The sequence below is a fragment of the Variovorax sp. GW821-FHT10B04 genome, assembly GCF_059415645.1.
In genome coordinates this window covers 57,672-114,329 of sequence record NZ_JBWKNQ010000011.1, presented here as the reverse complement: position 1 = coordinate 114,329, position 56,658 = coordinate 57,672, and the positions used below count along the sequence as shown (strand labels likewise).

Sequence of the window (56,658 nt, the reverse complement as noted above, 5' to 3'; positions counted from 1 at the left end):
CATCATGATGGACAATAAATCCATCATGACGGAAATCAAGCCAGCCGCGGAAGCGGACATCAACCAACGCATCGCTCGCCGCGTGGCGGCGCTGCGCGCGTCCAGCGGCCTGTCGCTGGATGCGCTGGCCGCGCGCAGCGGAGTCGGCCGCTCGACGATCTCGCTCATCGAACGCGGCGAAACCAGCGCGACGGCCGTCGTGCTCGAAAAGGTCGCCGCCGGGCTCGGCGTCGCATTGGCCGCGCTGTTCGAAAGCGAGCGCGAGACGCCCAGTCCGCTGATGCGCCGCGCCGAACAGCCGGAATGGCAGGACCCGGCGTCCGGCTATGTGCGACGCAACGTTTCGCCGCCCGATCACGGCTCGCCGCTGCGCATCGTCGAAGTCGACTTTCCGGCGGGTGCGCGCGTGGTGATGGAGGGAGCGAGTCCGGATGCCGTGCTGCACCAGCAGGTGTGGCTGCTCGAAGGTGTGATGGAACTGGCGCATGGCGGCAACCGCTGGCGGCTGGAGGCCGGCGACTGCCTGGCGATGAACCTCGAGGGTCCGCTCGAATACCGCAACCCGACCCGCCAGCCCGCACGCTATGCGGTCGTATTGGCAACGAGCCGCTTCGCCACCGCTGCGAGGAGGCCGGCATGACGGCCGCACCGATCGAGATCCGGCGCCTGCTCACCGTGGACGAGACGCAGGTCCGCGAACTGGCCGACGTGCTGTGCGACTGCGTGGCCGGTGGCGCCTCGGTCAGCTTCATGCTGCCGCTGTCGCAGGCCCGCGCCGAGGCGTTCTGGCGCGATGTGGCCGGCGGCGTGGCACGTGGCGAGCGCGCGCTGCTGGTTGCACAGGACGCGAACGGCACGATCGTCGGCACCGTGCAACTCGTGCTGGCCCAACCCGAGAACCAGCCGCACCGCGCCGACGTCGCCAAGATGCTCGTGCACCGTCGCGCGCGACGCCAGGGCATTGCGGCGCGCCTGATGCGCGCCGTCGAGTCCGAAGCCGCGGCCGAAGGCAAGTCGCTGCTGGTCCTCGACACCGCCACCGGCGGCGACGCCGAGCGGCTCTATGGCGGCCTGGGCTGGCAACGCTGCGGCGTGGTGCCGGGCTACGCGCTGTGGCCGGACGGCGGCCTGTGCGGCACGACGATCTTCTTCAAGCCGGTCGACGCCATCAAGGCACCTTGAAACTGATCACGGGCGCTTCATCACCGCCGCCCGACTTGAGCTCCCCGCGTGCCGGGAGCTTCGGCTCGGCATCACCGGTCTGAACGGGAATCGACGTGACGCCGCCCGCACCGAATTGCGCGGTGAAGACATTGAGATAGGCGAGGCCATCGGCGGACGGCGTGACCGTCAGCGCCAGCTCGCTTGCGCCCAGGGACAACGCCGTCTCCGACTCGGATGCCGACATCTGCAGGCCGGCATCCGCCGACAGACGCAGCGTGGCGGCGGGATCGGTCACGGCATCGAAGTACAGCGTCACTGCGAAAGGCCGGCCGGCGACGGCCAGGCCGTCGGCACGGTAGCGCACCCGGACGCCCGATCCGTTCGCCTTTTGCAGCGTGTCGCGGATGCCTGGGGACGGCACCCGCGCGTGCGCCGCCGCCGCGGCCGGTGCCGTCGATGCATCGCCATGCCGCGCGAGCATCGGGACCAGGCAGAAGGCGAGCGCCACGATGCATACCAGCAGGCTGCGGACATGCGGGGAACGAAGTGCTTGCATGGGACGCCCTTCAGTTGACGCTGACCACGAAGCAGGTGTTCGCAGCGCTGTTGTTGTAGTCGGTGACAGCCAGCACGTGCGTGCCGGTTTCGAGATCGGTGGACAGCGCCTCGGCCGACGGCGCCGTGGCGTCGGCACTCGCCATCAGCCCGGACAGGCGATAGAGCGCGAAGTCGGGGTCGGTCGCTGCGCCTCCGCCGGACACCGCAATGCGGTAGGTTCCGGCGGCCGGCACATCGAAACGCACGAAGGCATAGTTGCCCAGCTTGTTGCCGCCCGCCGTGGCGCCGAGGCGGTTCGACACGCAGGCGTTGACGCTCCCGCCCACCGTCAGCACCTGGTACATCGGCAATGCGACGCTGGACCCGCCCGAAGTGGTCTCGCCGGTGCCCCAGCCGTCGGCTTCGGCGTCGATGTTCTGCGCGGCGAGCAGCGGCGCAAAGCGCGCGCCGGCCGCCGGGGCCTGCTGCTTCAGCGCCGCATTGAACGCATGGATCGACGTCAGCGGGCCACCGGCCATGAACCTGGCGCCGGTCATCGTGTCGAAGATCACGCCGAAACCCTGATCGGCGTTGAGTCGCCAGAGCACCTGATCGATCGATTGCTCGTTGAACCAGCCCTTGACCGCCTTCGTGCCCGTCGGTCCCGCAGCGAGGTCGATCGACAGTCCACTGGCCTGGCCCTTGCCGAGCGAGTCGGTGTAGGTGCTTCGTGCCAGCGCAATGCCCGACCATGCGTTGCCCCAGCCCTCGGAGAACGCGACGCGTGGATCCAGCAGATCGCCTGCACCGTGGCCACCGCCGACGCTGTCGTCCCGGCTGATCGCATCCTGGAAGTAATGCCCCCATTCATGGGCGATGACGGACGAGTCGAACTCGTCGGTGTCGACGTCTTCCTTGCCGAGCACGAAGATCCTGGCGAACAGGCCGGCCGGCCTGTAGACGGTCGTACCGATCTGGCCGAGCGCGATGTCGCCGCTGGTCGGCACGTTGTTCGGGCTCCAGTACAGGCCCAGCTTCGGGAAGGCCATGTTCGGCGCAACCGACAGCACCTTCTGCTGCGCGATGTAGACCGTGTCGAGGATGGCCCAGGGTGCCGCGAGCCGCGCGCCGGCATAGCCGTGGCCGTCCCAGCCCGAGCTGGCATGCAGGTCCTTGCGCACACCTTGCGGCGTGGCGACCTGCGTCTCGCTCTCCAGGCTGTAGATGCTGTTGAGCTGCGTGTTGTCGGCAACCCGCGTGTCCCACGACGGACCGTCGCCGAGCTGCTGCATCCTGGCGACGACTCGCACGACGAACGAACGGCCGACTGGCACGGTGGCCGTGTAATGGCCGGCGGCATCCGTGGCGGTGGCCGCGATCACCGCCTGCGCGTCATCGACGAGCTCGACGATGGCGCCGCGCACCGGCTTGCTGACGACGGCGTCATAGGCCAGCGGCCCGCTGTCGTTGGGTATGGCGTCGAAGCTGACGTCACCCGCGACGGTGCTCAGCGGCACGTCGATCTCGGCGCTCGCGTCGGTTTTCTGCACAAGACCGGCATCCGTGCCGCTGCTACCACCACCGCCGCCGCATCCGGCAAGCGTGATGGCCAGCGTCAAGACGCAGTGCCCCAACAGGGTTTTCAGTGTGTTCATGGCTCAGGTCGATAAGACGAGATGCAATGGCGCATCTCTTTCGGAGCCAAAAAACTATCCCCTCGGAACACGCCCTCCTGCGTCTTCCATCCAATTCATGGGAGCGGTCGAGGAACCGGCTGTTTTTCCCATCGAATCAGCGTCATCGGCCCATGGGCAAATGCACGTCGCCGATGCTTTGTGGCCGATCGGTCAGGCCTTCGGTCGACCGCCGAAGATGGCGGTCCCGATGCGCACCATCGTGCTGCCGGCCGCAACGGCGGCCTCGAGATCGGCGCTCATCCCGAGCGACAGCGTGTCGAGCGCCATGCCGTCGGCTCGGAGCTGCGCGAAGACCTGCGCAGCCCGCAGGAAGAGTGCGCGTTGGGCCTCGAAGTCCGGCGCCGGCTCGGGGATCGCCATCAGGCCGCGCAGGCGCAGGCGCGGCAACGCCGCCACCGCGCGCGCCAGCGGGAGCGCATCTTCCGCGGCGACGCCCGACTTGTTGGCCCCGCCGTCCACATTGACCTGCAGGCAGACCTGCAACGGCGGCAGATGCGCCGGGCGCTGCTCGGCCAGGCGTTCGGCGATCTTGAGCCGGTCGACGCTGTGCACCCAGTCGAAGTGCTCGGCCACGACACGTGTCTTGTTGCTTTGCAGCGGCCCGATGCAATGCCATTCGATGTCGCCGCGCAGATCGGCCAGCGCTTCGATCTTGGCGACACCTTCCTGCACGTAGTTCTCGCCGAATGCGGTCTGACCCGCGGCAAAGGCTTCGCGCACCGCATCGGGGCCGAAGGTCTTCGACACCGCGAGCAGACGCACGCTGTCCGGCGTTCGTGTGGCCGCCGTACAGGCGGTGTCGATGCGTTCGCGAACATGTGCGAGCTGGCTGGCTATCGTCGTCATAATCATCCGGAAAATCGTATCAAACGGGCCCAGGGAAACATCGTGGACATCACCCAGCTGCTCGCATTCAGCGTCAAGAACCAGGCGTCGGACCTGCACCTGTCGTCGGGCCTGCCACCGATGATCCGCGTGCACGGCGACGTGCGCCGCATCAACGTCGAGCCGCTGGACCACAAGGCCGTGCACGCGATGGTGTACGACATCATGAGCGACCTGCACCGCAAGCACTACGAGGCGTTCCTGGAAGTCGACTTCTCGTTCGAGATCGACGGGCTGGCGCGCTTCCGGGTGAACGTCTTCAATCAGTCGCGCGGAGCGGCAGCGGTGTTCCGGACCATCCCGTCGAAGGTCCTCACGCTGGAGCAGATCAACGCGCCACGCATCTTCGGCGAACTGGCCCTCAAGCCGCGCGGGCTGGTGCTGGTCACCGGGCCGACCGGCTCGGGCAAGTCGACCACGCTGGCCGCGATGATCAACTACCTGAACGAGACCGAGTATGGGCACATCCTCACCGTCGAGGACCCGATCGAATTCGTGCATGAGTCGAAGAAATGCCTGATCAACCAGCGCGAGGTCGGCCCGATGACGCTGAGTTTCGCCGCGGCACTGCGCTCGGCGCTGCGCGAGGACCCGGACGCGATCCTGGTCGGCGAGATGCGCGACCTCGAGACCATCCGCCTCGCGATGACCGCGGCAGAAACCGGCCATCTCGTGTTCGCCACGCTGCATACGTCGAGCGCGGCCAAGACCATCGACCGGATCATCGACGTGTTCCCCGGGGACGAGAAGGAAATGATTCGCGCGATGCTGTCGGAGTCGCTGCAGGCCGTGATCTCGCAGACGCTGTGCAAGGCCAAGAACGGGCAGGCTCGCGTGGCGGCGCACGAGATCATGCTGGGCACGCCGGCCATCCGCAACCTGATCCGCGAAGGCAAGGTCGCGCAGATGTATTCGGCCATTCAGACGGGCAGCGGCCAGGGCATGCAGACGCTGGACCAGAACCTGGCGGACCTCGTGCGACGCGGCCTGATCTCGTCGGCGGAAGCCCGCAGCAAGGCCAAGATGCCCGAGAACTTCACGAGCTGAACACAGCACAGGCGCACGACCATGGAACGCGATCAAGCCAGCCAGTTCATCAACGACCTGCTCAAGCTCATGGTGAGCCGCAACGGCAGCGACCTGTTCATCACCGCCGACTTTCCGCCCGCCATCAAGGTCGATGGCAAGCTCACCAGGATGTCGGCACAGCCGTTGAGCGCGCAGCACACGCTGGCGCTCACGCGGTCGGTCATGAACGACCGCCAGGTGGCGGAGTTCGAGCGCACCAAGGAATGCAACTTCGCGATCTCGCCCACCGGTATCGGGCGCTTTCGCGTCAACGCCTTCGTTCAGCAAGGCAAGGTCGGCATGGTGATGCGGACCATTCCGTCGAAGCTGCCGACCATCGACGGCCTCGGCATGCCGCAGGTGCTGAAAGACATCACGTTGAGCAAGCGCGGCCTGGTGATCCTGGTCGGCGCGACCGGTTCGGGCAAGTCGACCACGCTGGCCGCGATGGTCGACTGGCGCAACGACAACTCCTACGGCCACATCGTGACGGTGGAAGACCCGGTGGAGTTCGTGCACCCGCACAAGAACTGCGTGGTGACGCAACGCGAGGTCGGCATCGACACCGACAGCTGGGAGGCGGCGCTCAAGAACACGCTGCGCCAGGCGCCCGACGTGATCCTGATGGGCGAGATCCGCGATCGGGAGACCATGGAACATGCGGTCGCCTTCGCCGAGACCGGCCATCTCTGCATGGCGACGCTGCATGCCAACAGCGCCAATCAGGCACTCGACCGCGTCGTCAACTTCTTCCCGGAAGAACGCCGTGCGCAGTTGCTGATGGACCTGTCGCTCAACCTGCGCGCGCTGGTGTCGCAACGGCTGATCCCGACCGAGGACGGACTGAACCGCATTGCCGCGGTCGAGGTGCTGCTGAACACGCCGCTCGTCACGGACCTGATCTTCAAGGGCCAGGTCGGCGAGATCAAGGACGTGATGAAGAAGAGCCGCAACCTCGGCATGCAGACCTTCGACCAGGCGCTCTTCGATCTGTTCGAGAGCCATGCGATCTCGTACGAAGACGCGCTGCGCAACGCGGATTCGGCCAACGACCTGCGCCTTCAGATCAAGCTCAACAGCCGCCGCGCGCGCACGCCCGACCTGTCGGCCGGCACGGAGCATTTCGCGATTGTCTGAACAGGTGCCCGACCGTGGCGCGGCCTGCCGGGTCGAATGGGCGGGCGAGCGTCTCGACCTGCTGCCAGAACGCGCACTGTGGTGGCCCGCCGAACGCATGCTGTTCATCGCCGATCTGCACCTGGGCAAGGCGGCGACCTACCGTGCGCTGGGCCAACCGGTGCCCGGCGGCACCACGCAGGAGAATCTCGCGCGGCTCGATTCGCTCCTGACGCGCCATGACCCGCGGCAATTGGTGTTCCTGGGCGATTTCCTGCACGCGGCGCAGGCACGCACGCCCAGGTTGCTGGCGCTGCTCGACGCTTGGCGCGCGCGTCACGCGGACATCACGATGACGCTGGTGCGCGGCAACCACGACAGCCGTGCCGGCGATCCACCCGCCGGGCTGCGCATCGAGGTGGTGGACGAGCCGTGGCTGGTCGGGCCTTTCGCCTGCTGCCACCATCCGCAGCAGCATCCGACGCACTTCGTGCTGGCCGGCCATCTGCATCCGTCGTTCACGCTGCACGGTCGCGGTCGCGACCGCCTGCGGATGCCCTGCTTCGTGCAGGAGCCGCACCAGGCGATCCTGCCGGCCTTCGGCGAATTCACCGGCGGCTGGCAGATGGAAGCCGCCCCGGGGCGGCGCTTCTATGGCGTCGGCGGCGATGCCGTATGGGCCCTGCCCGGCACCGGCGTTGTCTGACGCAGGGCCTTCGGCGCACAGTTAGGATAGAAGACCCTACCGCCCACTGCCCATGCCCACCAGAACCAAGCTCAGCGCCGCGCACCTCGGCGGCACCGCCGACGACGTCGAAGCGGCTTTCTACGAAGCGCTCCAGCGCGGCGACATCGATGCCCTGATGGCTTGCTGGGCCGACGACGACGAGGTGTTCTGCGTGCATCCGGGCGGTCCGCGGCTGGTCGGCCCCGCCGCGATCCGCGCCGCGTTCGAGCACATGTTCGGCAATGGCGCCATCCACGCGTCGCCAGCCCGGGTGCGCAAGGTGGAATCATTGGCCAGCGCCGTGCACAACGTGCTGGAGCGCATCGAAGTGCTGACGCCCGAAGGCGCACGCCACGCCTTCGTGCTGGCAACGAACGTGTATCACAAGACCGCCGAAGGCTGGCGCATGGTGGCCCACCATGCGAGCCCCGGCAGCGCAGTCGTGCCCGACGAGGACACCGAGGCACGGCAGACCCTGCACTGAAAGCACGGCGATGGAGAGTTACGTTGCACCCCGCTGGTTGCCCGGAGGCAATCTGCAGACGATCTGGCCCGCCCTCTTTTCGCGCCGCGGGGCCAGCGCCCCGCCGGCCTATCGCAGGGAACGCTGGCAGGCACCGGACGGCGACTTCATCGACGTCGACTTCATCGATGCACCGCAACCCGGCCGCCGCACGCTGCTGGTGCTGTTCCACGGCCTGGAAGGCTCGTCGCGCAGCCACTATGCGGAAACGTTCGCGGCCTATGCCGCGGACCGGGGCTGGGCTTTCGCCGTGCCGCATTTCCGCGGCTGCAGCGGCGAGATCAACCTGGCGCCACGCGCCTACCACTCGGGCGATTTCGAGGAGATCGGCTGGGTCCTCGCGCGCCTGCGGGCGCAACATGACGCAGCAGGCGGCGGCCCGCTGGTTGCGGCGGGCGTCTCGCTCGGCGGCAATGCGCTGCTGCGCTGGGCCGAGGAAGCCGGCGGCGAGGCGGGACGCGCGGCCGACGCCGTGGCCTCGATTTCGGCCCCGCTCGATCTTGCCGCCGGTGGCGCGGCCATCGGGCAGGGCTTCAACCGGCTGGTCTACACCCGCATGTTCCTGTCGACCATGAAGCCCAAGGCGCTTGCCAAGCTGGCGCAGCATCCCGGCCTGTTCGACCGCGACCGGCTGATGGCAGCGCGCGACCTGTTCGAGTTCGACAACGTATTCACGGCGCCGCTGCACGGGTTTCGCGACGCGCAGGACTATTGGACGCGCGGCTCCGCCAAGCCCCACCTGCACGCGATCCGCATCCCCGCGCTGGTGATCAACGCGGTCAACGACCCTTTCGTGCCGGGCGCGAGCCTGCCGCGGCAGCAGGACGTGGGCACCAGCGTCACGCTCTGGCAGCCACGGCACGGTGGGCATGTCGGCTTTGCGGCCGGCCGCCTGCCGGGCCACGTACGCACGATGCCTGAACAGGTCGGCGACTGGCTGGCCACGCGCGCCGGACCGTCTCCCCAGCCAACATGAAGGATTTCCATGGATGACATCGTCAAGCAGGCATTGGCCAAATGGCCGAACGTGCCGGATTGCTACGGCTGGCTGGGCCTCGACGCCCGCGGCAACTGGTACATGCGCGACGACCGCACGCAGGCCGAGGGTCCGTTCCCCGTGGCCAAGGGCTCGATGCTGCGGCACGACAAGCTGATCGAGTTCATCCACCGCAACTATGACCAGGACGCGCAAGGTCAGTGGTTCTTCCAGAACGGTCCGCAGCGTGTCTATGTCGAACTGGAGGCCGCACCGTTCGTCTGGCGCATCCACGCCGACGCCTCGGTCGAGAGCCATACCGGCCAGCCGGTGGTGCCGACGGCCTGCCTGCTCGACGAGACGGGCAAGCTGTATCTCGCCGCGCCGATCGGACTCGGGCTGGTCCACACCCAGGACGTCGGCCTCGCGGCGGACATCATCGAAAGCGGCAGCTGGACGCCGGAAGAGGTTCTGGCGGACGCGCTGCCTAGTCGCTTCGGCCACGTGCTGAGCCCCGCCGCGGCCCACGCGGCCCTGTCGACCGCTTCGCTCAGGCAAACGTAAACGTGAAAAAGCCCAGCGGCGCTGGGCTTTTTCATTCGGCTGGCCACCACCTGCGGGGTGGCTCGTCGCGCAGTTACTTGGGAGCGCTGGCGGCCGCAGCGGGTGCAGGCGCTGCAGGCGTCGAAGCGGCTGCGGGCGCTGCGGGTGCAGCAGCCGCGGGATCCGCAGCGGCACCTTCGGCAGGCGCCGCACCTGCGGCCGGACGGTCCGGCACCGGGAACTTGGCGCCGCCGGCATTGGCCATGTAGACCACCGCGCGGCCGATTTCGAGGTCTTCGAAGTCGCCGCCGCCTTGCGGCGGCATCGCACCCTTGCCCTTGAGCGCGTGCTCGAGCAGCGTCGCGTAGCCCTGGCCGATGCGCGGCCCCCACGCGGCGGCATCGCTGAAATGCGGCGCGCCCGGGATGCCTGGCGAACCGTGGCAGGTCGTGCATTGCGCCTTGAACACGGCCTCGCCGGTCGCGAGCGCTCGGTTGGCGTCGCGGATTTCGATGGAGCCAATTTTTTTCAGTCGCTCGGCGACGTCACGGTCGCGAGCATCCTGGGACACGCCGTACAGCGCCATGTTGTCGCCCTGCGCAGAACCCGAGGGCCGCACGCCTGAAACCACGAAGGAGACGAGCCCCACGATGATCAGAATCGGTCCGACGAAGGAGAAAAAAACTGCGAGGAGCAGTTGTTTCGGGTTCTTGATCGGTCCGGTGTGGGCGTCTTCTGTAGCCTGGTAGTGCGTGTCTGCGCTCATGGCGTCCTCAAATCGGGGGCTTCTCGGGGGCTTTTCTCAATCACCGCGAATTATAGAGAGGCCCTTCGCCCGATCGGGGAAAGGCCTGTCACCTATTCACCGGCTCGCCCAACCGCCACCCAGCGACTTGTAGAGCGCCACCTGGTTCTGCAACTGCTGCAACCGCGCCTGAACGGCAAGCTGCTGCGCACTGAACAGCGAGCGCTGCGCGTCGAGCAGATCGAGCGCGCTCGCCACGCCGTTGCGGTAGCGCAGGTCCGACAGCTTGAAGCGCACGCCTTCGGCATCGGCCTGAGCGCGTTGCGCGCGCACCTGCTCGCCGAAGGTCTCGCGGCCGGCCAGCGCATCCGCGACTTCCCGGAATGCGGTCTGGATCGACTTCTCGTACTGCGCCACGGCGATGTCACGCCCGGCGATCGACGACTCGAGCCCTGCGCGGTTCGCACCTGCGTTGAAGATCGGCAGCGTCAGTTGCGGCGCGAGCGAAAAGGCGGTCGATCCGCTCTTGAACAGCCCGGACAGCTCGTTGCTCACCGTGCCCGCGCTCGCCGTCAGCGAGATCCGCGGGAAGAAGGCCGCGCGCGCCGCACCGATGTTGGCGTTGGCGCCGATCAGCACCTGCTCGGCCTGCCGGATGTCCGGCCGCTCGATCAGCAGATCGGACGGCAGGCCGGCGGGCAGTTCCTGCATCGGGCTGACGCTCTCGAGCGGACTCTGGCCGTTGGCAACGGTCAGCGCGCTCGATGGCATCGGCGCCCCGAGCAACAGCGCCAGCGCGTTCTCGTCCTGCTGGCGCTGGCGCCTGAGTTGCGCATACGACGCACGCGCCGACTCGGCGAGCGAATTGGCCTGCTGGAAGTCCAGTTCGGACGACACGCCGTTGTCGAAGCGCAGCTTGGTCAGCCGCACCGAATCCTCGCGCGTGGCGAGGGTCTGGCGCGTCAGCGCGAGCAGTTCGTCGTCGGCCAGCAGCGTGTACCAGCCGGTGGCAACGGCGCTGACCAGGCTGATCTGCGCGGCCTTGCGTGCCTCGTCGGTGGCCAGGTACTGCGCCAGCGCCTGCTGCTTCAGGCTGTCGAGGCGACCGAAGAAGTCGATCTCCCACGCCGAAATGCCGAGCCCCACCTGAAAGGTGTTGCCCAGGCGGCCATCGATGACCGATGGCTGTCGCGTGCCGGAGACGATCCCGCTGACGGCCGGCAACTGCGCCGCCCTGCTGATCTGGAACTGCGCGCGGGCCTGCTCGATATTGAGCACCGACACCCGCAGATCGCGGTTGTTGGCGAGCGCGGTGTTGATCAGCGACTGCAGCCGCGCGTCGGCGAAGAAGTCCTGCCAGGCGGTGTTGGCGGCGGCCACGCCGGCCGGCTGCGCCGGATCGCCCGGGAAGGTGGTCGGCACCGGCGCCGCGGGGCGCTCGTAGGTCGGAATCAGCGAGCAGCCGGCCAGGAATGCGCTGGCGGCCGCGGCGACCAGCGCCTTGCGAAGGATCAATGGCTTCTTAAACATGGTTCTGCTCCACCCCTGCGGCATCGGCATGACGCTTGTCCGCTTCCTGCTGCCGCTTGCCGCCCTTGAACAGGCCGCGCACCACCACGAAGAAGACGGGCACGAAGAACACGGCCAGCACGATGCTCGTCACCATGCCGCCCAGCACGCCGGTACCGATGGCACGCTGGCTGGCCGAACCGGCACCGGAGGCGATCACGAGCGGAAGCACGCCGAGACCGAAGGCCAGCGAGGTCATCACGATCGGACGGAAGCGCAGATGCGCGGCCATGAGAGCCGCCTCGATCACGCTCTTGCCCTGCGCCTGCAGATCCTTCGCGAACTCGATGATCAGGATCGCGTTCTTCGCGGACAAGCCGATGATCGTGATCAGCCCCACCTGGAAGTACACGTCGTTCGAGTAGCCGCGGAACAGCGTGGCGAGCACCACGCCGAGCACGCCCAGCGGCACCACGAGCACCACGGCCAGCGGGATCGACCAGCTCTCGTACAGCGCCGCGAGACACAGGAACACCGCCAGGATCGCGAAGCCGTAGAGGATCATCGCCTGCGAGCCGGCGAGCTTTTCTTCACGCGACTGGCCGGTCCACTCGTAGCCGAAGCCCGGTGGCAGCTTGGATGCGAGCTGCTCCATCTCCGCCAGCGCGGCACCGGTGCTGTAGCCCGGCGCCGGGCTGCCGGCGATCCGCATCGCGGGGTAGCCGTTGTAGCGCACGGTCTGCGTCGCGCCCTTGATCCAGCGCGTGGTCGCAAACGCGGACAGCGGCACGCCCTGGCCCTTGGCATTGGTGGCGTTGAGCTGCAGCAGATCGTCCGGCTGCATCCGCGCAGGCGCATCGGCCTGCACCACCACGCGCTGCAGGCGGCCCTGGTTCGGGAAGTCGTTGATGTACGACGAGCCCAGCGCGGTCGACAGCGTGGCGTTGATCGAATCGAAGGTCACGCCCAGGGCATTCGCCTTGTCGCGATCGATGTCGATCTGCAGCTGCGGCGCATCTTCCAGGCCGTCCGGACGCACCTGGGTCAGCACCTTGCTCTTGGACGCCATGCCCAGCATCTGGTTGCGCGCGTTGACCAGGGCCTCGTGGCCCGCGCCGGCGCGGTCCTGCAGACGGAAGGTGAAGCCGGAGGCGGCACCCAGTTCGGGAATCGGCGGCGGGTTCAGCGCGAAGATGAACGCATCGCGGATGCCGAACAGCGCGCCGTTCAGGCGAGCGGCCAGCGATTCGGCCGACATGCCCGCACCCTTGCGCTCATCCCACGGCTTGAGCGTCACGAACGCCAGACCGGCGTTCTGGCCCTGGCCCGAGAAGCTGAAGCCCAGCACGCCGACCATGCTTTGGACTTCGGGCTGCTTGAGCACCTGTGCCTCGACCTGCTCCATCACGGCCGTCGTACGCTCCAGCGTCGCGCCCGGCGGCAGTTGCACGTTCACCAGGATGTTGCCCTGGTCTTCGCTCGGCAGGAAGGACGTCGGCAGGCGGGTGTAGACCAGCGCCACCACGCCGATGATGGCGACGTAGATGACGAGATAGCGGGCGGCGCGCTTGAGGATGCGCGCGACCCAGCCTTCATAGCCCTTGGCGGTCCGCGTGAAGCCGCGATTGAACCAGCCGAAGAAGCCCTTCTTCTCGTGATGGGCGCCGGCTTCCATCGGCTTGAGCAGCGTGGCGCACAGCGCGGGCGTGAGCGACAGCGCCATGAAGGCCGAGAAGCCGATCGACGCCACCATCACCGCCGAGAACTGGCGGTAGATGTTGCCCGTCGAACCCGCAAAGAATGCGAGCGGCACGAACACCGAGATCAGCACCACGGTCACGCCGATGATGGCGCCCGAGATCTGCTTCATCGCCTTGCGCGTGGCCTCGATGGGCGACAGGCCCTCCTCGGACATGATCCGCTCGACGTTCTCCACCACCACGATCGCATCGTCCACCACGATGCCGATCACCAGCACCATGCCGAACATGGTCAGCACGTTGATCGAGAAGCCCAGCGCCAGCAAGGTGGCAAAGGTACCCAGCAGCGCGACCGGCACCACGATGGTCGGGATGATCGTATAGCGCCAGTTTTGCAGGAACAGGAACATCACGACGAACACCAGCGCCACCGCTTCGAACAGCGTCTCGGCGACCTGCTTCATCGAGATCCGTACGAAGTCCGAGCTGTCGTACGGGATGGTCCACTTCACGCCCTTGGGGAAGTACTGCTGCAGCTCGGTCATCTTGGCGCGCACGGCGTCGGCCGACTGCAGCGCATTGCCGCTCGGCGACTGCTGGACGCCGATACCGACCGCAGGCTTGCCGTTCAGGCGCGCCGAGGTCGCATAGGTCTGACCGCCCAGTTCGATGCGGGCGACGTCGCGCAACCGCACGGCCGAACCGTCGGTGTTCGCGCGCAGCACGATGTTGCCGAACTGCTCGACGCTGGCGAGCTGGCCGTTGACGACCACCGTCGCGGCAATACCCTGGCCCGACACGTTCGGCAGGTCGCCGATGGTGCCGGACGACACCTGGGCGTTCTGCGTGCGGATCGCGTTCGAGACGTCGGCCGTCGACAGGCTGAAGCCGCGCAGCTTGGCCGGATCGATCCAGATCCGCATCGCGCGTTCGCTGCCGAACAGCTGGGCCTGGCCGATGCCGGGCAGGCGCTGCAGTTCGGGCACGACGTTGCGCGCCGCGTAGTCGCCCAGTGCGATCGGATCGATCGCCGGGTCGTCCGACGACAGCATCGTGAACAGCAGGAAGTTGGAGCGCGACTTGTCGACGCGCACGCCCTGCTGCGTCACCACCGACGGCAGGCGCGGAGTGGCGCGCGACAGGCGGTTCTGCACGTCCACCTGCGCCAGGTCGGAGTTGGTGCCCGGCTGGAAGCTGATGGTGATCGTGCCGGTGCCGTCCGCTTGCGCGACCGACTCCATGTAGATCATGCCCTGGGCGCCGTTCATTTCGCGCTCGATCACGGACAGCACGCTGTCCTCGAGCGTCTGCGCCGACGCGCCCGGATAGGCGACGTTGACGACGATGGCCGGCGGGGCCACCGGCGGGTACTGCGCGATCGGCAGCTGCGTGATCGCAACGCCGCCCATCACGAGGATGAACAGCGCGATCACCCAGGCGAAGATCGGGCGTTCGATGAAGAATTTAGCCACGCTTCAGGCTCCTCAGGACTTCGGCGCCGCAGCAGGCACGGAGGCCGGTGCGGCAGGTGCAGCCGCGCCCGCCGGCGCTGCGGCCGCGGTGTTGGGTGCGCTCCAGGGCACGGCCTTCACCGGTGTGCCGGGCGGCAGCATCTGCAGCTTCTGGAAGCCGTCGACCATCACCTGCTCGCCGGCCTTCAAGCCTTCGAGCACGATCCAGCGGTTGTTCTGGGCGGCGCTGATCTTCACCTTGCGCTGGCTGATCTTGCCGTCGGCACCGACCACCGACAGCGTGTCGCCCTGCTGGGTGCGCGTGACGGCCTGCTGCGGCACGCTGATCGCGTTGGCGGCCTGTGCCTGTTCGATGCGCACGCGCACATAGAGGCCCGGCAGCAGTTCGCCACTGGGGTTGGGCACTTCGGCGCGCAGCGTGACCTGGCCGCTGGTCGGGTCGACCGTCAGGTCGGAGAACAGCAGCTTGCCGGCCTGGCTGTATTCGGTGCCGTCTTCCAGCACCAGCTTGACGCTGGCGGCTTCGCCGCTCACGCGCTTGAACTGACCCGACTCCATGGCGCGGCGCAGCTTGAGCGCGTCGTTCGCCGACTGGGTGAAGTTGATGTACATCGGGTTGATCTGCTGGATCACGGCAAGCTGCGTCGCCTCGCCCTGGCCGACCAGCGCGCCTTCAGTGACCAGCGCGCGGCCGATGCGTCCGGCGATGGGCGCCGTGACCGAGGCGTAGCCCAGGTTGATGTTGGCGGTCTGCACGGCTGCGCGGCCGACGCCGACGTCGGCTTCAGCAGCCTTCCAGGCCGCCACGGCGTTCGCGTATTCCTGCTTGCTCACGGCGTTGGCCTCGACCAGCGGCTTGTAGCGATCGGCCAGCGCCTTCGCCTGCACGGCGTTGGCTTCGGCGCGCGCCAGGCTGGCCTGCGAACTGGCAGCGGCCGCGGTGTACGGCGCGGAATCGATGCGGAACAGCTGCTGGCCCTGCTTCACATCGCTGCCTTCGCGGAACAGGCGCTGCTGCAGGATGCCGGCGGCGCGGGCACGTACTTCGGCGACGCGCGAGGCCTCGAGCCGACCCGGCAGCTCGGTCACCAGGCCGACGTCGCCCGGCGTCGCCACGACCACACCGACTTCGGGCGGCGGCGGCGCACCGCCACCACCGGTCGCGCCAGCACCGGCAGCGGGTGCATCACCCTTGCCGCAGGCGGCGAGGGACAGCACCACCGCGCCGAAGACGGTGGCGATCGCCCAGGAGAACGGGCGACGGAACGATTGCGGAACATGCGAGACGGGCATGCGATTCCTTCCAGAGGGGATCAATCAAAAAGTGGGGGCCGAAACACGGGTGCAAACGGAATACCCGACATACCGCAAGAAATCGGCCAGCGCGCGACTATACATACATTCGTGAATGTATAGTCGCAAGCACCTGGTGGAAACCCGCAATCTACACAAGAAAGGAGACATGTCATGGCGCGCCGCACCAAAGAGGAAGCCCTGGCGACCCGTCACCGCTTGATCGATGCGGCGGAAATGTTGTTCCAGTCACAGGGCGTGTCACGTACGTCGCTACAGCAGATCGCGGAACACGCGGACGCCACGCGGGGCGCGGTGTACTGGCATTTCAAGGACAAGGCCGACCTGTTCAACGCGATGATGGAACGCGTCAAGCTGCCGCTGGAAACGGCGGCGCAGGAAATCGGCGTCAGCAGCGACGACCCGCTGACACAGATCGAGCAGATGATGCTCCACGCGCTGGAACTGATGACGACCGACCCGCAGGTTCGACGCGTGTTCGAAATCGCCACCCACAAGATCGAATACACGGCGGAGATGCAGTCCGTCCAGCAGCGCCACCAGACCGGCCGCGACGAATGCGTCGCCGATTTCGAGCGAGCGCTGCGGCTGGCCGCACGCCGCAGCCGTGTGCGGCTGCTGATTCCCGCGGGCACCGCGGCGCAAGGCCTGCATGCGCTGATCAGCGGGCTGATCCAGGACTGGCTGCTGGCCCCCGAAGTCTTCGACCTCGTGGCGACCGGCCGCCGGATTTTCGCGGTCTACGTGGCCGGACTGGGTTTCGACTGGCCGCCTGTGCAGGAAACAGAAGCCGTGGCCGCGAAGCAGCGCGCGATCAGTGATAATGGCGGGCTGTCGGGGAATCCGGCAGACCTCTCTCGCTGTATTTCAACGGATAGAATTCGGCCCTCCGAAGGCTGAGATCCAGGTTCGATTCCTGGCGGCGGGACCAGATACAAGAAGCCGGGAGCTTGCAGACAAGCTTCCGGCTTTTTTCATGGGTCGGCACTCGAATGCCGCACGCGGCCCTCGGCCCGGCGCCGCCCATAATTCCCGCGTGGACCTCCCGCCGATCACCGACGCCCTCTCTGCCCGCGCCCTCGCGCAGGCGCTGACCGACCGCCTGCACGCCGCCGGCCTCGAAGCACCGCGCGCACCGCCGCGGGAGCCGACCACCTGCTGTGGCCGCGGCTGCAACGGCTGCGTGTGGGAAGGCTATTTCGAAGCCGTCGCCTGGTGGCGCGACGAGGCGCTCACCCTGCTGCCCGACGGCTGACGGCTGACCGACGATCGACCGAAGCCCGCCCGGCAAGCTCGCCGGCATCGTCCTGCCGATGTGCCTGCGGATACCGTCTCCCGCGACGGCCGTCCCTAGCATCGGCCGCATGAAACCAATCCACGAACTCGGCACCACCGAGCGCTTCCGGCGGCTGATGGGCCGCTACACCACCGGGGTCAGCGTGCTGCTCGCGCGCGACGGCGGCGAGGTGGTCGGGCTGACCGCGAACTCGCTGACCTCCGTCAGCCTGGAACCGCTGCTGCTGCTGTTCTGCACGCGCCAGGAGAGCGCCAGCGCGGCCCGGCTGCTGCGGGCCGGGCGCTTCACCGTCAACCTGCTGGCCGAGTCGCAGCAGCAGGCCTCGCGCCACTTCGCCGGGCCGCGCGATGCGAGCCAGGCGCTGGACACGGTCGGCGACGGCGCGCACGTCTGGCTGCCCGGCTGCAACGCCGTCTTCAAGTGCGAAGTGGCCGACGTGCACCCCGGCGGCGACCACCGGATCGTCGTCGGGCGGGTGCTCGACCTGATCGGCCCCGACGTCGCGACGCCGCCCCTGCTCTATCACGAGGGCAGCTATGCACGGCTCGGCTGACCGCTCACGGGTGCTCGGCACCTACCTGCTCGTGCTGTTCTGCTGGAGCACCAGCTGGTACGCGATGAAGCTGCAGGTCGGCACCGCGACGCCGGCGCTCTCGATCGCCCTGCGCTTCCTGCTGGCCGCGCCGCTGATGTTCGGCTGGGTCGCGTGGCGGCGCGGGCCGATGCGCTACGACCTGCGCACGCATGCGCTGTTCGCGGTGATGGGCAGCTTCATGTTCTCCATCAACTTCCTGTTCGCGTACCACGCGGCGATGTTCCTCACCTCGGCGCTGGTGTCGGTGGTGTTCTCGCTGGCGGCGATGGTCAACCTGCTGCTCGGCGCGCTGTTCCTCGGCCAGCGCGTGACCTGGCGCGCCGCCGCCGGTGCGCTGGCGGGCGCCGCCGGGCTCGTGCTGCTGCTCTGGGGCGACGTGGCAGCCAAGGGCCTGGGCCACGCGCCCTGGTTCGGGCTGCTGCTGGCGATCGGCATGACGCTGTCCTTCTGCTTCGGCAACATGGCTTCGGCGCTGCTGCAGCGCCGCGGCGTGCCGGTGGCCTCGGCCACCGCGTGGGCGATGCCGTGGGGCGCCGTCTGCAGCCTGCTGTTCGCGTTCGGCAGCAGCCAGCCGCTGGTGCTCGACGGCGCGCCGCGCTACCTCGGGTCGCTCGCCTTCCTGGTGGTGTTCGGCACGGTGCTCGGCTTCCACGCCTACCTGACGCTGCTCGGCCGGATCGGCCCGGCACGGGCCTCCTACGCGACGGTGCTGGCGCCGATCGGCGCACTGCTGGTGTCGTCGGTGTTCGAGGGCTACCAATGGACCACGCTGTCCTTCGTCGGCATCGCCTGCACGCTGGCAGGAAACGTGCTGATCCTCGGCGCCAGCCGCCGCAAGGCCGTGCCGGCCACCGCGGCAGACACAGCCGGCCCTTCCGCAACCGCCCTTCCCGGAGCGACACGTCCATGAGCGCAGCTTCCCCGATTTCCATCGTCTTCCCGATCTACGACGGCGTGACGCAGCTCGACTTCACCGGTCCGCACCAAGTGCTGGCGCGGCTGCCGGGCGCGCGCCTCACGGTCGCCTCGGTCGGCGGCGCGACCGTGACCGCCGACGACGGCCTGACGCTCGGCGGCCTCGCGCGGCTCGAGGACATCGCGCAGTGCGACGTGCTCTGCGTGCCCGGCGGCATGCGCTGCACCGAGGCGATGCAGAACGTCGAATTCATGGCCGCGATCCGCCGGCTCGGCCCTGGCGTTCGCTACCTGACCTCGGTCTGCTCGGGCTCGATGATCCTGGCCGCGGCCGGCCTGCTGAGCGGTCGCCGCGCCGCCTGCCACTGGTTCTGGCGCGACCTGCTGCCGGTGTTCGGCGCGATTCCCGACGCGGCGCGCGTGGTGCGCGACGGCCACGTCTTCACCGGCGGCGGCGTGACGGCCGGCATCGACTTCGCGCTGACGCTGGTCGCGGAGATCGCGGGCGCGGCGCAGGCCCAGGCGATCCAGCTCGCGCTGGAATATGCGCCGGCGCCGCCCTTCGACGCCGGCCGGCCCGACACCGCGCCGGCCGCCATCGCGCAATCGGTGATGGCCGCGGGCATCGCGTCGCGGCCGCAGCGGCTGGCGCTGATGGAAAGCATCGCGCGCGCCAACGCCGCCCGCTGACGCCGCCCGTACGACACCACACCACACCACACCACACCGCACTGCACCGGGCCGGACGGCTCGTCCTCCCATTCGTGACGAGGACGCACGCGACGGTATCGCCGGATACGGTCTGGCCGCGCGGCGCTTCCTACATTGACTGCATTCCTTCGGAGATTCCATGACGGTCGTTGCGCCTTCCTCCCCTGCTTCCATTTCCATCGCCGCCGCACCGACGGCGCCGCCCGCCGGCGAGATCCCGCCCGCGCTGCGCGCCGAGATCCGCGCACTGAGCCTCTGGCTGCGCGACCAGTCCGAACGCATCGAGGCCGGCCGGCGCATTCCCGACGACGTGGTCGCCCGGCTGCACGACGCCGGCCTGTTCCGCATGACGCTGCCGACACGCCTCGGCGGCATGGCGATGGCGCCGCACGCGGTCTGGCAACTGGTGTACGAGGTCGCGCGCGGCAGCGGTTCGGCCGCCTGGCTGGTGTCGCTGTGCCTGGCCAACACCGTCATGCTGGCGCGCTTTCCGGACCGCCTGCAGGACGAGCTCTTCGGCGCCGGCCCGCGCGTGATCGTGTCGGCGCTCACCGGCGCCGCACCGCGCGGGCTCGCCGTCGAGGACGCCGACGGCGGCATCCTGCTGAGCGGCCAGTGGGGTTACGCGTCGGGCATCGACGTGGCCGACTGGGTCGGCGTGCTGGTGCCGGTCGGGCCGGCCGGCGAGGTGCACTTCGCCCTGCTGCCGCAGGCCGACTTCGCGATCGACGCGAACAGCTGGAACGTGATCGGCATGCGCGGCACCGGCAGCAAGGACGTGTCGCTCGACCGCGCCTTCGTGCCGCGCCACCGGCTGGTCGCATGGAAGCCGATGCAGGACGGCCAGCGCCACCCCGAATGCTCGACGGTCGACGCGCTGCAGGACTACCCGCTCAACGCGCTGTTCGCGATGTCGATCCTCGCGCCCTCGCTCGGACTGGCCTGCGCCATCGTCGACGAATTTCGCGCCATGGCCGGCCGCCGGCTGGCCGCCATGCCGGCCGGCCAGCGCGATCCCTTCATCACGACCGAACTGGCCCAGGCCGACGCCTGCATCACGATGGCCTGCGACAGCCTGGTGTTCGAGGCCAGCAAGCCGCTGCTGCAGCCCGGCCCAGCGAACGCCCAGATGCGCGCCGAGATGCGGGTGCGCATCTCGATGATCGCGAGCGCCGCACGGGCTGCGTCCCAGCGGCTGTTCGCGGCCGCGGGCGGCCAGGTGATGCCGAGCGGCTCGCGCTTCGAGACGCTGCTGCGCGACATGAGCGCGATGTATTCCCACCTGCTGCTGCAGCCCCAGCCGATCAGCGAGACCTGCGGACGCCTGCAGCTCGGCATGGACATGCTGCCCGGCAGCCGGATCTAGCGATTTCGCGCGCCAGCCTGTATCGGGCGATACCTGCGCGCACCACCACCCCGACCTATTCTTTTGCTGCATTGCACCATTCCACCAAGGACCCATTCATGAACACGCGATCCCTGATCTCCTGTCTCGGCCTGCTCGCCTGCGGGCTGCTTTCCCTTGCCGCCCACGCCCAGCCCGCCAAACCCGAACTGCGGCTCGGCGTCGTGCTCGCCGCATCGGGCGGTGCCTCGTCGATCGGCCTGCCCGAACGCAGTGCCGTCGCGCTGGCCGAGGAGAAACTGAGCAAGGCCGACCTGCCGTTCACCGTGAAGTTCGTCTCGTACGACGACGCGTCGGACCCGACCAAGTCGACCAACGCTGTGCGCCGGCTGGTCGAGGAGGACAAGGTCCACCTGGTGATCTGCTGCACGACCACGCCGAGCTCGCTGGCGGTGCTGGAAACGCTGACCACCACGCGCACGCCGTCGATCACCCTCGCGGCCGCAGCGTCGTCGGTCGAGCCCGCCGACCAGCGCAAGTACGTGTTCAAGGCCTCGGCGACCGACCGGATGATGATCGAGCGCCTGCTCGACGAGGTGACGCACCGCAAGGCGAAGAAGGTCGCGAGCATCTTCGCCGACGACTCGTACGGCGAGAGCGGCCTGAACGCGCTCAAGGCGCTGGCGCCCGGCGCAGGCGTCGAACTCGGCCCGGTCGAGCGCGTCGCCCGCACCGACACCAACTTCACGCCGCAGGCGCTGCGCATCCGGCAGTCGAACCCCGACGTGGTCTATGTCCACACCTACACGCCGGCGTCGTACCTGATGCAGGAGGCGCTGCGCCGCGTCGGCTACACCGGGCTGGTGATCCAGTCGCAGGGCTCGGCCAGCGCGGCCTTCCTGTCGCTCGGCAATGCGGCGCTCGACGGCACGCTGGTCATCGTCGCGCCGGTGGTGGTGCAGAGCCAGCTGCCCGCCAACACGCCCGGCCGCGCCGCGCTCAACGAGTTCGTGCAGACCTACGAAGGCAAGTACGGCGCCGGCAAGGCCGACAACTACTCGGCCATGGGCTGGGACGCGGCGCATGTCGCGGTGCTCGCCTTCAAGAGCGTGCTGGACCAGAAGAAGACCAACCTGGCCGACCTCGGCGCGACCCGCGAGGCGCTGCGCGAAGCCATGGAGAGCATGAAGGGCCAGGTCAGCACGTCGGGCCTGGTCGGCTTCAGCCCGACCGACCACGTGGGCGTGGACCGCAAGGTGGCGCTGCCGATGTCGGAGATCCGCGGCGGCCGCTTCGTGCTCGCCACCCACTGAGGCCACTCCCGCGCGATGGACACCTTTCTCTTCCTGCTCACGGACGGCATCACGAGCGGCGCGGTCTACGGACTCGTGGCGCTCAGCCTGGTGATCGTCCATACCGTCACGCGGGTGGCCAACATCGCCCAGGGCGAGTACGTGATGTTCGGCGCCATGACGCTGGCCAGCTTCATGGAGCACACGGTGCCGGCCACGCTGGGGCTGGTGCTCGGCGGCGGGCTGCTGTGTGCGCTGTTCGAGGCCTGGGACGCGCGGCGCGCGCCGAAGCGGCTGCTGCGCATCGCGCTGACAAGCGTCGCCGCCGCGGCCGTGCTGTGCGGCGCGGTCTGGCTCACGCTCGCGAGCCATGGCCATTACGTGCTGTCGCTGGCCTGCTCGCTGCTGCTGGTCAGTGCGCTCGGGCCGGTGGTGTACCGGCTCACGGTGCAGCCGGGGCTCAACAGCAGCGCCGTCGTTCTCGTGATCATCTCGGTCGGCGTGCAGATGGTGCTGCACGGCCTGGCGTTGATCCTGTGGGGCGCGCAGCCGCGGCCGGTGCCACCGGTGTCGACCGCCGGCTTCCAGGCCGGCGCGGTGTTCCTGTCGGCGCAAAGCCTGTGCATCCTGGCCGTGTCGGCGCTGGTGATGGCCGGGCTCTTCGTGTTCTTCGAATTCACCCAGGTCGGCAAGGCGCTGCGTGCCACCGCGATGAACCGGCGCGGCGCCCAGCTGTGCGGCATCTCGGTGAAGCGCGCCGGCCTGGCGAGCTTCGCGCTGGCCGCCTGCTTCAGCGGCGCCAGCGGCATGCTGGTCGCGCCGCTGGTCACGGCCAACGTCGACATGGGTTTTCTCATCGGCCTGAAGGGCTTCGTGGGCGCGACCTTCGGCGGACTGGCCACCTATCCGCTGTCGATCGCCGGCGTGGCGATCGTCGGCTCGCTCGATTCCTTCGCCGCCTATTCGCTCAGCGCCTACCGCGATGCGATCGTGTTCGCGCTGATCCTGCCGGTGCTGCTGCTGCGCAACGGACCGCGCCATCAAAGGGGCGATCGTTGAAAGCCTCTTCGTTCTTCGCCGCGCTCGGCGCGGCGGTGCTGTGCGTGCTCGCGCTGGCACCCAACTACCACCTCGGGCTGATGACCTTCGCCGGCATCGATGCGCTGGCCGCCGTCGGCCTGGTGCTGCTGATGCGTGCCGGCCAGGTGTCGCTCGGCCATGCGGCCTTCATCGGCCTGGGCGCCTATGGGGCGGCGATCCTGTCGCGCGACTTCGGCTGGTCGCCCTGGCTCTGCCTGCTCGCGGGCAGCGCGATCGCAGCCGCCGCCGCGGCGCCGATCGGCCTGGTCACGCTGCGGCTGCGCGGCACCTACCTGCCGCTCGCCACGCTGGCCTGGGGCATCGCGATCCACGTCGTGTTCATGGCCTCGGAACTCACCGGCGCGTCGTCGGGCTTCGACCGCATCCCGCCGCTGGCCATCGCCGGCACGCCGATCGGCAACCGCGCGATCGGCTTCCTGGTGTGGATCGTGGTGCTGCTCGCGGCGCTCGGCGGCAGCCGGCTGCTGCGCTCGCGCCAGGGCCGCGTGCTGCGCAGCCTGGAAGAGCACGAAGCCGTCGCCACCAGCTTCGGCGTGCCGGCGGCGCGGCTGAAGATGGTGGTGTTCGTGCTGTCGGCCGCGTTCGCCGGGCTGGCCGGCGCGCTGTACGCGTTCCAGGCGCGCTTCATCAGTCCGGCGCCCTTCGGTGTCGGCGCCTCGTTCACGCTGCTGATCGTGGTGATGCTCGGCGGCGTGACGCACCCTGTCGGCGCCGTCATCGGCGCGCTCACCGTGGGCCTGATCAACCTGCTGCTGCAGACGCTGTTCTCGGGGCTGGTCGACCGCATCGGGCCGATCGAGCCGGTGATCTTCGGCGCCTTGCTGGTCGGTCTGCTGCTGCGCTGGCCCGGCGGCATCTGGTCGGCATTGGCGCCGCGGCTGACCGGCGCGCGGACCATGCCGCCGCCAGCGAACGTCGCGCCGCTGCCCGGGGCCAACGTCGAGGCCGACGCGGCCAATGCGACCGGACCGGGCGCGGTGCCGCTGCTGGAGCTCATCAACGTCGACAAGCGCTTCGGCGGCGTGCGCGCGCTGAGCGGGCTGTCGCTGAAGGTGCCGACCGGCGCGATCGTCGGGCTGATCGGCCCGAACGGCGCCGGCAAGAGCACGGCCTTCAACATGATGTCGGGCCTGTCGCAGCCCAGCAGCGGTGAGGTCTGCCTGCGCGGCGAATCGCTGCCGCCCGCACCGCATCGGGTCGTCGGCCTCGGTCTGGCGCGCACCTTCCAGCATGTGAAGCTGGTCGGCGACATGCGCGTGATCGACAACGTGGCGATCGGCGCGTATTGGCGCGGCAAGGCCGGCGTACTGGCCGGGCTCACCGGATTCGACCGGCAGGAGGAACGGCGGACGATGGCCGTGGCGCATGCGGCGCTGGCCCGCGTCGGCCTGGCCGGCCTGGCCGACGCGCCGGCCGGCAGCCTGCCGCTGGGCAAGCAACGGCTGGTGGAGATCGCCCGCGCGCTCGCGGCGGCGCCGTCGCTGCTGCTGCTGGACGAGCCCGCGGCCGGCCTGCGCGCCGCGGAGAAGCAGGAGCTGATCGCCCTGGCGCGCAAATTGCAAAGCGAAGGCATGTCCATCGTCCTCGTCGAACACGACATGCAACTGGTGATGACCTGCGTCGATTCGCTGGTCGTGCTCAACCAGGGCAGCGTGCTGGCCGAGGGCACGCCGGCCGAGATACGCGTCAACCGCCGCGTGGTCGAGGCCTATCTCGGCAAGGGAGCATGAGCATGTTGAGCCTCGAGAACCTGACCGTCGCCTATGGCAAGGCCGTCGCGCTGGACGGCGTCAGCATCCACGCCGATGCGGGCGAATTCATTGCCGTGATCGGCGCCAACGGCGCGGGCAAGACCACGCTGCTGAATGCGGCGATGGGCCTGCTGCCGCTCAGCAGCGGCAGCGTGCGTTACCGCGGCCATGCGATCGACGACCTGGCCACCGAGCAGCGCGTGGCGCGCGGCATGGTGCTGGTGTCCGAGAGCCGCGACCTGTTCGGCGTGCTGTCGGTCGAGGACAACCTGCGCCTGGGCGGCTACCTGCACCGGCGCCGCGCCGATGCGGCCGCCTCGCTGGAACGCGTGTATGCGCTGCTTCCCAAGCTGAAGGAGCGCCGCAAGCAGCAGGTCGCGACGCTGTCGGGCGGCGAGCAGCAGATGGTCGCGATCGGCCGTGCGCTCATGACCGAGCCCGTCGCCATCCTGCTCGACGAGCCGTCGATCGGCCTCGCGCCGCTGGTGGTGCAACAGATCTTCGAAGCCATCGCCGCGCTCAAGACACAGGGCATGACGGCCGTGATCGTGGAGCAGAACGCGCGGCTCGCGCTGTCGGTGGCCGACCGCGGCTACGTGATGGAACTCGGCCGCATCGTGATGGACGGCAGCGCCAGTGCACTGGCCGACGACCCGCGCCTGAACGCGGCCTACTTCGGAAGCTGAAGGTGACCCGCCGGCTGTCGACCGAAACCTGGCGCCTCTCCGGCGACCAGGACCAGATGCAGGTCTGGCGGTCGACCGCGGGGCTGGGCCGCGAGATGCGGCTTCGGCCCGGTGCGGTGCTCTACCGGCAGGGCGAATGCATCAAGAGCTTCTACCTGATCGTCAGCGGCAAGATCGAGGTGTCGATGCTGCGCGAGGACGGCAGCAGCTTCATCGTCGAGATCATGGGGTCCGGCGCAGTCTGCGGCGAGGCCGCGGCCTTCGACGGTGTGCCCTGCTTCTCGACCGCCTGCGCCGAAGAGGCCAGCGTGGTGATGCGCTACGAGACCGACCAGCTCGACGAAGCCTTCCGCACCAATCCCGAGCTGGCGATGGCGCTGATGCGCGTGTTCGCGGCCAAGCAGCGCATCATGTCGCGCCGTGCGCAATCGCTGTCGGCGCCCGCACCGGAAGTGCGCATCGGCGAGCTGCTCGCGCGGCTCGGCAGCACCTACGGCACGATCGACCTGAAGGACGGCCTGGCCATTCCGTTCGCGCTGACGCACGAGCAGATCGCCACCATGACGGGCACCTCGCGCGTGACCGTGACGCGCTCGCTCAAGCGGCTGCGCGGCATCGGTGCACTGTCGGTGTCGAAGAACCGCATCTGCATCAAGGACCTGAAGCTGCTTGCGTCCTGAAAAAGAATGCGCGCAGCTTGTGTCGCGCGATACCGGCTGTTCGACGGCCGGCGCCTATCGTTCAACGATCTTCACCACGCAATCAAAGGCAGATCGATGAGCAAGCAGGTACTTGAGATTCCCCAGGGTTCGGACATCTTCGACGGCACGCGCGCGCTGTTCGAGAACTTCGGCTTCTCGCCGGCCGTCAAGGCGGGCGGGCTGCTCTTCATCGCGGGCCAGGTCGGCCTGCGCCCCGACGGCACGGTGCCGGAAAGCGTCGCCGAGCAGGCCGAATGCGCGTTCCAGCGCACCGGCGAGATCCTTCGGCTGTCGGGCCTCGATTTCTCCGACCTGGTCGAGGTGGTGAGCTACCACGTCGACATGGCCAACAACCTGGCGGCCTTCCTGCCGGTCAAGAAGATCTACACGCAGCGCCCGTTCCCGAGCTGGACGATGGTCGGCATCGAGGCGCTCGCGCGCCCGACGATGAAGATCGAGATCCGCAGCGTCGCCGCGCTGCGCAGCTGAGCGGCCGGTAGCCGAATCGCCAACAGAACGCGACATCCCATGCCAGACACGCCCGCCGCCGCCTTCCTGTATCGCGACTTCGCCACGCAGGAAGCGATCGACGCGCAGTACGACACCTCGCGCCAGGTCGCCGACCCGATGGCGTTGCTGGCCGGCCGGCGCGCCTGGAGCGACGAGGCGCGCGCGGCGTTGCCGTGCCACGCCAACCTCGCCTACGGCCCGTCGGACGTCGAACGGCTCGATGTGTTTCCCGGGCCTCCCGGGCCGGCCACCGCGACGACCGGTACACCGCTGGTGGTCTTCATCCATGGCGGCTACTGGTCGTCGCCATGGCTGGTCAAGGAGCTCTACGCCTGGGTCGCGCGCGGCATGCATGCGCATGGCTTCGCCACGGCAGTGCTCGACTACGGCGTCTGCCCCGATCACACGCTCGATGCACTGGTCGCGCAGAGCCGGCGGGCGCTGGCCTGGCTGCACGGCCACGCAGCCGACTTCGGCGCCGACCCGGACAAGATCTACGTGACCGGCCATTCCGCGGGCGGGCATCTGTCGGCCATGCTCGCACTCACCGACTGGCCGGCCGACGGCCTGCCTGCCAACCTGGTCAAGGGCATCTGCCCGATCAGCGGGCTGTTCGACCTCGGCCCGTTCCCGCATTCATGGCTGCAGCCCAAGCTGCAGCTGAGCCCGGCACAGGTTCTGCGCAACGGGCCGATCCATCACCTGCGCCACGGCGCGCCGCCGATGCTGATCACCTGGGGCGCTGGCGAAACGCCGGAGTTCTACCGCCAGGCAGAAGCCTTTCATGGCGCCGCGCAGGCGCTGGGCGTCGACAGCAGGTTGATGCCTCTGGATGGCTGCCTGCACAACTCGGCCATCGATGGCCTGCGCGATCCGATGAGCCCGCTGTGCTTGGCGCTGGCGGCCCACGTGCGCCGGTGCACCGGCACGCCCGCGGACTGAGCGAAAGCGCCGACGACGCCGCGTCATGCGGCGTCGCTGCATGGCGCGCGCTGACCAGCTTCAGCGCGAACAAGTTCCGACACAGTCGCGCAACTTTGTAACCGGCGCGCGCGCCGCGTCACGCCGCCGACGGCGTGCGCTCAAATTTTTCAATGGCGATTCTTGTCGGTTCATCGGGTGATTTCTACACCTCGATGCGACGAGCCCCTGAGCGGGGTGGTTCACGGAACGATGGCTCTCGCGCTGCACCCGGCGTGGACTCTTACACATCTTTCCAGGGCCTCACATGCCTCCACTTCACCCGACTCCTCCGAGCAACGAACGACGGGCCTCGACCCGCACCGCCAAGTCGGTTCTCGTCATCGCGGTTGCCGGCCTGATCTTCGGCGTCGCCCTCACGACCGCGCCGGCCAAGGACGCCCGAGCACAGGCTTCGACGGCATCGCAAGCAACCTCCGTCGACGCCTCTCCCGATGCCCTGCTGGCCGCTGCAGGCCGCGTGCTCGCCCTGCTCGACACGGGCAACTACGCGCCGCTGTGGCAGGACATGCCACCTGCCCTGCAGGCGCGCTTCAAGCGGGACACCTTCATCGCCGACATGAAGTCGGCGCGCCAGTCGGTCGGCACGCTGCGCCAACGCACCTGGTCGGGCATCGGCCGCCTGCGCTACGCGACGCCCGCCACGCCGCAAGGCGTGCCTGCCGGGCTCTACGCCAACGTCGAGATGTCGTCCACGACGACCGACGGCCGCTCGCTCATCGAGCGGATTTCGTTCCGCATCGAGAACGACGGAAGCGTCCGCTTCACCGGCTACCTGCCCCGCCCGCTCACCGCCGCGGCCGGCACTGCGGCCGGCGCCCCGCAATGACGCGGCCGCGCGCCGCACAGCCCCATCAACACAGGAGAGGAAGAACATCATGAACAAGTCATACCGCAGCGTGTGGAACGAGTCCCTCGGCGCCTGGGTCGCCACGTCCGAACTCACCAAGGCGCGAGGCAAACGAAGTTCGGCCAGCGTGATTGCCGTGGCCGCAGCGCTGACGATCGGCGCCACGCTGTTCGGTGGCAGCGCGCTGGCCGCAGTCACCGGCACGGACAACGGGGACGCCACGCCGACGACCGCTTTCCTGGGCTCCATCGCCATTTCCTCATCGGCGGCTGGCGCGGCCGCCTTCGCCAACGGGGGCGGCATCGCCATCGGTACCGGCGCCAGTGCCGATTCGGCAGATGACCTCACGCCCACGGATGCGACCACCAACGGCGGCATCGCCATCGGCAACAACGCGTCGACCGGCGCCAACCAGGGAGACCGGCAGGTCGCCATCGGCGCTGCGGCGCAGGCCTTCGGCAGCGAATCCGTCGCGATGGGCGCCGGTGCCAGCACGTCGGCTGCGGCCATCAGCTCCATCGCGGTTGGACAGAACGCCACGACGACGGCGTCCGACGCCATTGCGATCGGCACCGGCACGAGCGCCTCGGCCAGTGGTGCCATCGCGCTGGGGCTGGGCGCCTCGGTCGCCACGTCCGCCGATCAGGGCATCGCCATCGGACAGGATGCTGCCGTCGGCACGGCGAGCGCCCGCAGCATTGCGTTCGGCTTTGGCGCCAGCGCCTCGGCCGCCGACACGATCGCTATCGGCGGGAACGCAGTTGCGCAGGCGAACAATGCGGTCGTCGTGGGCAGTGGTGCATCCGGCAGCGGCAGCGGCTCGGTCGTCCTCGGCAGCGGCGCGACGGCAGGTGTAGACGGCGTGAATGCCATCGTCATCGGCGCGGCGGCGGGGGTGGGCCCGGCCAGCCTGACCGGCGGCGACTCGGCTGTCTATATCGGCTACGCAGCCGGCATGGCCTCCGGTACCGGCACGGGCGACTACAACATTGCCATTGGCGCGACCAGCGGCATGGGCATCACCACCTCGTCCAACATCAGCCTCGGCGTCGATTCCAGTGGATCGGGCGGCAACGCGGTCGCCATCGGTACTTCCGCCAGCGCAGCCGGCAGCTTCGCCATCGCGGCGGGTTTCCTGTCGACAGCGGCCGGCACCGGCGCGCTGGCCATCGGCAGCGCCGCCAGCGCTTCGCAGGATGCCGCCATGGCGATCGGCGCCGGCACCAATGCGCAAGGCCGTTCCTCTCTTTCCTTCGGCGGCACTTCGGGCACCGAATCGGCCACCGCGGCATGGTCGTCGGCCGACAGCGCGATCGCCATCGGCGGTATCTACACGGTGTCCGGCTCCACAGGCGGCGAAGGTGCCAGTGCGACGGGCACATCGAGCGTCGCCATCGGCGGCAGCGTATCGCCCACCAGCGGATACGCCTCGGGTGCAAACGCCAGCAACGACGCCGCCATAGCGATCGGCGGCGTGTCGGCGGGTGGTGAAGGCGCATCGGCCAGCGGCCAGAGCGCCGTTGCCATCGGCGGCAACTCCGGGGGCGGAAACGGCGCGCAGGCCAGCGGAGACAACGCCATTGCCATCGGCACGTCGTCTTCCGCGCAGGATGAAAGCGCCGTCGCCATCGGCAACGGCGCCACGGCGATCGACATGCGGGGCATCGCGATCGGCATGACCAGCCAGGCGCTCGGTATCGATTCCATGGCCATCGGCGTGAATGCCTTGGCCGAGACCAGCAACGCGATGGCGATCGGCCTGAATTCGGTGTCCTCTGCAACCTACGGCATCGCACTGGGCGAGAACGCGCACGTCGACTCGTCCGGCTGGGGCAGCCTGGCCGTCGGCTACGGTGCCAACGTGCTGACGGCCGACGCGGTGGCGATCGGCCACAACGCGACGGTGTCTTCCGGCGTCGATGGCGGCGTGGCACTTGGCGCCTACAGCGCGGTCGGCAGCCTGTCCAGCGGCGCGGGCTTCCTCACCAACACGGAAGCGCCCGGGACGGGGCCCGTCTCCATCGGCAATGCCAGCGTGAAGCGCCGGCTGATCAACGTCGCCGACGGCTCCGAACCAAACGACGCCGTGAACGTCGCGCAACTGAGCACGCTGAGCGCGTTGACGACGAACTCGGTGACCAGCCTGGACACCCGCGTCACGGACACCGAGACCGCCATCAGCGGCCTCGGCGGAGGTGGCAGTGCAGACGTCAAGTATTTCCACGTCAACTCGGTCGCCGCCGATTCGCAAGCCACGGGGACGGACAGCATCGCGATCGGGCCTCTGGCCGTCGCGGACGCGGGCGGCTTGGCCGTGGGCAAAGGTGCCAGCGCCACGGGGGGCAGCAGCCTGGCCATGGGCAAGGGTGCCGGTGCCACGGCAGATGGCGGCGTTGCGCTGGGCCGAAGCGCATCGGTCTCGGGCAACGCGATGGACAGCGTTGCCATCGGTTCCGGCGCCACAGCGACCACGGATGCGAGCAACAGTATTGCGATGGGGCTGGGTGCACAGGTCGGCGCGGCCAGCACGACCGCGATCGGTAGCGGTGCGCTTGCGGACAGCGAGGGGGCCGCAGCCATCGGCAACACCGCGGCTGCGCGGAGCAATAACGCCCTGGCGATCGGGACAGGCGCATTTGTCGACGTGAACGGAACGAACTCCGTCGCGCTCGGTGCGTGGACCACGACCAACGCCGCCGATTCCGTGGCCATCGGCAATGGCGCCATCGTCGCGAGCACGGCTTCCGGCGCCGTGGCGCTGGGCGCGGGCTCCGTCGCCGACGTCGGCAACACCGTGTCCATCGGCTCGGTCGGTGCGGAGCGCCGTATCGTGAACGTGGCGGCGGGCACCAACCTCACCGACGCGGTCAACGTCGCGCAATTGAGCACGCTGAGCGCGTCGACCTCCGCATCCGTGACCAGCCTGGACACCCGCGTCACCGACACCGAAACAGTCATTGGCAGCATCAACAGCGGCGTCGGCATGAAGTACCTGCGTGTCAGTTCCACGGGAGTCGACGCACAAGCCAGCGGCGCCGACAGCGTGGCGATCGGCCCTGCTGCCATCGCCAACGCCACCAATGCCATCGCCTTGGGCAATGGCGCCGGCGCGACGCTCGACGGCGCAGCGTCGCTCGGTAGTGGTGCGCAGGCACAGGGCTACGCAGCCCTTGCTCTCGGCGGTTCGTCAGGCGAAGGATCGAGTGCGCCCGTCGTTACGGCCAATGGCGGCATCGCCATTGGCGGTGGCTATGCTGAAATGGGCGCTACGGCTGCCACCGGCGCCAGCGTGACGAACGACAGCGGCATTGCCATCGGTGCTGCAGAAGCCACGGATGGAACCACCGGTCAAGGCGCCTACGCAGGCGGCAAGGCCGCGGTCGCCATCGGCGGCGTCAGCCATGGCGGCAGCGGCGCCTCAGCATCCGGCGACAGCGCGATCGCCATCGGCGGAAATAGCGAGGGCGGCGCTGGCGCCGCAGCATCGGGCAATCGATCCATCGCGCTGGGCATTGCATCGGAAGCCGGCAGCGACGACACCGTGGCGATCGGCAGCGGCGCCAAGGCCACGGGTTCGCGAGGCATGGCGATGGGCATCGAGAGCACGGCGGGGTATGAATCCATTGCGATCGGCGGAGCAGCCACGGCCGACACGGACAACGCCATCGCGATCGGCTTTCATGCGTCGTCGCCAGCCTTCTACGGCATCGCCATTGGCGAAAACTCAACCATCGATCCGGCCGCAGTAAACGCAGTGTCCATCGGCTACGGCGCAGCGGTGGGCGCGCAAGACGGCGTGGCGCTGGGCCGCGGAGCCAGCGTTGCCGTCGATGTGCCCGGTGGCGTGGCAATTGGCGCGGGCAGCAAGGTGGATGCCCTGTCCAGCGGCACCGGCTTTCTCACCGGCGCCCTGGCACCCACCCTCGGCGCCGTCTCGATCGGTTCGGCCGAAGGGACGCGCCGACTGATCAATGTGGCGGACGGTTCGGCACCCAACGATGCGGTCAACGTCGCGCAACTCAGCACGCTGAGCACGGCGGCGGCCGCCTCGACAAGCAGTCTTGACACGCGCATCAGCGGCGTGGCGTCCACCACGTCGGCCGTGTCATCCGCAACGTCAGTCTCGCTCAGCAGCCTGGACACCCGCGTGAGCGGTACCGAATCCAGCACGATTGCACTGTCATCATCGACCGCGGTGTCCGTCGGCAGTCTCGACACCCGCGTCAGCGGCACCGAATCGACCACCTCGGCGCTGTCCTCGTCGATGTCGATCTCCTTCGGGAGCCTCGACACGCGCGTCACCGGCATCGACAGCACGCTGACGGTCTATTCGACCAACATCAACAACGTGACGACCATCGCCAACGCGGCGAGTTCGGGTGTGTCGAGCCTCGACACGCGCGCCGGCAGCATGGACACACGCGTGGCCACCGTCGAGAGCACGCAGACCGCCTTCTCGAGCAGCATCAGTTCGCAGCTGAGCGCGGTCAGCGCCGACAGCAGCAGCCTGAACACGCGCGTCGACGGTGTGACGAGCGCAGTCACGGTGTTGAGCGGCGCAACGAGTTCGAGCGTCGGCAGCCTGGACACGCGCGTCGGCCATGTCGAGACGCAGATCGCCAGCTTCACGGGCGAAACCACGAACAGCAGCGCCATCGCGCTGGGCTCGGGCTCTTCCGCCAACACCAACAACTCGACGGCCGTCGGCACGGGCGCCTCCGCCAGCGGCACGGGCGCCTCGAGCTTCGGCGCCAACGCCACGGCGATCGGCGAAGGCGCGACGGCGTCCGGCGACTGTGCCTACAGCAACGGCGCGGCTGCGACGGCGCTGGGCTATTGCTCGGAAGCCGGCAACAAGTCGACAAGCGCATCGGCCAACTACGCCACGGCCGTCGGCGCACAGGCCAAGGCACAGGGCGACACGTCGGTGGCGCTGGGCGCCCAGGCCACGGCCAAATCGGGAGGCGGCATCGCGATCGGCTACCAGGCGCTCGCGGACGAATCGAACTCGGTGGCGATCGGCGCCAACGCGTATGCGCATTCATCGGTCGCCGTCGGTACCGGCGCACGCGCAGAAGGCACCAACACCACCGCGATCGGGGACAACGCCAGGGCGGCAGGGGATTACTCGGCGGCACTCGGCAACAACGCCACGGCACTGGGCAACAACTCGGTCGCACTGGGCAACGGCACGACCGCGTCGCAGGCCAATACCGTGGCCGTCGGCAACCAGGGCACCGAACGCCGCATCACCGGCGTGGCACCCGGCATCGATGGAACCGACGCCGTCAACGTGAACCAGCTGCAGCAGATGCAGGGCAGCATCGACACGCTGAGCGACCGCGCCTACGCCGGCGTCGCGATGGCCTATGCAATGTCGTCGTCGCGCATGAACCTGACCCGCACGGGCGAAAAGGCATTGGGCATCGGCCTGGGTTACTACCGTGGCCAGACCGGCGTGGCGCTGAGCTTCCAGGGCGTGGCCGAGACTGGCGGCACGCACTACAACGTCGGCGTGAGCACGACGGGCAAGGACTGGGGCCTGGGCGTCGGTCTCGGCTGGAAGTGGGAATGACCATGGCACTGCGGCGCGGTCTCGCGCTGCTGGTGCTGTGCACGTTCTGCTGCATGGCATCAGCGGCGGCGACGCCGTCCGTGCCGTCCGCACAGGAAGCGATGATGGTCGGCACCTGGTACGGGGAGTTCGCGCCCCGGCCCGGCATGCCGGTCCAGCGCTTTCTGTACAACCGCAAGGCGGACGGCAGCTTCACGTTGCTGGCCCGCCTCTACGAGCCCGGCAAGCCTCCGACGGAACTGCGCAATTCGGGCCTGTGGGGAATCTCCAACGGGCTCTATTTCACCGTGACCACCGAGGTCGACGGCGTGCGCACCGACACCCGGAGCCCGGACACCATCAACCCGTATCTGGTGCAGGACCTGCAGCAGGATGCGTTCTCGTACCGGCACGTTCTGTCGGGCAACGTGTTCCGCGTGGTGCGCGTTCCGCCCGACCGGACCTTGCCGGCCCGATGAAATGAAACGCGACGCCATGGAAGCCACCGCCATGCCCGACAGGATCAACATCGGCCTGAGCATGTTCGTGTCGAAGGACGCCACGCAGTCGATCTGGTCCAACGGCGCGGTGCAGAACATCGTGTTTCTGTTCGCACTGCTGCGGTCCTCGCCGCACGTCGGCGAGTTGTGGCTGGTCAACGGCGGTGACGGCGAGGTGCTTCCGCCGGGCCTGATGGTGAGCGACATGGCGCTGCCGCTGGTCAGGCTGGCCGACGTGGTCGACCGCATCGACGTGCTGATCGAAGGTGGCGCGCAGATCGCCCCGGAAGAGGCCGCGCAGGTGCACGACCGCGGCGGTGTCGTGGTGGCCTACCGATGCGGCAACGACTACGTGATGGACATCGAGCGGCTGTCCTTCGGCAAGCCGTCGGGCTCGATCTTCAACGGCACGCGCTTCGACGAGGTGTGGACGCACGCACAGCACGAAGCGACTTGCGGTTCGTACTGGCGCATCGGGATGCGCGCACCGCTGCGCGTGATGCCGCACATCTGGAGCCCGATGTTCCTGCAGCGCGCGATTGCAGAACTCGCAGAGGCCGGCACGGCACCGCCCTTCGGCTACGTCCCGCGGCCGGGTGGCAAGCGGGTGTCGATCTTCGAGCCGAACATCAATGTCGTGAAGAGCTGCGTGCCGGGAATGCTGGTGTGCGAGTCGGCACACCGCGCCGACAAGGAGGCTTTGAGCGAGATCTACGTCACCAATTCCGTGCAGTTGAAGACGCATGTCACCTTCCAGAACTTCGCCAATGCGCTGGACATCGTGCGGGACAAGCGGGCCTCGTTCGAGGCGCGCTACAACCTTCCATATTTCCTGGCCACCTACACCGACATCGTGGTGACGCACCAATGGGAAAACGGGCTCAACTACATGTACTACGACGCGCTCTACGGCCGCTACCCGCTGGTGCACAACTCGCCCTTCCTGCGCGACGTCGGCTATTACTACGACGGATTCGAGGCCGAAGTCGGCGGCCTCGCGCTGCTCGAAGCCGTGCATCACCACGATGCGCAGCTGGCCGAATACGACCGCAAGGCCGCGGCGCTTCTGCACCGCGTGCAGATCGACAACCCGATCAACGTCGACGCGCATGTGGACCGCCTTTTCGCGCTGCTGCGCGCCAAGCGCACCGAACCGGTACCGGCCAGATGACAGCGGCGCGGACAGCCGCGCCGGGTTTGCGGATCGGCATCACCGTGGGCCTGCGCGAGGAGAACGAGGGACTCTGGACCAACGGCATCAAGCAGAACGCGTTGTCCCTGGCGGCGGTGCTGCAGAACTCGCTGCGCGGCCACGCGGTGTGCATCGTGAACACGACCGCCGTGTCCATCGACGCCGGCCTGGCATGGGACCGGCAGCAGTTCCCGACCTACCAGCTGAACGACGTGGTCGACTCGCTCGACGTGCTGATCGCGCTGGGGGGCGCGCTCACGGCTGAAACCATCCAGCGCGTGCAGTCGCACGGCGGCAAGGTCGTTGGCTACAAATGCGGCGTCGAATACATCATGTCGATGCAGGCGGCCATCTTCGAACGGCCGATCGGCGGCACGCCGGCCTATCCGACCGACTACGACGCCATCTGGGCGATCCCGCAAGTGGCGCCCAGCAGTGCGGCGTTCTGGCAGGTGCTGCACCGTGTGCCGGTGACCGTCGTGCCTTTCGTCTGGGACCCGCGCTGGCTCGAGGCCATGGCACGGACGCTTCCTGGCCAGGGCCTGCGCCAGCCGCGCCACGGGCCACGCCGCGTGACCATCTCCGAGCCCAACCACGACGTCGTCAAGTTCTGCCTGTACCCGCTGATGATCGCCGAGCTCGCCTGGCGCCAGCGGCCCAACCTCATCGAACTGGTGTCGGTCACCAACACCGCCCGGCTGCGCCACAACGCGGAGTTCATCGGTGTGGTGAAGCACCTCGACCTGGTGCGGCAGCACCAGGCCTTCTTCGAAGACCGCTTCCCGACCGCGTGGTTCCTGGCACACCACACCGACGTGGTGGTGTCGCACCAATGGGAAAACCCGCTGAACTACGCCTACCTGGAAACGGCCTGGCTTGGCTACCCGCTGGTGCACAACGCACCGCTGATTCCCGATATCGGTCATCCCTATGAAGGCTTTGACATCGAACAGGGCGCGCGGCAGCTGATCGAAGCGCTGCAGGACGACGACCCGCAGGCTTGCCGCGAGCGCCAGCGCGCCGCCGTGGGGCGCTACCTGGCGAGCGACATCGGCAACATCGAGGCCTACGACCGCCTGCTCGACGCCTTGCTCACCGGCGCCGGCGTCGGCCGCTGATCCGACTCCGGCGTGGGGTCACGGCCCGGGCGCCCGTCTCGTCTGGCGGCGAACACGTATGCTGGCGCGCTCCAGCACCGGCCATCCGGCCTCCGACATGACTCCCACGACAAATACAACAAAGGCGACAACCCGTCGGCCGATGGTCATCGCCGCGGTCATGGCCTCGATGGCCATGGTCGCGATCGAAGCCACCATCGTCTCCACCGTGATGCCGCAGATCGCGTCCACCCTGGGCGGGCTGCATCTCTACAGCTGGGTCTTCGCTTCGTTCCTGCTCGCGCAGACCGCGATGACCGTGGTGTTCGGCAAGCTTTCCGACATCTACGGCCGCAAGCCGGTGATGTTCATCGGCATCGCCATCTTCCTCGCGGGATCGCTGCTCGCCGGCTTCGCATGGTCGATGCCGGCCATGATCGTCTTCCGCCTGATCCAGGGCATGGGCGCAGGCGCGATACAGCCGGTGGCGCTCACCATCGTGGGCGACCTGTACCCGGTGCAGGAGCGCGGCAAGGTGCAGGGCTACCTGGCCAGCGTCTGGGCCGTCTCCGCCGTGGTCGGCCCGATGCTCGGCGCGCTGATCGTGCAGCAGCTGTCGTGGGCCTGGATCTTCTGGATCAACATCCCGATCGGACTGCTGGCCGCCCTCGGCTTCCATCTGTTCCTGAGCGAGACACGGGTGCGCCGCGAGACATCCGTCGACATCATCGGCGCGGTGTTGTTCGCGCTGGGGATCGCGGCGCTGATGGTGGCGCTCACCGAGTTCGGCATCGGCAACACCGGCGCGGCCTTCGTGTGGACGGCGCTGTTCGCGGTCGCGACGCTGCTCTTCATCGCGCAGGAGCGCCGCGCAGCGGATCCGATGATCTCCGGCCGACTCTGGGGCGCGCGAATCATCGCGACGGTCAACGGCGCCGCCCTGCTGGGCGGCATGGCGCTGATCGGCATCACGACCTTCCTGCCGATGTTCGTCCAGGTGGTGCTCGGGCGTTCGTCGGTGGTCGCCGGGCTGGCGCTCACGATGGTCATGCTGGGTTGGCCGCTCGGCGCCACGCTGGCGTCACGCACCTTCCTTCGTGTCGGGCTCTGGCGCCTGGTCGTCGCCGGCGCGCTGCTGGTGCCGGTGGGCGCCACGGCCTTTGCGCTGCTGGGCTCCACCAGTTCCCCCGCGCAGGCGGCGGTCGGCTCCTTCGTGATGGGCCTGGGCTTCGGGCTGCTCAGCCTGTCGTCGCTCATCTTGATCCAGGAGGCGACGGAGCTCTCGCAACGCGGCAGCGCGACGGCGTCGAATGTGTTTTCACGCAACCTCGGCAGTGCCCTGGGTGCGGCGTTCTTCGGCGCCGTCTTCAATTTCGGGCTGACGCGCGGAGGTGGCACGACGGTCACCGACGAGCAATTGCGCCAGCTGCTGCAGGGCACCTCGACGAGCGCGGCGGACGCGGCGATGCGGCTCGCCATCGGCGGCGCGCTGCACCTGAGTTTCGGCGCGCTGCTTGCGATCGGCCTCGGCGTGCTGGCGCTGTCGCTCACGCTGCCCCGGCACGGGCTGGGACGCCGGCTCGGCGCGCTGTCCTGAGCATGGCGTGCAGCCCGGGCCCAAGCCAGGGCCTATGCTGACGCCATGCTTCGCCAGTCACACACATCCCTCTTCGTCGAGACGCGCGGCCGCGGGCTGCAGGACATCAGCCGCCCGGTGGCCGACTGGGTCGCGGCGAGCGGCATCGATGACGGCCTGCTGACGCTCTTCATCTGCCACACCTCGGCCAGCCTGCTGGTGCAGGAAAACGCCGACCCCGATGTGCGAGGCGATCTCGACCGCTTCTTCGCGCGTCTGGTACCCGACGGCGACGCGCTCTTCCGACACCGTGACGAAGGCCCCGACGACATGCCGGCGCACGTGCGCGCGGCGCTGACCGCCGTGCAGTTGTCGGTGCCGGTGAGCGACGGGCGGCTGGCCCTGGGAACCTGGCAGGGCATCTATCTCTGGGAGCACCGCTTGCGGCCACATCGGCGCGAACTGGCCTTGCACCTCATCGGCGAGTGACGCTCAGGCGCGGCGCACTGCTGCGCCTCGGACGCCCGCCGAAGCCGACGGCCGTCCGAAAACTTTTCCTACGCCAGCGCCTTCCGTGCGCCACAACAACGTCGGTTCATCCATCGCAAGGAGAACCGACATGCCACGTGGCGACAAGTCGTCCTATACGGACAAGCAGAAGCGTCAGGCCGAGCACATCGAAGACGGGTATGAACATCGCGGCGTACCTGCGGCCGAGGCCGAACGCCGGGCCTGGGCCACGGTGAACAAGGAGACCGGCGGCGGCAAGAAGAGCGGCTCGGGCCGCGGCGAGCCCGAAAACCATGCGCCCTCGCGCAAGGGCGGCCGGCTGGGCGGCGCCGCATCCGCGTCGCGCAGCGCGGCTGAACGGTCCGCTTCTGCGCGCAAGGCGGCCGCCACGCGCAAACGCAACACCGAAACCGCACACCGATCACCTGCGCACTGAAAGCGCGCAACCGCCGTCGATGCGCGCGCGGCGCGGCTCCGCTGCATCGGGATGGTGCGTCGGGATCGGAAAGTAGGAGGAGACCCCGCAGCCCGAGGCGATTTCGTCCGGCAGTCTGAATCCAGACGCCGGGCGATCCTCGTACCCACTTCTCCAAGATCCTGAAGGACAAGGACACCATGGGCTCCGCACTCACCATCGCACGAGACATCGGCCGATTCACGGTCGGTGCGCTGCCTCCACCCTCGTTTGATTCCTTCGGCTGGGCGCCCACCGCTGCCATGGCCGAAGCGGTGTCCGGAGAAGGCATTCCCTTCGTCTATCACGGCTGGCAGTTCTCGCTGCGCGCGGAAAGCGATGGCGTCAGCGGCTTCAAGCCGGTGGTCTTCTGGCGCATGCACGGCTCGGAGCGCATGACGCTGCCGACGGTGCGCGACCACTTCGATACCGAAGGCGCAGCGCTCGACTGCGCGGAGCGCCAGGCCGTGCGCTGGGTCCGGGAACACATGGGCTACGGCCGCGCAGACCTGTGAACACGGTGGCACCCGATTCCTTGCGCCGTGCCAACCCCGGCGCCAGCGCGCATCAGCTTGCGAAGGTCTACCAGCTTCACTACTGGCCCACGATCCAGGGCAGGGGCGAGTTCGTGCGTCTCGCGCTCGAGGCGGCCGGCGCCGCCTATGTCGATGTGGCCCGCAATTCCGCAGCCCAGGGCGGCGGCGAAGCGGCGCTGGGGCACATGCTGGAAGCACCGGATCCCCGCGCTGCGTTCGCGCCGCCTTTTCTGGTGGACGGCAACGTCGTCGTCGGCCAGACGGCTGCGATCCTGCTGTACCTGGGGCCGCGCCTCGGGCTTGGCGGCGTCGGCGAGGCCGACACGGTCTGGACGCACCAGCTCCAGCTCACCATCGCGGACGCGGTCGCCGAGGTGCACGACACACACCATCCCTTGTCGGTGAGCATGTACTACGAAGACCAGCGCGAGGCTGCCCTGGTTCGTGCCAAGGCGTTCCGCGAGGAGCGCATTCCCAAGTTTCTCGGATGGTTCGAGCAGGTACTGCAACGCAACCCGGCCGGCGACCGGCATCTGGTCGGCGACGCGCTGACGTACGCCGACCTGTCGCTGTTCCAGCTGGTGGCCGGCTTGCGCTACGCATTCCCCAAGGCCAGTGCCCGTGCACTGGCGCGCCTTCCTGCGGTGACGCGGCTGCATGCCAACGTGGCCCGGCGCCAACATATCCACGACTACCTGCACAGCACGCGACGCACTGCGTTCAACGAGGACGGCATTTTCCGGCACTACCCCGAACTCGACGGTTGAGGCGCCCTGGGTCCACCACCGCGCCGGGCTCAGTCGCCGCCGTCGTCCTTCATGCGCAGCGCCGCGTCGTAGAGCGCGTTTCTCGGTTTGCCGCTGATTTCCGCAGCCAGCCGCACGGCGGTCTTCAATGGAAGCTCGGCCAGCAGCAGGCGCAGCACCCGATGCGCGTCGGCATCGTCGTCCGCCACGACGGCCACCGGATGCAGGACCAGTGCGAATTCGCCACGCGCTCGATCCTTGCCGGCGGAGAACCAGGCCGGCAGTTCGCTGGCGGCGGCGGTGGCGATCTCTTCGAATTGCTTGGTCAGCTCGCGCCCGATCGTGACCTTGCGGCCGCCGAGCACGGCCAGCGCACGCGCCAGCGCCTCGATGCGGTGCGGCGCCTCGAGGATCACGACACTGCGCGATTCGACAGCCAGTGCGGCAACGGCCGTGTCGCGTTCGCCGGCCTTGCTCGGCAAAAATCCCGCGAACACGAACGCGCTGTCTTCCCCGGTGGCGACCAGTCCCGCCGCGCTGATGAGCGCGATCACGCTGCTCGCGCCCGGCAGCGGGAGCACGCGGTAGCCGGCCTCGCGCACCGCAGCCGCGAGCCGCGCGCCGGGATCGCTCACGCCCGGTGTGCCTGCGTCGCTGACGTACGCGATGCGTTCGCCTGCGGCCAGCCGCGCCACCACCGACTGCGCGGCCTCCGCCTCGTTATGCTGGTGCACGGCCAGCAGCTGCGCCCCGGGGCGGTCGATGCCGTAGGCGCGCAGCATGCCCTGCGTATGGCGCGTGTCCTCGCAGGCGACGGCATCGACGGTCTGCAGCACGTGCAGCGCACGCAGCGTGATGTCGGCCAGATTGCCGATCGGCGTGGCGACGACGTACAGCGTGGCCTGCGGATAATGCTGCGCGCCTGCGGCTTCGCGCGCGGCGGACAGGGCATTGCCGAAAGCGGCGGAAGCGAGGGAGGAACTCAAATGACAGATCTCCAGAAGAACGGGATCGCAGGCAGCGCGACGACCAAGCAGCGCGGCGACGCGGGCGAGGAAGCGGCACTTGCCCACCTGCAGCGCGCAGGGCTGACGTTGGTTGCGCGCAATTATCGAACCCCGGGCCGCGGCGGCGGCGAAATCGACCTGATCGTGCGCGACCCGCGCGACGGCACGCTGGTGTTCGTGGAAGTGCGCCAGCGCACGCGCGGCACGCACGGCGGCGCCGGCGGGAGCATCACCCACGTGAAGCAACGCCGCATCGTGTTTGCGGCACGGCACTACCTGACCCGGTTGCGCACGCTGCCACCCTGCCGCTTCGACGTCGTGCTGATCGAGGACGGCATCGAATGGCTGCAAGGCGCATTCGACGCGAGTTGAACCTTGCGTCGTCCGCCCGATCACACCGTCTGCTCACACCTTCTGTTTCACGTCCCGCAGTTATGATCCCGCCCCATGCTTGAGCAACGGATTCAGCAGCACTTCATCGACAGTGCCGACCTCAAATACCAAACGGGCCCCCTTCTCAGCAAGCCGATTTCGCAAGCCATGCAGGCGCTGCTGGCCTGCATGACGAGCGGCGGCAAGATCCTCGCGTGCGGCTCCGGCGTCTCGGGCCTCCTGGCGGCGCAGTTCGCGTCCTATTTCGTCGGTCGATTCGAACGCGAACGCCCCGAGCTCGGCGCCCTCGCGCTGCCTGGCGACACGGCCGACCCGTCGGCCGACACGCCGCAGGCCAGCGACCCCGATCGCTTCGCGCGGCATGTCCGTGCGCTCGGCCAGACCGGCGACGTGCTGCTGGCGTTGAGCGCCACTGGCCAGTCGGCGTCGATACTGGCGGCGGTTCGTGCCGCCCATGGCCGGGACATGACCGTGGTCGCCCTGCTGGGCGGCAGCGGCGGCACGATCGGGCGCGCGCTGCGCGAAACCGACGTGCAGGTCAGCGTGCAGCACGAGCGCGCTGCGCGCGTTCACGAAGTCCATCTCGTCGCGCTGCACTGCCTGTGCGACGGCATCGACGCCCAATTACTCGGAGAACAGGAAGCCCTCTCATGACACGCACATCGATCCGCCGCTCGGCTTTTGCACTCACGGCCGGTGCCGCACTGGTCGCCGCCCTCGCAGGCTGCGTTCCGCTGGTGGTGGGAGGCGCGGCTGCCGGCGCCGGCCTGGTCGCGACCGACCGCCGCACGTCCGGTGCACAGCTCGACGACCAGGGCATCGAACTGCGCGGCGCCGCACGCATCCGCGAGATCGCGAACGACCAGATGTACGTGAGCGTGACCAGCTTCAACCGCCAGGTGCTGCTGACCGGCACGGTCGGCAACGAGGCAGACCGCCGGCGCGCCGAGGAGGTCGTACGGCGCGTGGACAACGTGCGCACGGTGTTCAACGAAGTCGCGGTGGGCGAGCCCGGCTCGTTCCAGCAACGCTCCAACGACACCTTCATCACCGGCAAGGTCAAGGCCTCGCTGCTCGACGCGAAGGACATCTTCGCGAACTCCTTCAAGGTCGTGACCGAGCGCAACGTGGTCTACCTGATGGGCATCGCGACGCGCCGTGAGGCCGATCGCGCGGCCGACATCACGCGAGGCGTGGCCGGCGTCGAGAAGGTCGTCCGCGTGATCGAGGTGGTCAGCGAGGCCGAACTCGCCGGCCAGCTGCGCCAGGTCAACGGCAGCACGGAGGGTTCGGCGACGACCTCGCCCGCCGCCTCGCGCTCCAACGTGCCGCTGCCGCCGATGGAACCGCTGCCCTCGTCGCCATCGAGCGTGCCCGCCACGCCGAGCAACGGCGTGACGACTTCGCCGATCCGCTGACGCCGGGAAGCCGCGTCGCGCCTTTATTTCAGGCGCGTGATGAGGCTCGACGTGTCCCAGCGCTGGCCGCCGGCCTGCTGCACGTCGGCATAGAACTGGTCGACCAGCGCCGTGACCGGCAACCGCGCACCATTGCGCTTGGCTTCGTCGAGCACCAGGCCCAGGTCCTTGCGCATCCAGTCGACCGCAAAGCCGAACTCGAACTTGCCTTCGATCATCGTCTTGCCGCGGTTCTCCATCTGCCAGCTCTGTGCGGCACCCTTGCTGATCACGCCCAGCACGGCCTCCATGTCGAGCCCGGCGCGCTGGCCAAAGGCCACCGCTTCGCTCAGGCCCTGCACCAGGCCGGCGATGCAGATCTGATTGACCATCTTCGCGAGCTGGCCGGCGCCGCTTTCGCCCAGCAGCGTCACGGCGCGCGAGAAGGCCAGGGCGATCGGCTTGATGTCGTCGAAGCTCGCGGTGTCGCCGCCGCACATCACGGTCAGCGCGCCGTTCTGCGCGCCCGCCTGGCCGCCTGACACCGGCGCATCGATGAACTGCAGGCCGAGTGCCAGCGCCGCGGCCGACAGTTCGCGCGCCACGTCGGCGGATGCCGTCGTGTGATCGACGAACACCGCGCCCTTGGCCATGCCGGCCAATGCGCCGTCGTCGCCCAGCACCACGGAGCGCAGGTCGTCGTCGTTGCCGACGCAGCAGAACACGATGTCTGCGCCTGCAGCAGCTTCGCGCGGCGTCGGTGCACTGCGGCCACCGAATTCGGCGACCCAGGCCGCGGCTTTGGCGGGTGATCGGTTGTACACCGCCACGCTGTGACCGGCTTTCGCCAGATGGCCGGCCATGGGAAAGCCCATCACGCCGAGGCCGAGGAAGGCGACCTTGCGGGAGGGAACGGAGTCGTAGGTTTTGGGGTTGAGGCTGCTCATGCCCGGCAGCTTAAACGAGAGCTTTGTCGCCGTGTACTGCGACGCCGAATACCGCGCGCTCGCGGCGTGGGTAGCCGATGCTGAACGGCTCAGAGCGGCGGCAGCGGTTTCGACGGTTTGCGTTCACGCCGACGGCGCGACGGCCCACCCGGCGCTGCACCGATGCCGTCCTGGCCGAAAGCCATGCCGGCCTTGACGTCGGCCACGTCGCCGACCGGTACCGCGCCGCCGGCCGCCTTCTCGAGCTGCGCCACCATGCGCGCGATGCGGTCGGCCACGCTCTCGTTGCTGAGCTTCTCCCGGAATCGCTCGACCATCAGCGGGAACGCAAAGGGCGTCGGGCGTGCGAGCGGCCGCACGACCAGCTGTTGCGCGTTCATGCGCTGCAGCGTCTCGCGCAGCCGACCGATCTCCAGCTCCTGCGCCAGCAATTCCTGTTCGGCCTGCAACAGAAGACGGTTCTGCGGATCGTATTTGCGGAACACCTCCCAGAACAACGAGGACGAGGCCTGCAATTGCTTGTTGCTGCGCTTCTCTCCCGGATAGCCCTGAAAGATCAGTCCCGAGACGCGCGCGATTTCGCGAAAGCGCCGCTGCGCCAATTCGCTTGCATTCAGGCTGGCGAGAACTTCATGCAGCAGCGCGCTGCGCTCGCCTTCCTCGGGCGTCGTCTCTGCCAGGGTCTGCTGCGCCCAAGCATCGTGGCCCGGCCGGAGCGCCTGCGGCAGGAGCGCAGGCCAGTCGACCTCGGTCGCGCTGAGCAGCTCAAAACCGTAGTCGTTGACCGCGATGGAGAACGTGCTCGGCGCATGCTGCGCAACGCGCCAGGCCAGCAGGTTCGCCAGCCCGAGGTGCACGTGGCGGCCCGCAAAGGGATAGAGAAACAGGTGCCAGCCTTCGCGCGTCTTCAGCACCTCGGCCAGCAAGGTCTGCGGCGTGGGCAACGCCGACCACTGCTTCTGGATGTCGAGCAGCGGCCGCACGCACTGCAGCTCCGGCGAGTCGTAGCGCCCCTGGTCCGCGAGCGCCAGTTGCTGCACGACGGCATCGGCCAGCGTGGTCGACAGCGGCATCCGCCCGCCGTTCCAGCGTGGAACGGCCGGACGGCTGCCGGTCGCGCGGCGCACCCATGCCGTCATCTCGCGGATGCGCACCAGCTCGAGCAGCCGGCCACCGAACAGGAAGCAGTCGCCGGGCTTCATGCGCGCCGCGAAGCTCTCCTCCACGCTGCCGATCTTCGCGCCGCCGATGTATTGCACGGCCATGCTTGCGTCGCTCACGATGGTGCCGATGTTCATGCGGTGCCGCCGCGCGAGCCGCGCATCGGGCACCCGCCAGACCCCATCGACATCGGGCACGACGCGTTGATAGTCCGGGTATGCCGCCAGGGACGGTCCGCCTTGGCGCACGAAAGACAGGCACCAATCCCAGCTTTCACGCGACAGCTCGGCGTAGGCCAGCGTGGTGCGGACTTCGGCGTACAGCGCGTCCGGAACGAAACCGCCGCCCAGCGCCACCGTGACCAGGTGCTGCACCAGCACGTCCAGCGGTTGCAGCGGCGTGAACCGGGCTTCGATATGACCGGCAGCCACGGCGGCGCGTGCGGCAGCGCCTTCGACCATCTCGATGCTGTGCGTCGGCACCAGCGTGATGCGCGACGGCCGGCCAGGCGCATGGCCGGAGCGCCCCGCGCGCTGCAACAGCCGCGCCACGCCCTTCGCGGAACCGATCTGGAGGACCCGTTCGACCGGCAGAAAATCGACGCCGAGGTCCAGGCTCGACGTGCAGACCACCGCGCGCAGTTCACCGTTCTTGAGGCCCGCTTCGACCCATTCGCGCACGCCGCGATCGAGCGAACCATGGTGCAGTGCGATCAGCCCGGCCCAGTCCGGACGGGCCTCCAGCATCGCCTGGTACCAGATCTCCGCCTGCGAACGCGTGTTGGTGAAGACCAGCGTGGTGGTGCTTGCGGCGATCTCCGCGATCACCTGCGGCAGCATCGTGAGGCCCAGATGTCCGCCCCACGGGAAACGCTCGGCACGTCCGGGCAGCAGGGAGTCGATGCGCAGGTCTTTGGGCACCTGGCCCTGCACCAGCGTGCCGGCTTTCGTGCCCAGCAGCGTATGCATGGCTTCGTCAAGATTGCCCAGCGTGGCTGACATGCCCCACACGCAGAGGTCCGGACGCCAGCGGGTGAGGCGTGCGAGCGCCAACTGCACCTGAACACCACGCTTGTTGCCGAGCAGCTCGTGCCACTCGTCGACCACCACCATCCGCACCGATCCAAGCACCTCCGCGGCATCGGCGCGCGACAGCAGCACCGACAGGCTTTCAGGCGTCGTCACGAGCACGCTCGGCAGCCGCCGGTTCTGCGCACTGCGTTCAGCAGAGGCGGTATCGCCGCTGCGCGCACCGATGGACCAATGAGGCGCAAGCGACTCGAGAGGCTGCTGCAGCGCGCGCAGCGTGTCGGCGGCCAATGCCCGCATCGGCGTGATCCAGAGGACGGTCAGAGTAGGCGCGACGGTCGAGAGCGCCGCGCCCGATGCCGGCGACTTCCGACGGCGCCGCCCATCGGCGATGACGGTCGTGCTCTCGGATGCGTCCATGGCACCAGCGAAGGCCTGCAACGCACCGAGCCACACCGCATAGGTCTTGCCGGCGCCAGTGGTCGCATGCAACAGGCCCGACTCGCCGCGCGCTATTGCGGCCCACACCTCGCGCTGAAATGCAAAGGGCTTCCAGCTCCGGCGCTGAAACCAGTCGGCTACGGCACGTTTCATTGAAGGATGGAGGACGCCGAGACGAGAAGTTTTTGGAGCATTCACTGAGCACCAGTCATCTCAGCTTGAACGAGACGACGGCGTCGGCTGAGGCCGCAAGCGCCAGTCGGCGGGCGCTGGTGCCTTCTGTGTTTGGCGAACGCCGCGCCACAACGGGCTGTGCGTGCCAAGGCGTGGCGTTCGTTGCGTGGTCGGCCCTGAGGCACAAGTCTTGCATACAAGCAACACCTCATCACTGCCAGGCAAGGAAGCTGGCGCGCCACTTGCACAGTGCCGCTTCCACAGTTTCCCGAGGCAACTTCTCAACCCGTACCGAGCCAGGACTTTCACCATGAAAATCTCCAAACGCCAATTCGCCGTCGGCCTTGCCGCGCTTTCGTTGTTGGGTTCTGCAGCCGTCCAGGCGCAGACCGCCCTGGACGACATCATGAAGTCGAAGACGATCAAGATCGCCATCCCTACCGACTATCCGCCGTACGGTTTCGTCGGTATCGACATGGCGCCACAAGGTCTGGACGTCGACATGGCGAAGCTCATCGCCACGAAGCTCGGAGTCAAGGTCGAACTGGTGCCGGTGACCAGCGCCAACCGCATTCCGTATCTGCAAACCAAGAAGGCCGATCTCGTGATTTCGACGCTGGGCAAGAACGCCGAGCGCGAGAAAGTGATCGACTTCACGGCCGCCTACTCGCCGTTCTTTCAGGCGGTGTTTGCAGCCAAGAGCATGAACATCAAGTCCTGGGCCGACCTGGCCGGCAAAAGCGTCGGCGTGACGCGCGGCGCGATGGAAGACCAGGAGCTCGCCAAGGTGGCGCCCGCCGGCGTGGACGTCAAGCGCTTCGAGGACAACAACGCGACCATCGCCGCCTTCGTCGCGGGCCAGACGCAACTGGTCGCGACCAGCGCCTCGGTCGCGGGCAACATGATGCAAAAGAACCCGCAGTTGGGCGCGGAATACAAGCTGTTGCTGAAGGACAGCCCCAACTACATCGGTATCGCCAAGGGCGAAGATGCGCTGAAGACCAAGGTCAACAGCATCATCGTGGACGCCAAGAAAAGCGGCGAAATCGATGCAATGTCAAAGAAATGGCTTGGCCGCCCAGCGGGTGATCTCCCGCTCTGATTCAGCGCTCCCTGGTAGATAGAAATAGCCCGCCGCCTTTCTCACGGCGGGCCTGGATTTCATCAGTTCAAGTGCTTGGTGATCAACGTCGGCATTTCGAACATGGATGCCTTCGACTTTCCAAAGACTGCGGCCAGCTTCGCATCGGCGTTGATGGTGCGACCATCTGCCGGATCCTGCAGCTTGTGGGACTTGATGTACTCCCATAGCTTCTTCATGACATCCGTGCGCGGCAACGGTGTCGCTCCGATCACCGCCGCAAGCGCTGGACTTGGGGTGAGCAGCTTCCAGAATGCCGAATTGGGGGATCGCTTTGAAGCTGATGCCGATGGGGAAGAAGCCGAAGCCTTGGGTGCAGTTGCCATTGGATTGATCTTGATGAAGAGAGCTCGGTTGTTCTGATCTGCGCTTGATGCGCGACGCGATCTTAGGCAAGAGGATTGTCGAATTGCAGCTATCGACCGAATCCATCGAAATGCCTGTCCAATATGCGATTTGGTGCGACGAGAGACCTGCATCTCGTAAAAATCGAAGCGACTGAACTTCGAGGACATAACGCCGAAACCGTTCCGAACACCGGATCCAGCCGCTTCAGCGAACATGGTTCCTGGCCGTTCGACATCGCAATCCAGCAGTTCGTATCACTTTTGGAAGGATTCACCTCATCACGGTCATCGAGTCGGTGCTTGGCGATAACTTCCGTGCATTCATCAAGTCTGCACGGTACGCCTTCACTTCTCATCACCATGTACATCTGGAAAGTCAACGCATTGATCCACGACCTCCGACGAGGTCACGTCGGTCGCTTCGACAAAGTCAAATGTGGGGCATTCCTGCTCATCATGGCCAGCCTATGCTGGCTCGGCATCAACGATCCCTATCTCGATTCGACGGTCAGCGCCATATCGATTCTTTCGGCGCAACTCTTTTCCATCTATATCTGCCACTGCACGAACACGCACGGCGACAACCGCGACTTCTGGGTCCGTCTGTGCGCATTGGGTATACCTGTCGGACTTCGACTGGCTTGTGCGATCGCGTTCGCTATTTTCTTTTTTTCTCTCCCGAACCACATCACAAGAAAAGTACTTGGTTCTGCTTCGGAATTCGCGCCAATTCTGGCCGACCTCCCAGCCTCACTCGTATTGATACTTGGCATCCTGGTTTGGGGTATTCGAGTTTCAGCACACATTGATCGCGTCGCAAGCTCCCCTCTTCAGTCTGACCACGCCGGCATGGTCACGGCGCTCACAGCATCCAGTCGATAACCCTGGCCATAACTCGCCGACAGGACGAAGCCATTTTCCGGGCAGATGCTGAGGCGGGTTCGTATCCGGGACATCCTCGTATCAAGGGCGCGCGAATCCGGCTCCAGTCCCACGCATACCGCGTCGCATATTCGCTTGCGGCTCAGCAGGCAACCCAGATTCTGGAACATGAACCGAGCCAGATCGTACTCCCGGAACTGAAGCTCTATCACCTCGCCACGAAACTGCAAGGCTCTCAATTCGGGGAGAAAACGGTAGGGGCCGAATGCCACCGGTAAGGCGCTTCGATGCGGAAAAGATCGACGCACCAAGGCTTCGAGTCTTGCGGAAAACTCGCGTGGTTCGGACCCGGAGAGAAACACATCGGCCCCCGCATGCAGCGCCTCCACTTGCTCCTTCTTTGTCGCACGACGCGCCACGATCATGGTTGGTACAGCACTGTCCAGTTCGGAACGCAGCTTGCGTATCAGCTCGACACCACCATAGTCCGAAGGAGGCCATGCAAGAAGCAGCAGATCGAATGGCTGCCGTTGCACGGCTTTCAAGAGCAATTGAGATTGCTCGAAGCCGTCGAATTGATAACCCAACGCCTCCACTGCGGCTCTCATTTTTTCAAGTGAAGTCGGATGTGCATTCAGTCCCGCGATATGCAGCGGCTTTTCCAAGGCATCGACAATCATGGAAGCGACTCCGGCTATGTCAGAACCACGCATGTTCCCGCAGTGTCATTCGTGGCCACCCAATTTATGACGAATCGCCAGATTTTCCTGATAGATGCGTTGTTTATCAGGTCAGCACGCCATTGATCGGTCTCCATTCAACTCTGAAATCGTACCGAAGCCATGGCATCGCCGTTGCCACGATCGGCAGATCGAACGAGATCGAACACAGCCGCCTTGTGGGTTGATTCATCATTCGATGACCACATTGACGCATGTCGCAGAAGACCGTCCCAAGAGGACGCCAGTACGGTATAGGTTTGAGCGATGCGATGCCAGTCACCTGGCGAAAAAATATCGACATGGTGGCGCATTCCCATGCCTATCAGGGACGAAAGAAAGTAATCGCTCCACGAGGCATAGTGCTGGCGAGCCTCGCATTGCAACCGGTCCATGACGATGCGAGAAAAACCGACTGGCGCATATCCGGCAGCCAGTCCCAGTCGTACGCAATACGCAGTCTGCTGGATATCCCAAGCCATGGGATTCAGGTGTCGTGCATGGATCTCACGTCCACCGATCACACAGGCCTCAGACGACAGAAAGGTACACACATCCTGCAAGGGATTGAGCCCCTCGGTGTCGAACAAGGCGTCCGGCCGCCATTGCTCGATCAGTTTGCGTTCTGCAGGAGAGATTTCACCGAGATTTCCAAGTCGATCCTCTATCGCACTCAGCCAGTGCTCGCGCGACTCGATACCCCAGTAAGTCGCCAAAAGCTCGCGTGTTCTCCGGATTGAAAGCGAGCTCTCCAATTGATTGAAATCATCATGCTCGAGCACTGCGAGACTTCCGCTCAAGAGACAAGCGAACAGTTGGCATGGGTCGAAGGCGCCACGCGGCCTGAATGAAATATGGCGATGCATGCGCCCTACCGTGAAATGCAGTCGAACGTAGAAGAACCAGCACAGAGCGCCGATCCACAGAAACAGGGCGGTCCAGAGAATCATGAGCGTCTTTCCGTTGCCATCAGCGCTGATGTATTGCAGCGCAATCTTGCGGACGAAGACTATCCGCGCGAAGCACCGCCATCGAGTCAAGACATCCAAATCGCGAAAACCCTCTACGAACCCGTCACTTCTGGCATCGAATAGCAAGATGTTGCGATTCGAGAAAAGAAAAAACTGCACGCGAGCGACAAGAAGCTGGAAACTACGCTCGGTTTCAATGCCCAATAGATCAGGTTCGGTGGTCGAATCTACTGCTTCGATGTCTTATTCTGGGTGTTGCATTCAATATGACCCAGAACAGCGCGGCGCTCTTAAACTTCCGCCGAAAGAGGGAATCTCAAGGTGGAAAAACTCAATATCGTCATCGCGGAGGACGATCCCGCGCAGGCAGAGGCCGTGGCACTCATGATCAAGAGCTTGCGCCCGGCGTGGCGGGTCGTCGCCACGCCCGCGTCGGCTTCACAGACGCTGGACGTGCTGCATCGCTACCAACCCGACATTGCATTGCTGGATATCGGCCTGGCCGATACACGCTCAGGTCTGGACATTGCCAAGGAAGTCGCTCGCCACTGTCCGATCATTTTCGTCACCGGCGAGCCCTCGCATGCGCTGGCAGCCTTCGATATCGGTGCCGCCGACTATCTGGTGAAGCCACTTCGCCTCGCGCGGCTCGAACAGGCACTGTTGCGCACCGAACAGATACTTCGCGATTCAGCCATCCGCCCTTCGACATCCGAAGCACCGGGCGAGACTGAAGGCGCTGCCCGGTATCTGCAGATGACGAGCGGTCGCAAGCTGATATGGACCGCGGTGAATGAAGTCCGTTATTTGCAGGCTGAAACCGGCTACACCCGCTTCTTTCTGAAGGAGTCGTCGGGCCTGGTGCGCCACGGCATCCAGACCGTCGCCCTGCGGCTGGATCGACGTGATTTCTGGCAGATCCATCGCAGCGTGATCGTCAATGCACGTTTCGTCGAGGAGATCGAGCGCGATGACATTGGCCGACTGTTGATTCGCATGCAGGGCTATCCCAAGCGGCTCCTTGTCGCAAAGAATCAGGAAAGACTGTTCAGGGATGATTTCTTCAATTGAGTCCAGGTCGGGTCGCTAGCAGAAACGACCGCTGGCCTCGCGCAAGCGCTGCAGGGTGATCTGAAAATCCGAAGCGCCGGATGAACCTTCGAGCTCGAACAATTCCAGCATGAGGACCTTCAGCCTCGATGGCGGAACGGGCTTGTGGACCAAGGCAACCCCTTGGCGCGCGGCCAGTCGAGATATCTCGGGATCCAGGTTGCCAGTCATCATCAACACAGGAATTTGATGTGTTCCTGGCAGCAGAAGCCGCAGCGCCGCGATAGCCTGAAAGCCGTCGGACTCGGCATCGAGATGATGGTCGACGATCAACATATCGATCTGCCGACCATCTGCCGCAGCCAGCTTCAGCAGGGCGTCGGCACTGTGCAGACCATGCACGGTGGCGCCCCATTTTTCAAGGACTTCCTGCATGCTTTGGGTCACAGCGGGATCGTTGTCGAGCACGACCACACACAGGCCCGCCAAGTACTTCTCGGTCGAAGGGAGAACGGAATGATCGCGCGACGTCTCGATCGTCGACGAAGCGGCTGGCGACCCGATCGGCAATGTGAGGATGAATTGGCTTCCGACACCGATCGCGGACTCGAGGCGAATTGGAATATTCGCGGCATGCGCCAGTCGCCGAACGATCGCAAGCCCGAGTCCCATGCCGCTTTCACTGGAACCGGCATTGCTGCCACGAAAGAATTCTTCGTAGATGCGCGGTCGGTCTTTTTCCGCAATTCCACGTCCGGTGTCCTGCACGCATATCTCGACTTTGGATCCAATGGACGAGGCATGGATGCATACCGTCCCCTTGTCGGTGTACTTGATGGCGTTGGAGACGAGGTTGGCCAGAATCGCGTGCAAGACCGATGGATCGCCGACGGCGCACATGTCGACATTCGAGTAGCTCAATTGAATGGCCTTGGCATCGGCCATGGGCTGAAACGTGGAGCAGATGCGTGCGACCAGCACATGCAGATCGACGATGTCGGTACGCGGTTCGATGCCCAGTCCATCCAGCTTTGCGATATCCGTGAGCGCACCCAAGGCGGCAATGAGGTTGTCCGATGCGGCCTTGATTCGCGTGACCACGACGTGTTGCCCCGCAGTCGATGGCAAGCCCAGCAGCTCGTCAATGAACAACACCAGTGCCTGAGCCGGCTGACGCAGATCGTGGCTGGCAGCTGCCAGAAAATTCGCTTTGACAGCCAGCGCCTCTTCAAGCAGCAGTGCATGTTCCTTTCGCTCCGCGCGCAGCATGAGCTGATCCCGCTGCAATGCGGCATGGTTGCGCTTTTGTCTCGAAAGGGACAAGAGCGCGGCGATGGCGCCTGCGCCCTGCATCCCAAGCAGAATCGACGCCGTCCACGCCGCATCTGGCGCGCCCAAGCCCAATGCGACCATCACGACGGCAAACTGCCCACCGATGAAACTGGCGAGCGTACCGGGCCGCCGCCACAGCCAAACATAGGTGAGCGCGCTGTAGGGAACCAGCATCATCAGCATCGGCTCCTGAAAAGGTCGAAGACCTGTCGGCGAGCCCCATGAAAATGCGCTGGACCCGGCAAAGGCACCGGCGAAAAACGCCAATGCCCCGGTCAGCAGGAACGACAGTGGCTGCATGGTTTTCGGCCCGATCCGATTCGACGCCATGAGCAGCCCAACCACGGCGCCTGCCGACAGCCAATACCAACACCAGAGAGGTGTGGCATCGCACAGAGCCAGCGCACAACCGGCAAAGACAACGAATGTTCCAAATGCCCGGAATGCCAACAGATCCCCAGCATGACGACGATGCCTGTACCCGCTGTGTTGCTCGGGGCGATGGTCCGATGAAGTGAGGGATTTATGCATTGGCACCTTTATTTGGCGTTGCATATCCATTCGACCCGAAGCGTTACCAAATCTATATTTCTTTCATCGAATCGCGCTTTTACGCCATCGATTTGATTGAAATAGCTATCGAAATATCAGATTGCGACCTTGTTGCTCGCCTCCTGCCGATCGTCTTCACCGTTCGGCGGCTTTCACCTTCCGCTCGTCGCCGGATAATCCGCACTTATCCGAAGAGGCGACATCATGAAAATAGAGCGATCCTTCGAGTCAGATGAATTGATCGAAGCCGAAGCGACACCCTCGGTCGTCGATCATTTCGCAGCAGCCACGGCGCCCATCTGGCCAGCCTGGGTCTTGTCGGCCGCGGTGTGCGTCTGGTTCTCCTGGAACGCGCTCCCGGCCTCCTATCTGGCGATCTGGATTCCAGCCTACCTGGTCTTCACCATCGGCCGGATCGAAATCTTTCGACGTTACTTTCGCGTGGCCAAACATCAACGCGCGCGCGACGAGGCACTGTGGCGCCAACGCTTTTTCGTTCTGATGATGACCTACGGGACGATGCAGGTGCTGTTGATCGCGCCCGCCGTGGTGTCCGCAACGATCGAGCGCGCCATGCTGCTCACCTTCATGATCGTTTTTTCAGGCGCGCTCGTGAGCTCCATCATGCCGCTGAGCAAGCGAAATCTTCGCAGCTACCTGGCCTTGACGCTGGGCACCGTGGCCGCCGCCTGGCTCCTGGCGCCGAATGGCTATGGCTGGGCCATCGCCGTCGGATTGATCGGCTGCGGCGCGGCCTTTCACAAGACGGGCCTCTCGCGGCTGGCGGCGATCGAGCAGACGCATCGACTCGGTCTCCAGTTGGCGGAAAGCAATGCGCTTCTCAAGCAGACCAACATCACGCGCTCGAGACTGACCATGGAAGCGAGCCACGACCTGCGGCAACCCGTGCAGGCATTGACGTTGATGGCGGACCTGCTACGGACCTCCAAGAACTCGCCGACCTTCGATGCCCGCGTCCGCGACATCGAGATCTGCGCGGCCAGCCTTGCCGACATGCTGAGCGAACTGATGGAGTTCAGCCGCCTCGACCTCGGTGGCTACGCACCGCAGCAGCAGGCCGTGCCGATCGACGAGGTGCTGAACGAACTGAACGCCGTGCTTGCCAGCGCGGCACAAAGAAAGCGCCTCGGATGGAGTGTCGCGGCGCTGCCGCTGGACGTTCGCAGCAATCCCTGGATGCTCCGGCGCATTCTGCTCAACCTGGCGACCAATGCCGTCAAGTACACCCGCTCGGGGTCGATATCGATCGAGTGCCGGCGCATTGACGACCATCTCGACGTCATCGTGCGGGACACCGGTGCGGGAATCCCCGATTCGCAACAGAAGCGGATCTTCATGGAATTCGTCCGCATCGACGAAACGCGAGGCAGCGAGCCCGGCATGGGCATCGGACTGGCCTTCGCCAAACGTGCGGCAGACGCCCTGGGACACCGATTGAGCGTGCGGTCGACGGTGGGCAAGGGCACCGAGATGATCCTGCGCGTCGCGCTGGCTGCGCCACGCACCATACCTGCACCCACCAAGCCTCAAGCGGCCTCGGCGGAGAAGAAAAGCTCCGTCGCGGGCCTGCATGTGCTGGTCGTCGAGAACGACCCCCTGCTGCAGCGCAGCATGATCAACATCCTGGAGAGCTGGGGCATCTCGGTAGATGCCTACGCATCCGGCGAAACGCTGGCGGAATCGGACATGGCGCACGGCGCTCGGCCGGACGTGATCCTGGTCGACCTCCACCTGGATGGCCAGATGAACGGGCTGGACACCATCCGCACCGTGCGCGACCGCTTCTCGCAACCGCATCTGCCTGCGGTGCTCCTCACAGGCGATCTTTCTCGCGACATCGAGGAACAGGCGTCGTCGCAGCAGGTGTCCCTCGCCTACAAGCCGCTTCGCCCCCATCGGCTGAAGGAACTGCTGGGGCAGGTGAGCAGGCACGCCGAATCGGCGGAAGCCCTCCACTAGGAGCGCAGCGGTGCCACCGGAAAATCGAAGGAGACCAGGCGGAAGGGCTCGCCCATCAGCGTGAAGTGCCACCACTCTTCCGCGATGCCGGCAAAGCCGCCCTCCTTCATCAGATCGCGCAGCAAGAAGCGGTTGGCCTGCACCGCCGGTCCGACCGCAGCCCACAGCGTGTTCGACCGTGGCCCGAAGAAGTCGAAAGGCGATCCCATGTCCAATTCGCCGTTTTCCAGCCAAGGACCCGTGGCCTGGGATTCAGTGCA

General features: G+C 66.9%; 53 protein-coding genes and 1 tRNA gene (1 of these 54 cut by a window edge). 39 read left to right on the top strand and 15 right to left on the bottom strand.

The features are described from left to right. Positions 1-25: 25 nt before the first annotated feature. Together AC07PZ_RS24145 and AC07PZ_RS24140 are read left to right on the top strand one after the other, a co-directional pair. On the top strand, positions 26-640 hold the full coding sequence (locus tag AC07PZ_RS24145; RefSeq protein WP_495297688.1) for a helix-turn-helix domain-containing protein: 615 nt from the start codon (positions 26-28) through the stop codon (positions 638-640). Beyond that, complete coding sequence (locus AC07PZ_RS24140) at positions 637-1,182, top strand: GNAT family N-acetyltransferase (RefSeq protein ID WP_495297687.1); 546 nt, start codon at positions 637-639, stop codon at positions 1,180-1,182. Before AC07PZ_RS24145 ends, AC07PZ_RS24140 begins: the two co-directional genes overlap by 4 nt. On the opposite strand, the gene AC07PZ_RS24135 is transcribed toward AC07PZ_RS24140, so the two are convergent. The 3 genes from AC07PZ_RS24135 to AC07PZ_RS24125 form a co-directional block, all read right to left on the bottom strand. Next, on the bottom strand, positions 1,169-1,720 hold the full coding sequence (locus AC07PZ_RS24135; RefSeq protein WP_495297686.1) for a hypothetical protein: 552 nt from the start codon (positions 1,718-1,720) through the stop codon (positions 1,169-1,171). The two genes, AC07PZ_RS24140 and AC07PZ_RS24135, sit on opposite strands and share 14 nt — an antisense overlap. 10 nt (positions 1,721-1,730) lie before the next feature. Beyond that, complete coding sequence (locus AC07PZ_RS24130) at positions 1,731-3,356, bottom strand: hypothetical protein (protein ID WP_495297685.1); 1,626 nt, start codon at positions 3,354-3,356, stop codon at positions 1,731-1,733. 192 nt (positions 3,357-3,548) lie between these two features. Continuing rightward, complete coding sequence (locus AC07PZ_RS24125; protein ID WP_495297684.1) at positions 3,549-4,244, bottom strand: YggS family pyridoxal phosphate-dependent enzyme; 696 nt, start codon at positions 4,242-4,244, stop codon at positions 3,549-3,551. Between the two features lie 42 nt (positions 4,245-4,286). Here AC07PZ_RS24125 and AC07PZ_RS24120 point away from each other — a divergent pair, with 42 nt between their 5' ends. Genes AC07PZ_RS24120 through AC07PZ_RS24095 form a run of 6 tightly spaced genes read left to right on the top strand, consistent with a single transcriptional unit; the run spans position 4,287 to position 9,257 of the window. Further along, positions 4,287-5,330, top strand: coding sequence for a type IV pilus twitching motility protein PilT (locus tag AC07PZ_RS24120; RefSeq protein ID WP_495297683.1), 1,044 nt, complete (start codon positions 4,287-4,289; stop codon positions 5,328-5,330). Between the two features lie 21 nt (positions 5,331-5,351). Then, positions 5,352-6,488 carry a PilT/PilU family type 4a pilus ATPase gene (locus AC07PZ_RS24115; RefSeq protein ID WP_495297682.1) on the top strand — a complete coding sequence of 379 codons (1,137 nt, stop codon included), beginning with the start codon at positions 5,352-5,354 and terminating at the stop codon, positions 6,486-6,488. Then, the gene (gene pdeM / locus AC07PZ_RS24110; protein ID WP_495297681.1) at positions 6,481-7,173 is read left to right on the top strand and encodes a ligase-associated DNA damage response endonuclease PdeM; all 693 of its coding nucleotides are present in this window, start codon (positions 6,481-6,483) and stop codon (positions 7,171-7,173) included. Before AC07PZ_RS24115 ends, pdeM begins: the two co-directional genes overlap by 8 nt. A 52-nt stretch (positions 7,174-7,225) precedes the next feature. Next, positions 7,226-7,678 (top strand): YybH family protein, encoded by a 453-nt coding sequence (locus tag AC07PZ_RS24105; protein WP_495297680.1) that lies wholly within the window; start codon positions 7,226-7,228, stop codon positions 7,676-7,678. A 10-nt stretch (positions 7,679-7,688) separates the two neighbouring features. After that, positions 7,689-8,693 carry a YheT family hydrolase gene (locus tag AC07PZ_RS24100; protein WP_495297679.1) on the top strand — a complete coding sequence of 335 codons (1,005 nt, stop codon included), beginning with the start codon at positions 7,689-7,691 and terminating at the stop codon, positions 8,691-8,693. Positions 8,694-8,702: 9 nt separating this feature from the next. Next, positions 8,703-9,257, top strand: coding sequence for a DUF2946 family protein (locus AC07PZ_RS24095; protein ID WP_495297678.1), 555 nt, complete (start codon positions 8,703-8,705; stop codon positions 9,255-9,257). Positions 9,258-9,330: 73 nt separating this feature from the next. Here AC07PZ_RS24095 and AC07PZ_RS24090 read toward each other — a convergent pair whose 3' ends face one another. From AC07PZ_RS24090 to AC07PZ_RS24075, 4 genes are all read right to left on the bottom strand, one after another. Then, positions 9,331-10,002, bottom strand: coding sequence for a c-type cytochrome (locus tag AC07PZ_RS24090; protein WP_495297677.1), 672 nt, complete (start codon positions 10,000-10,002; stop codon positions 9,331-9,333). 96 nt (positions 10,003-10,098) lie between these two features. Next, positions 10,099-11,511, bottom strand: a complete 1,413-nt coding sequence (locus AC07PZ_RS24085) for an efflux transporter outer membrane subunit (RefSeq protein ID WP_495297676.1) — start codon at positions 11,509-11,511, stop codon at positions 10,099-10,101. Then, entirely contained in the window at positions 11,504-14,662 is a 3,159-nt protein-coding gene (locus tag AC07PZ_RS24080) for an efflux RND transporter permease subunit (protein ID WP_495297675.1), read from the bottom strand. Before AC07PZ_RS24080 ends, AC07PZ_RS24085 begins: the two co-directional genes overlap by 8 nt. Positions 14,663-14,674: 12 nt before the next feature. Continuing rightward, entirely contained in the window at positions 14,675-15,955 is a 1,281-nt protein-coding gene (locus AC07PZ_RS24075) for an efflux RND transporter periplasmic adaptor subunit (RefSeq protein WP_495297674.1), read from the bottom strand. A gap of 174 nt (positions 15,956-16,129) precedes the next feature. Here AC07PZ_RS24075 and AC07PZ_RS24070 point away from each other — a divergent pair, with 174 nt between their 5' ends. The 24 genes from AC07PZ_RS24070 (at position 16,130) to AC07PZ_RS23955 (ending at position 40,897) form a co-directional block, all read left to right on the top strand. After that, positions 16,130-16,876, top strand: a complete 747-nt coding sequence (locus AC07PZ_RS24070) for a TetR family transcriptional regulator (protein ID WP_495297787.1) — start codon at positions 16,130-16,132, stop codon at positions 16,874-16,876. After that, positions 16,833-16,907: transfer RNA gene (locus AC07PZ_RS24065), tRNA-Arg, on the top strand. Before AC07PZ_RS24070 ends, AC07PZ_RS24065 begins: the two co-directional genes overlap by 44 nt. 105 nt (positions 16,908-17,012) lie before the next feature. Beyond that, positions 17,013-17,231 (top strand): oxidoreductase-like domain-containing protein, encoded by a 219-nt coding sequence (locus AC07PZ_RS24060; RefSeq protein ID WP_495297673.1) that lies wholly within the window; start codon positions 17,013-17,015, stop codon positions 17,229-17,231. 109 nt (positions 17,232-17,340) lie between these two features. Beyond that, on the top strand, positions 17,341-17,826 hold the full coding sequence (locus tag AC07PZ_RS24055) for a flavin reductase family protein (protein ID WP_495297672.1): 486 nt from the start codon (positions 17,341-17,343) through the stop codon (positions 17,824-17,826). Beyond that, on the top strand, positions 17,810-18,778 hold the full coding sequence (locus AC07PZ_RS24050; protein WP_495297671.1) for a DMT family transporter: 969 nt from the start codon (positions 17,810-17,812) through the stop codon (positions 18,776-18,778). Before AC07PZ_RS24055 ends, AC07PZ_RS24050 begins: the two co-directional genes overlap by 17 nt. Beyond that, a complete protein-coding gene (locus AC07PZ_RS24045) occupies positions 18,775-19,473 on the top strand; it encodes a DJ-1/PfpI family protein (protein ID WP_495297670.1) in 699 nt (232 codons plus the stop codon). Before AC07PZ_RS24050 ends, AC07PZ_RS24045 begins: the two co-directional genes overlap by 4 nt. 160 nt (positions 19,474-19,633) lie before the next feature. Further along, complete coding sequence (locus AC07PZ_RS24040; protein ID WP_495297669.1) at positions 19,634-20,860, top strand: acyl-CoA dehydrogenase family protein; 1,227 nt, start codon at positions 19,634-19,636, stop codon at positions 20,858-20,860. 98 nt (positions 20,861-20,958) lie between these two features. Next, positions 20,959-22,152, top strand: coding sequence for an ABC transporter substrate-binding protein (locus AC07PZ_RS24035; RefSeq protein WP_495297668.1), 1,194 nt, complete (start codon positions 20,959-20,961; stop codon positions 22,150-22,152). A gap of 15 nt (positions 22,153-22,167) precedes the next feature. Then, on the top strand, positions 22,168-23,190 hold the full coding sequence (locus AC07PZ_RS24030; protein WP_495297667.1) for a branched-chain amino acid ABC transporter permease: 1,023 nt from the start codon (positions 22,168-22,170) through the stop codon (positions 23,188-23,190). Then, entirely contained in the window at positions 23,187-24,962 is a 1,776-nt protein-coding gene (locus AC07PZ_RS24025) for a branched-chain amino acid ABC transporter ATP-binding protein/permease (protein ID WP_495297666.1), read from the top strand. The genes AC07PZ_RS24030 and AC07PZ_RS24025 overlap by 4 nt, the downstream gene beginning before the upstream one ends. Continuing rightward, the gene (locus tag AC07PZ_RS24020; protein WP_495297665.1) at positions 24,959-25,669 is read left to right on the top strand and encodes an ABC transporter ATP-binding protein; all 711 of its coding nucleotides are present in this window, start codon (positions 24,959-24,961) and stop codon (positions 25,667-25,669) included. The genes AC07PZ_RS24025 and AC07PZ_RS24020 overlap by 4 nt, the downstream gene beginning before the upstream one ends. A gap of 2 nt (positions 25,670-25,671) precedes the next feature. Further along, positions 25,672-26,349, top strand: a complete 678-nt coding sequence (locus tag AC07PZ_RS24015; RefSeq protein WP_495297664.1) for a Crp/Fnr family transcriptional regulator — start codon at positions 25,672-25,674, stop codon at positions 26,347-26,349. A 96-nt stretch (positions 26,350-26,445) separates the two neighbouring features. Next, positions 26,446-26,859 carry a RidA family protein gene (locus AC07PZ_RS24010; protein WP_495297663.1) on the top strand — a complete coding sequence of 138 codons (414 nt, stop codon included), beginning with the start codon at positions 26,446-26,448 and terminating at the stop codon, positions 26,857-26,859. A gap of 39 nt (positions 26,860-26,898) precedes the next feature. Beyond that, positions 26,899-27,822 carry an alpha/beta hydrolase gene (locus tag AC07PZ_RS24005; RefSeq protein ID WP_495297662.1) on the top strand — a complete coding sequence of 308 codons (924 nt, stop codon included), beginning with the start codon at positions 26,899-26,901 and terminating at the stop codon, positions 27,820-27,822. Between the two features lie 286 nt (positions 27,823-28,108). Beyond that, positions 28,109-28,690 (top strand): DUF4019 domain-containing protein, encoded by a 582-nt coding sequence (locus AC07PZ_RS24000; protein ID WP_495297661.1) that lies wholly within the window; start codon positions 28,109-28,111, stop codon positions 28,688-28,690. Between the two features lie 49 nt (positions 28,691-28,739). After that, on the top strand, positions 28,740-34,286 hold the full coding sequence (locus AC07PZ_RS23995) for an ESPR-type extended signal peptide-containing protein (protein ID WP_495297660.1): 5,547 nt from the start codon (positions 28,740-28,742) through the stop codon (positions 34,284-34,286). 2 nt (positions 34,287-34,288) lie between these two features. Then, positions 34,289-34,744, top strand: coding sequence for a hypothetical protein (locus tag AC07PZ_RS23990; protein WP_495297659.1), 456 nt, complete (start codon positions 34,289-34,291; stop codon positions 34,742-34,744). Position 34,745: 1 nt separating this feature from the next. Then, positions 34,746-35,936, top strand: a complete 1,191-nt coding sequence (locus AC07PZ_RS23985; protein ID WP_495297658.1) for a DUF2827 domain-containing protein — start codon at positions 34,746-34,748, stop codon at positions 35,934-35,936. Continuing rightward, on the top strand, positions 35,933-37,075 hold the full coding sequence (locus tag AC07PZ_RS23980) for a DUF2827 family protein (RefSeq protein WP_495297657.1): 1,143 nt from the start codon (positions 35,933-35,935) through the stop codon (positions 37,073-37,075). The genes AC07PZ_RS23985 and AC07PZ_RS23980 overlap by 4 nt, the downstream gene beginning before the upstream one ends. Before the next feature lie 142 nt (positions 37,076-37,217). Next, on the top strand, positions 37,218-38,651 hold the full coding sequence (locus AC07PZ_RS23975) for an MFS transporter (RefSeq protein WP_495297656.1): 1,434 nt from the start codon (positions 37,218-37,220) through the stop codon (positions 38,649-38,651). A 45-nt stretch (positions 38,652-38,696) separates the two neighbouring features. Next, on the top strand, positions 38,697-39,119 hold the full coding sequence (locus AC07PZ_RS23970; protein ID WP_495297655.1) for a secondary thiamine-phosphate synthase enzyme YjbQ: 423 nt from the start codon (positions 38,697-38,699) through the stop codon (positions 39,117-39,119). 130 nt (positions 39,120-39,249) lie between these two features. Next, the gene (locus AC07PZ_RS23965) at positions 39,250-39,576 is read left to right on the top strand and encodes a plasmid stabilization protein (protein WP_495297654.1); all 327 of its coding nucleotides are present in this window, start codon (positions 39,250-39,252) and stop codon (positions 39,574-39,576) included. A gap of 179 nt (positions 39,577-39,755) precedes the next feature. Further along, positions 39,756-40,109 carry a hypothetical protein gene (locus AC07PZ_RS23960; protein WP_495297653.1) on the top strand — a complete coding sequence of 118 codons (354 nt, stop codon included), beginning with the start codon at positions 39,756-39,758 and terminating at the stop codon, positions 40,107-40,109. A gap of 20 nt (positions 40,110-40,129) precedes the next feature. After that, entirely contained in the window at positions 40,130-40,897 is a 768-nt protein-coding gene (locus AC07PZ_RS23955) for a glutathione S-transferase (RefSeq protein WP_495297786.1), read from the top strand. Positions 40,898-40,926: 29 nt separating this feature from the next. On the opposite strand, the gene rsmI is transcribed toward AC07PZ_RS23955, so the two are convergent. After that, on the bottom strand, positions 40,927-41,862 hold the full coding sequence (gene rsmI / locus AC07PZ_RS23950; RefSeq protein WP_495297652.1) for a 16S rRNA (cytidine(1402)-2'-O)-methyltransferase: 936 nt from the start codon (positions 41,860-41,862) through the stop codon (positions 40,927-40,929). Between rsmI and AC07PZ_RS23945 the strand changes: the two genes are divergently transcribed. From AC07PZ_RS23945 to AC07PZ_RS23935, 3 genes are all read left to right on the top strand, one after another. Then, a complete protein-coding gene (locus AC07PZ_RS23945) occupies positions 41,863-42,255 on the top strand; it encodes a YraN family protein (protein ID WP_495297651.1) in 393 nt (130 codons plus the stop codon). 75 nt (positions 42,256-42,330) lie between these two features. Continuing rightward, positions 42,331-42,930 carry an SIS domain-containing protein gene (locus AC07PZ_RS23940; protein ID WP_495297650.1) on the top strand — a complete coding sequence of 200 codons (600 nt, stop codon included), beginning with the start codon at positions 42,331-42,333 and terminating at the stop codon, positions 42,928-42,930. Continuing rightward, positions 42,927-43,694, top strand: a complete 768-nt coding sequence (locus tag AC07PZ_RS23935; protein ID WP_495297649.1) for a BON domain-containing protein — start codon at positions 42,927-42,929, stop codon at positions 43,692-43,694. Before AC07PZ_RS23940 ends, AC07PZ_RS23935 begins: the two co-directional genes overlap by 4 nt. A 23-nt stretch (positions 43,695-43,717) precedes the next feature. Here AC07PZ_RS23935 and AC07PZ_RS23930 read toward each other — a convergent pair whose 3' ends face one another. Continuing rightward, positions 43,718-44,620: an NAD(P)-dependent oxidoreductase gene (locus tag AC07PZ_RS23930; RefSeq protein ID WP_495297648.1), complete on the bottom strand. Its 903-nt coding sequence runs from the start codon at positions 44,618-44,620 to the stop codon at positions 43,718-43,720. An 89-nt stretch (positions 44,621-44,709) separates the two neighbouring features. Continuing rightward, complete coding sequence (locus AC07PZ_RS23925) at positions 44,710-47,403, bottom strand: ligase-associated DNA damage response DEXH box helicase (protein ID WP_495297647.1); 2,694 nt, start codon at positions 47,401-47,403, stop codon at positions 44,710-44,712. 331 nt (positions 47,404-47,734) lie between these two features. Between AC07PZ_RS23925 and AC07PZ_RS23920 the strand changes: the two genes are divergently transcribed. Beyond that, positions 47,735-48,526 carry a transporter substrate-binding domain-containing protein gene (locus AC07PZ_RS23920; RefSeq protein ID WP_495297785.1) on the top strand — a complete coding sequence of 264 codons (792 nt, stop codon included), beginning with the start codon at positions 47,735-47,737 and terminating at the stop codon, positions 48,524-48,526. Positions 48,527-48,588: 62 nt separating this feature from the next. Here the strand turns inward: AC07PZ_RS23920 and AC07PZ_RS23915 are convergent, their stop codons facing one another. Next, positions 48,589-48,891 carry an SWIB/MDM2 domain-containing protein gene (locus AC07PZ_RS23915; protein WP_495297646.1) on the bottom strand — a complete coding sequence of 101 codons (303 nt, stop codon included), beginning with the start codon at positions 48,889-48,891 and terminating at the stop codon, positions 48,589-48,591. 381 nt (positions 48,892-49,272) lie between these two features. Between AC07PZ_RS23915 and AC07PZ_RS23910 the strand changes: the two genes are divergently transcribed. Then, on the top strand, positions 49,273-49,794 hold the full coding sequence (locus AC07PZ_RS23910) for a hypothetical protein (RefSeq protein WP_495297645.1): 522 nt from the start codon (positions 49,273-49,275) through the stop codon (positions 49,792-49,794). On the opposite strand, the gene AC07PZ_RS23905 is transcribed toward AC07PZ_RS23910, so the two are convergent. Beyond that, entirely contained in the window at positions 49,743-50,474 is a 732-nt protein-coding gene (locus tag AC07PZ_RS23905; RefSeq protein WP_495297644.1) for a response regulator transcription factor, read from the bottom strand. The two genes, AC07PZ_RS23910 and AC07PZ_RS23905, sit on opposite strands and share 52 nt — an antisense overlap. Positions 50,475-50,611: 137 nt before the next feature. Beyond that, the gene (locus tag AC07PZ_RS23900) at positions 50,612-51,688 is read right to left on the bottom strand and encodes a DUF1266 domain-containing protein (protein WP_495297643.1); all 1,077 of its coding nucleotides are present in this window, start codon (positions 51,686-51,688) and stop codon (positions 50,612-50,614) included. A 117-nt stretch (positions 51,689-51,805) separates the two neighbouring features. Between AC07PZ_RS23900 and AC07PZ_RS23895 the strand changes: the two genes are divergently transcribed. Beyond that, positions 51,806-52,555 carry a LytR/AlgR family response regulator transcription factor gene (locus AC07PZ_RS23895; protein WP_495297642.1) on the top strand — a complete coding sequence of 250 codons (750 nt, stop codon included), beginning with the start codon at positions 51,806-51,808 and terminating at the stop codon, positions 52,553-52,555. Positions 52,556-52,570: 15 nt separating this feature from the next. Here the strand turns inward: AC07PZ_RS23895 and AC07PZ_RS23890 are convergent, their stop codons facing one another. Beyond that, complete coding sequence (locus AC07PZ_RS23890) at positions 52,571-54,397, bottom strand: sensor histidine kinase (protein ID WP_495297641.1); 1,827 nt, start codon at positions 54,395-54,397, stop codon at positions 52,571-52,573. Between the two features lie 225 nt (positions 54,398-54,622). On the opposite strand from AC07PZ_RS23890, the gene AC07PZ_RS23885 reads away from it, so the two are divergent. Beyond that, the gene (locus AC07PZ_RS23885; protein WP_495297640.1) at positions 54,623-56,398 is read left to right on the top strand and encodes an ATP-binding response regulator; all 1,776 of its coding nucleotides are present in this window, start codon (positions 54,623-54,625) and stop codon (positions 56,396-56,398) included. Here AC07PZ_RS23885 and AC07PZ_RS23880 read toward each other — a convergent pair. After that, positions 56,395-56,658 carry the end of a M15 family metallopeptidase gene (locus tag AC07PZ_RS23880; RefSeq protein ID WP_495297639.1) on the bottom strand. The gene runs 396 nt beyond the window's last position, so only the last 264 of its 660 coding nucleotides appear in the window; the start codon falls outside the window, past its right edge — the gene reads right to left on this strand; its stop codon occupies positions 56,395-56,397. The genes AC07PZ_RS23885 and AC07PZ_RS23880 overlap by 4 nt on opposite strands.

Coding starts and splice junctions, on each gene's coding strand:
- AC07PZ_RS24125 (WP_495297684.1), bottom strand. CDS start 4,244: ATGACGACGATAGCCAGCCAGCTCGCACATGTTCGCGAACGCATCGAC.
- AC07PZ_RS24020 (WP_495297665.1), top strand. CDS start 24,959: ATGAGCATGTTGAGCCTCGAGAACCTGACCGTCGCCTATGGCAAGGCC.
- AC07PZ_RS23940 (WP_495297650.1), top strand. CDS start 42,331: ATGCTTGAGCAACGGATTCAGCAGCACTTCATCGACAGTGCCGACCTC.
- AC07PZ_RS24105 (WP_495297680.1), top strand. CDS start 7,226: ATGCCCACCAGAACCAAGCTCAGCGCCGCGCACCTCGGCGGCACCGCC.
- AC07PZ_RS24115 (WP_495297682.1), top strand. CDS start 5,352: ATGGAACGCGATCAAGCCAGCCAGTTCATCAACGACCTGCTCAAGCTC.
- AC07PZ_RS23970 (WP_495297655.1), top strand. CDS start 38,697: ATGCTTCGCCAGTCACACACATCCCTCTTCGTCGAGACGCGCGGCCGC.
- AC07PZ_RS24070 (WP_495297787.1), top strand. CDS start 16,130: ATGGCGCGCCGCACCAAAGAGGAAGCCCTGGCGACCCGTCACCGCTTG.
- AC07PZ_RS24140 (WP_495297687.1), top strand. CDS start 637: ATGACGGCCGCACCGATCGAGATCCGGCGCCTGCTCACCGTGGACGAG.
- AC07PZ_RS23975 (WP_495297656.1), top strand. CDS start 37,218: ATGGTCATCGCCGCGGTCATGGCCTCGATGGCCATGGTCGCGATCGAA.
- AC07PZ_RS24085 (WP_495297676.1), bottom strand. CDS start 11,511: ATGTTTAAGAAGCCATTGATCCTTCGCAAGGCGCTGGTCGCCGCGGCC.
- AC07PZ_RS23960 (WP_495297653.1), top strand. CDS start 39,756: ATGGGCTCCGCACTCACCATCGCACGAGACATCGGCCGATTCACGGTC.
- AC07PZ_RS24000 (WP_495297661.1), top strand. CDS start 28,109: ATGCCTCCACTTCACCCGACTCCTCCGAGCAACGAACGACGGGCCTCG.
- AC07PZ_RS23980 (WP_495297657.1), top strand. CDS start 35,933: ATGACAGCGGCGCGGACAGCCGCGCCGGGTTTGCGGATCGGCATCACC.
- AC07PZ_RS24135 (WP_495297686.1), bottom strand. CDS start 1,720: ATGCAAGCACTTCGTTCCCCGCATGTCCGCAGCCTGCTGGTATGCATC.
- AC07PZ_RS24095 (WP_495297678.1), top strand. CDS start 8,703: ATGGATGACATCGTCAAGCAGGCATTGGCCAAATGGCCGAACGTGCCG.
- AC07PZ_RS24005 (WP_495297662.1), top strand. CDS start 26,899: ATGCCAGACACGCCCGCCGCCGCCTTCCTGTATCGCGACTTCGCCACG.
- AC07PZ_RS24130 (WP_495297685.1), bottom strand. CDS start 3,356: ATGAACACACTGAAAACCCTGTTGGGGCACTGCGTCTTGACGCTGGCC.
- AC07PZ_RS24100 (WP_495297679.1), top strand. CDS start 7,689: ATGGAGAGTTACGTTGCACCCCGCTGGTTGCCCGGAGGCAATCTGCAG.
- AC07PZ_RS23905 (WP_495297644.1), bottom strand. CDS start 50,474: ATGATTGTCGATGCCTTGGAAAAGCCGCTGCATATCGCGGGACTGAAT.
- AC07PZ_RS23890 (WP_495297641.1), bottom strand. CDS start 54,397: ATGCATAAATCCCTCACTTCATCGGACCATCGCCCCGAGCAACACAGC.
- AC07PZ_RS23945 (WP_495297651.1), top strand. CDS start 41,863: ATGACAGATCTCCAGAAGAACGGGATCGCAGGCAGCGCGACGACCAAG.
- AC07PZ_RS24030 (WP_495297667.1), top strand. CDS start 22,168: ATGGACACCTTTCTCTTCCTGCTCACGGACGGCATCACGAGCGGCGCG.
- AC07PZ_RS23965 (WP_495297654.1), top strand. CDS start 39,250: ATGCCACGTGGCGACAAGTCGTCCTATACGGACAAGCAGAAGCGTCAG.
- AC07PZ_RS23925 (WP_495297647.1), bottom strand. CDS start 47,403: ATGAAACGTGCCGTAGCCGACTGGTTTCAGCGCCGGAGCTGGAAGCCC.
- AC07PZ_RS23920 (WP_495297785.1), top strand. CDS start 47,735: ATGAAAATCTCCAAACGCCAATTCGCCGTCGGCCTTGCCGCGCTTTCG.
- AC07PZ_RS24055 (WP_495297672.1), top strand. CDS start 17,341: ATGAAACCAATCCACGAACTCGGCACCACCGAGCGCTTCCGGCGGCTG.
- AC07PZ_RS24010 (WP_495297663.1), top strand. CDS start 26,446: ATGAGCAAGCAGGTACTTGAGATTCCCCAGGGTTCGGACATCTTCGAC.
- AC07PZ_RS24145 (WP_495297688.1), top strand. CDS start 26: ATGACGGAAATCAAGCCAGCCGCGGAAGCGGACATCAACCAACGCATC.
- AC07PZ_RS23990 (WP_495297659.1), top strand. CDS start 34,289: ATGGCACTGCGGCGCGGTCTCGCGCTGCTGGTGCTGTGCACGTTCTGC.
- AC07PZ_RS24075 (WP_495297674.1), bottom strand. CDS start 15,955: ATGCCCGTCTCGCATGTTCCGCAATCGTTCCGTCGCCCGTTCTCCTGG.
- AC07PZ_RS23995 (WP_495297660.1), top strand. CDS start 28,740: ATGAACAAGTCATACCGCAGCGTGTGGAACGAGTCCCTCGGCGCCTGG.
- AC07PZ_RS24090 (WP_495297677.1), bottom strand. CDS start 10,002: ATGAGCGCAGACACGCACTACCAGGCTACAGAAGACGCCCACACCGGA.
- AC07PZ_RS23930 (WP_495297648.1), bottom strand. CDS start 44,620: ATGAGCAGCCTCAACCCCAAAACCTACGACTCCGTTCCCTCCCGCAAG.
- AC07PZ_RS23910 (WP_495297645.1), top strand. CDS start 49,273: ATGTACATCTGGAAAGTCAACGCATTGATCCACGACCTCCGACGAGGT.
- AC07PZ_RS23985 (WP_495297658.1), top strand. CDS start 34,746: ATGAAACGCGACGCCATGGAAGCCACCGCCATGCCCGACAGGATCAAC.
- AC07PZ_RS24045 (WP_495297670.1), top strand. CDS start 18,775: ATGAGCGCAGCTTCCCCGATTTCCATCGTCTTCCCGATCTACGACGGC.
- AC07PZ_RS23935 (WP_495297649.1), top strand. CDS start 42,927: ATGACACGCACATCGATCCGCCGCTCGGCTTTTGCACTCACGGCCGGT.
- AC07PZ_RS24040 (WP_495297669.1), top strand. CDS start 19,634: ATGACGGTCGTTGCGCCTTCCTCCCCTGCTTCCATTTCCATCGCCGCC.
- AC07PZ_RS23915 (WP_495297646.1), bottom strand. CDS start 48,891: ATGGCAACTGCACCCAAGGCTTCGGCTTCTTCCCCATCGGCATCAGCT.
- AC07PZ_RS23885 (WP_495297640.1), top strand. CDS start 54,623: ATGAAAATAGAGCGATCCTTCGAGTCAGATGAATTGATCGAAGCCGAA.
- AC07PZ_RS24035 (WP_495297668.1), top strand. CDS start 20,959: ATGAACACGCGATCCCTGATCTCCTGTCTCGGCCTGCTCGCCTGCGGG.
- AC07PZ_RS24050 (WP_495297671.1), top strand. CDS start 17,810: ATGCACGGCTCGGCTGACCGCTCACGGGTGCTCGGCACCTACCTGCTC.